A 56,540-nucleotide genomic window follows, 5' to 3' on the forward strand; every position below is an offset into this window, starting at 1 on the left:
TAACCGCAGGCCGCTTAGTGGTCGCCGTGGTTCCCCTTGCTAGGATTGGTTACCGCAAAGCCTTCTTCCGGTGTATAGAAATAATCGATGCGCACGCCGTCGAGCAGAGGCTCGTCCTTTTGCAAAATGACGTCGATGTTTTTGTCCGTGCTGACTACTTCATCCTTGTCCGTAGGCGTATCGAGACTCATCCCGTAGTGGGCGTGGTCGCCATGGCTGTGCGTAATGTATACGCGAAGCTTCAGATCCTTGTTTTCTTCTTTCTCCAATTCAGCCAAAAGCATTTTTGCAGCGTTGCGCGAAATTTTGCAGTTCATCTATATGACATCTCCCACTGTTGGTTTTCTCCTTATTGTAAAGAAACCTGTCCGGGAAAGCAACCCGCTGAAGCGGTTTTCTTCAGCACTCCGAGACCAGCTTGCGCACCGCTTCCGGCTGAAGCTCCGCCGAATGGATAGCATTGGCAAAGGCCCCTCGCGTCCCGGAATCCAGGTGATACTCACGAACCGCATCCGTATCTTTGAGAAGATGGCCGGTCAACAGGCATACGACCGTTTCGTCGGCGCCGACGGTCCCCTCGCCGACCAGCTTCTTCAGCCCCGCCACCGATGCGGCGGAGGCAGGCTCGCAGCCGATGCCGCTGCGGTCGATAACAGCTTTGGCGTCCATAATCTCCCGGTCGGAGACGGAGACCGTGACGCCGCCGGTCGGCCGGATCGTATAGCGCAGCGCCTTTTTCCAGCTGGGCGGGTTGCCGATGTTCAGCGCGCTCGCTCTGGTGCGAGGCTGCGGCTCCGCGACAAGCTGGGCCGCCTCCGCGGCGACCATCCGGTGGAAGGGACTCGCTCCTTCCGCCTGAACGACGGCCACCCGCGGCAGCTTATCGATAAAGCCGAGCTGCTTCAGCTCTCGCAAGCCTTTACCCAGCGCGGTCGCGTTGCTGAGCGCCCCGCCGGGCAGGACGATCCAGTCGGGCAGCTTCCAGCCGAGCTGGTGCGCCGTTTCGAAAATAATGCTTTTCTGCCCTTCGATCCGAAACGGGTTGACCGAATTGCACACATACAGCCCCAGCGCCTCGCTATGCTCTTCGCTGAAGCGGATACCGTCATCATAAGTGCCGCGAAAAGAGAGCAGGCTCGCGCCGTATGCCAGCGTCTGCAGCACCTTATTCATCGATATATCTCTGTCCGGCAGCAGCACGTAGGACGAGCAGCCGGCCAGCGCGGCATACATCGCCAGCGAAGAGGACGTATTGCCGGTGGAGGTGCACGTAAATTTCGTATAGCCGAGCGAGCGCCCGTGCGAGACGGCCACGGTCATGCCGTTATCCTTGAACGAGCCGCTCGGATTCTCGCTCTGCGCCTTGAGCAGCAGCCGGCGCACTCCCGCATAGGCTGCCGTCGGCGCCGAATCGTACAGGCCGGTGTTGCCCTCATACTTCGTCGTGATAAAGGATTCCGGCAGCTCCGGAGCAATCAGCTCCTTATATCTCCATACACCGCCGGCATAAGGAGTCATTCTCTCCGCCAGCCTGCGGTCGAATAATTGCTTCAGCCGTTCGGCGTCCATGCCCCGGAAATCATGCGCCATGTCCAGAAGCCCTCCGCACGGACATAAAAACGGGTTGTTCACCTGCTCCGACGATAATACTTTGCCGCAATCTACACATTCGAATGTCATCGTAAGCCAGCCTCCAATACGAATTGAGTTTCTATCGCTTACGAATTACAATAAAGGAGATTCAAGCATAAATCTAATATATGTAATCTTAGTTTATATAAAATTAATTTATGAATTGAAATCAAGGAGGCGATCCTATGAATTTGCACGCCTTGAAGCTTTTTTACGAGGCGGCCAGCCGGGGCAGTGTGACGCGGGCTGCGGAAGCGCTGCATATTAGCCAGCCCGCCGTCACCGCGCAAATCCGCAATCTGGAGCAGGAGCTGGGCGTAGCCCTGCTCGCCTCCCAGGGCAGGGGCATCCGGCTCACCGAGGCCGGCGAGATGCTGCATGACTGCGCCGCCAAGCTGTTCGCGCTGGAGCAGGAAATGGACGCCAGAATAGCCGATTACCGGCAGGGCGTCCAAGGCAAGCTGCGGATTGCGGCGACCTACCTCCCGGCTAACCATTTGCTGCCGGGATGGATGGCCGCCTTCAAGCAGCTTCATGAGCGCATCGAACTGACGCTCACGACGGCGAACTCGCGCAGCGCCTATGAGAAGCTGCTGCATTACGAAGCCGATCTGGCCGTGATCGGCGGCAGCAAGGAAGCGCCGGAGGGCGTAACGCGGGAGGAACTGCTCGAGGACGAGCTATGGTTCGTCGTTCCCGCAGGACACCGGCTGGCCGGAGCCCTCGTCTCCCTCGCCGAGATGATGAAGGAGCCGTTCATCGTCCGCGAGGAAGGCAGCTCGACCCGGGAGAAGCTGCTGGCGCTTTGCCGTCTTCACAATCTCGCGCCCCCGCGCGTCGGACTCCAGTTCAACGGCCCGAATGAAACGATCCGCGCCGTGATGGCCGGTTACGGAGCGAACCTCCTGTCCGCGCTGGAAGTAAGCGAATATATCCGGCAGGGCGCCGTCGCGCGAGTGCAGGTCGACGGGGTTCGGCTTGCCAACCCCATCGCGGTCTGCCGCCGCTCCGGCGAAGAGCTGTCTCCGTCGGCCGGACAGTTCCTTGCCTTCGCCAAGGAGCAGATGCTAAGCCTGGACGCCGGTAACGATGGTAACGATGGTAACGATGGTAACGCCGGGTAGCTAAGGTCAGCTCCCTAATGCCGGCTCTCCGGCAGGCCCAGCCTGCATCTACCGTCCCCATGCGCAGCGCTCGGCGCGCGTTGCGGCGCTGCGCGGCGGTCGGCGGTCGGTCGTCGAACCCCGCGGAAGGCTTCTCTGCGAAGCCTGCGCCGCAGGAAGCTTGCTATTTTACAGTTTCTTCATTACTATGGATAATAACGGGGGATAGTAGCGGGGCCATCGTCGCGTTAATGCACTTTGGATACTTGCTTACCTCATGGTAATTAATATATGTAAGGGAAAGGATGGTTCGTCATGTCTGTACCTGAAAGCCAAGCCAACAAGGCCGTTTCGAGCAACTACATCCCTAAACAACCCACTCACATCGAATGCTCCATCGAAAAAACGCTGGATGCAATAGGCGGCAAATGGTCGTTCCTCGTCCTTCGGGAATTGTTCGACGGAACCAAACGCTTCGGCGAGCTGCAAAAGCGAATCAAATCGATCAGTCCCAAATCGCTGACCGAAACGCTGCGCCACCTGGAGGAAGAAGGCGTGCTGGAGCGAACCGCTTACCCCACCGTACCCGTCACCGTAGAATATACGTTAACGCCCAAGGGACATGATCTTCACCCGATTTTGAAAGCGATGAAACTTTGGGCCGCCAAGTGGTCCTAATTTTCCCTTGACGAGGTGTATGCATGATAGCGTTTTACCAGAAGTATTGGAGAACCGTATTTGACATTGCGCTGCTGCTGCTGACCGTTTATTTGTTCATGTTGTTGTTCAGCTATTTGTACGGCATCGCCACGCCAATTTTTCTCGCGTTTATCGTTTATTGGATCATCGAGCCGCTGGCTCGCTTCCTGCGGAGCAAAGGACTCGCCAAGAGCATAGCCTCGGCCATCTCCACCATCGTCTTTATTCTCGTCATCCTCGGGGTCATCACAGGGGCCGGCGTCATCTTCACAAGCCAGCTGCTCAACCTGAAGGACAAGCTGCCCGAATATTCGGCCATACTGCAAAACCAAATCGTGCTGAAAACGCAGTTTCTGCACGACCGTCTGGAGACGATGCCTGCGCTGCCCGACGATGTTGTGCAGAAAATTACCGAGTATTCCACGGAAATTACGCAGAAGCTGACCACATGGGCGGGGCAGCTGCTGACCGGTATGTTTACGATGCTGACCAGCTTCTCGACCTTTGTCGTCAATTTCGTCATCGCTATCATCCTGGCTTACTTCCTCAGCATCGAGATCGAATCGTGGAAAAAAGCGGCGCGGGACCATACCCCCAAAACGTTCAAGGCGGCCTTCACTTTCCTGAAGGACAACGTGCTGAAGGGCATCGTCGGCTATGTCAAAGCGCAGGCCAAGCTAATTAGCCTGACGTTCATCGTCATTTTTGTGGCGCTGATGATTCTGGGCGTAAAAAATTCATTCTCTATCGCCCTGCTGTCCGCCATATTCGATGTGCTGCCGCTGCTCGGCGTCTCGACCTTGTTCATTCCATGGATCATCTATTTGTTCGTCGTAGGCCAGACGGTGCTCGCCATATGGCTGGCTGCGCTGTTAATCGTGGTGATTCTGGTGAGGCAGATTATGGAGCCCAAAATTACGGGGGATTCGCTCGGCGTCTCGGCGTTCACGATGCTGTCTTTCATGATCATTTCGTTGTCCTTGTTCGGCGTGGCCGGGCTGATTCTCTCCCCGGTTCTCATCATTACGATCAAGGCGCTGTACGAGCAGGGCTACCTGCAACAGTGGATTCACTGGCCCGAAGGCGAGTAAGTCGAATAAGCGGATCTTATCATTACATAACTCAACCTTCGCATCTAATGAATCAGCGTAAGACCACATATGTACTAGATTTGTGACGGGGAGATGGCATTATTGTCATCTCCTTTGTCGTTTGGAGATTAGCCTTGATTTTATGATTCCGTGGAAAAATAAGGGTGGAGCATTAAGCAGGGAGAGAACGTGAGAAATAGCCGCGAATGCGGTTAACGAAGTATCGTATCTTAGGGCATCAGCAGACGGTCGAGTCCGATAGCACTGATCAGCATGCGTTCCTTTTTGTTTTCGAGCAGCTGCTGAGTCCAATCCACAAATCCGCCATCGCCAATGTTGTACTCGCGTCCGCCAATCGTTGTTTTGATCGTAAACTGCAGTCCTTTGTAGTAGGCATTTTCAGAAGAAGCTGCATTGACTTTAACCGTCAGATCAGGCGCCTGCTCCCCGATGTGCCGAATGATCCGTTCAAGTAGCCCTTCGCTGTCGGTGTACCCGCCTCGCGCATTAATGATTATTTCGATTTCTGCTTGATACTGCGACCGAAAAATCTGCCTGTACACCGCAATATGTTCCCAGATTGCCTGCTTCTCGAATCCGTATGAGCCGATGTCCTTCCCGGAAGTAACCATCGCATAAAGGCTGAAATGGGCCAGCATGCCAGGCAGATTCGGAAATTTCTGCGCCCTTACATGCCGATGCGTCGAGGAGAAACGCACCGGGTCGGAATGATTTTGCAGGTCGCCCGACTTGACGCCGTCCGCAATATGAAGGGCGATTAGATTGGTCACGTCCGCGACAACCTCCGTTCCCCGCAGCGCTGAAATAATTTTGTTCTGATCGGCCGGAGCAACGACCGAGCACGAGCCGAGCGGAGCTACAGGCGACAGCTGAATTGGCGTATACTTATGGCTCTGCGCGATTCTAAGCAGTTCTAGTTCCAATTGCTTCAATGCGATGGGATCGACAGCTGCCGGCTTCACGAACCGATTTTCTTTATAACTACGCAAAAGCTCACCCGGCGATCTATTGGCACTCCGCTCCCGAAACACTTCCAGCAATAGCGTGTTCAGCTCCGAACCCGACTTGCCTGTGGATAGCAGTTCGACGAGCTCATCCCGTTCAAGCTTGCGGAGAGCGCCTCCGATTTCATCATTTCCACGCCCCGCTTCATTCTTTTCCCTCGACATCTCATCGCCCCCATTCCCAATATTTTACCAAACGGTTGATGTTATATCTATCCTCTGAGGGAGCTGAATCCACTGCGTAGGCGGAAATATCTTGCGGAGGCAGCAAAAACAGAGCGCAAACCATTCAAGGTTCGCGCCCTCTCGGCGTCAACGGGCCAAATATTTACGCTCCGCCCGGTCGGTAAATATATTCATCAAGAAAAGCGTAACGGCAATGTCGTCTATCGGCATCCAAGGCATCAGGTCCGGCATGACCCAATAAACCAGCACGGGGACGGCGAACAGCAGCTTTTCCCGCACAGGCACCTTGGGAGAAGCGAGCAGCGGGCCGATGCGCCGAAACACATGACCCCAGTAACGAAACGATAACAACCGTTTCCACATCAGGTATCCCTCCTTCGAGGCTAGGCGGTTTGCAGACCCTTTTCCTATAGTATAACGTTATTTTTATGTTAAAACAAAAAGCAGCCGCCCTCCGAACGGAGAGAAGCCGCTTTTTCATTTACAAAAATTTACAGAAAGACGATCATGGATAGCAGGAACATAAAGATGACGCCGACGATCATCGGAACCGAGGTTCTTTTGACAATCGCGATCGGATCGACCTTAATCGTTCCGGCAACGATTAGCGTAACCGCAGCTACAGGCGAAACCGCGCGGAACAGATTGCCCGATAACCCAAGCGGTACGGAGATGGCGATCGGACTGATTCCCGCCGCTTCCGCGAGCGGTACGATCAACGGTACCATGGCGAAAATAAGCGCGGTGCCGCTTCCGCTCAAAATAACGATCAGCGCGGTCAAAGCGACCAGAATCAGCGGCAGAATGAAGTCCAGCCCGTTACCTTGAATACGCTGCATGGAGTCTTGAAGCTCTCCGACCAGACCGATCGACTTTAAACCGGTTACAAACACGGAAGCCGCTACCAGCAGCGCGACGATCGGAATAGCGCCGCCCATCCCTTTAAAGAACGATTCCGTCTTCTCCAGGACGCTTTTGCCGCTCCGATGTCTAATTAATTCGCACACAATGGCAAATACTAATGAAACGAGAGTAGCCACCTCGACGCTAATATTGATCGATTTGCCCGTCGTCATCTGCACGGCGTAAGAGCCAAGCAGCAGAATGATCGGGAAGACCGGCAAAATCGCGTAAACCGTCTTATATAAAGCGCCTCCGCTGACGACAGTTTCTTTGCCCGTTTCGATAACTTCGGGTTCTTGTCCGGCTTGCGCCTGCCGGTTGTCTTTCTTGTCCATTCTCTTCTGCCACAAAAAGTGCACGATCGCGATCAGCAGCAGCGTAGGAATGGAAACGACGGCATGGTATTTAAACACGTAATCCGACACGGAAATATTGGCGAACGCTGCATGCTTGGCCAGCTCCTGGGCGATCGCCACATTGTCGCTTCCGAGCGGAGTCGGCACGATCGTCGCCGAAGTCGCGATCACCGCGCCTGCCGTCAAAGCGGACATGCCTGCTTTTCTCAAAATCGGGAACAACGTAGCGAGCAAAATGATTGCGAGATTCGAAGCGCTCGGAATGACGAGCGACAACAGGTTTCCGATCAGAAATACGACCGGAACGAGCACATAGACGGATTTGATTTTGGCGATCGGCTTCGACAAGACGCTGACGGTGACTTCGTTAGCGCCGATCGAGGACATATAAGCCGTGTATCCGCCCAACAGCAGAACGATGAAGCCTGCGGCGGACAGCGTCTGCTTAAACTGGACGACGATCACCTGCAGCGGGTCCAGCCATACCGAGCCTGTCGTCGCAAAATCTTTCAAATCGATCTTTTGCCCCATAAAGATACTGAGCAAAATAAGAATCGAGCCCATCAAAAACAGCGTAATTTTGATATCCATTTTTTTGATCAGCATTACGATAACGATGAGCACGGCAATAATAGCAGAAGCATACATAACTAGATTGGACATGGTTGTTTTCCTCCCGATTCCTCTGGCTGCGCTTAATTACATTTTTGCAGGCTTTCCATGAACCATTGCTTGAAGAGATGCGGGTCTATATCCACACAAACTTTGGCGTTGGCCGGCTGCTTCAAATAGTTTTTCAAATCGACGACGGTACATCCGCTAGTTAGCGATCCGTTCAGCTCCACATCGACGAACGTTTCCGCCACTTCGAACATGTCAGGACGCAGCAAATAAGCAACGGCGCAGCTGTCGTACATCTTCAGTCCGGTTTTCATGCTTCCGCCTCTATACTTCTGGAATAACTGATACATCATATGCCCGGTCTTGTTCATGACCTTTAACTTCTCGCTGTCTTCAGGGTAAACAAGCGCCTTCAGGCCGACGTCGAGTCCTACCATCACAAGAGGCAGTCCGCTTTGGAAGACGATTTTGGCCGCTTCCGGATCGGCGTAAATATTGAATTCCGCCATCACTCCCGCATTGCCCCGGCCGGTAGATCCGCCCATCAATACGATTTCGGCGATACGTTCCTTCACTTCCGGATACATATGGAGCAAGAGGGCGATATTCGTCAGAGGGCCGATCGGAACGATTGTGACCGGCGCCTCGCTGTCCATAATGACGCGGCGCATCGCGTTGACGGCATGCTCTTGCAGCAGCTGACCTTCGTCCGGTTGTTCGAAATCGTAGCCGTCCATTCCCGTCGGGCCGTGGATATCGCTCGCGTCGATCGGCTCCTTAATTAGCGGTCTGCGCGCACCCGCGGCAACAGGAACATCCTTATTGAAAAATTTCATCAACCGCAGCGCGTTAAAGGTCACCTTATCCAGGCTTACATTGCCTGCCACTGTAGTAATCAAACGAACGTCCAATTGGTCGCTGTACAGCGCGATAGCGAGCGCGACTGCATCGTCAATCCCCGGGTCGGTATCGATAATAATAGGTCTCTTGGTCATTTTCTTCGTTCCTCCCTGAATTCAATAAGCATTAAGTAAGCGATCTCATTGCATGCGGACTGGCGTTTGCCGTCCTATTGCGCCTGTTTCTTTATAAAAGCTTCGACTTCGGCCATGGTCGGCATTCCCGTCTGGGCTCCAAGCTTTGTCGTCGAGAGAGCGGCTACGGCGTTGCCGAATCGACATGCCTCCTGCAAGCTCAGCCCCCGGCTTAATGCTACCGCCAAGCCACCGTTGAAGGCGTCTCCGGCTCCCGTCGTATCGACAACATCGATCGAATAAGCGGGAATATTCATTTCGCTGCCGCCGTCGTGAATAAACACGCCTTGGCTTCCTTTAGTTACGATCAGCTTGCCGTCCAGCCGCTCCGCGCCGATCGATTTTTTCAGCATCGTTTGTTCATGCTCGTTGGGGGTAAAATAATCGATATATGGAACCCATTCCGAAGGGAGCTCTTGAATCGGCGCCGGATTCAGAATGACGGTTACCCCGTTTGCCTTGGCAATTTCCGCCGCCTTCTTCACGGCCTCAAGCGGAATCTCCAGCTGAAGAATCACAATATCGCTGTCTGCGATAACATCCCGTTTGCTTTCAACGAATGCAGCCGTTACATCATTATTCGCTGCGGGTACGACAATTATACTGTTCTCTTGATCCGAAACCGTAATCGTAGCGGTTGCCGTTGATTGATCTGTAACCGGTTCCACATTGCTTATATCGACACCTTCTTGTTGAAGATGTCGCAAGATGTCCTTGCCGAAGCTGTCGCTGCCGACGCGGCCGATCATCCGAACATGCGCTCCAAGTCTGGCTGAAGCTACCGCTTGATTCGCCCCTTTGCCTCCGGGGTTCATTTGAAACCGATCGCCGAACACCGTTTCTCCCAATTTCGGCAATCGGGAAGTAATGGTTACCAAATCCATGTTAATGCTTCCAACAACAGTTATTTTAGGTTTCCGCTCCATACCAGTATGCTCCTTAGGTTGTTCTTCTCTCTATAAGTTCAACTTCCAACGTGTAGTAGGTCTTCTCCATCGGCTGCTGCTCCATTAAATTAACGAGGACTGTAGTTGCGAGCTCTCCCATTTCATAGATAGGCTGCGCAACCGTCGTCAGCTCAGGAATCATGACGGAGGAGAGCACAATTCCGTCAAAACCGATGACGGCAAGTTCTTCGGGTACCTTTTTACCTAGCTGGTAAGCGGCTTTAATGGCGCCGATGGCCATCATATCGTTAGCCGCAAAAATGCCGTCGATGTCGGGATGCCTGCCTAGCAGCTCGCGAGTCGCGTCAATGGAAGATTCCATGTCGTAATTGCCGTTCACTATATAGCTTTCGGTAAACCACGGCTCTTCAGCCACCGCTTCCCTGTAGCCACCGCACCGTTCTTCGGCGTTGACGACCCCGGCGGTGCCTCTAATATGGCCGATTCGCTTGCGCCCCTTGCTTTTCAAAAAATGCGTCGCTGCCTTCGCGCCTTTCTTGTTCTCTACGACAATCGTAGGCAGGCCTTTGCTGATTTCACGGTCAATGCTTACGATTGGAATATTCAGCGCTTCAATCTGTTCGGCCGTCAGCGTGTTGGAAGAAACGATAATGCCGTTGACGTAATTTTGCTTCAATACGTCCAAATAGGCTTGTTCCTTCTCTTTATTTTCATCCGAATTGCACAAAATAACGTTGTATCCCAATTTACTGGCCGTATCCTCGACGGCTCTCGCCAACTCGGGAAAATACGGATTCATAATATCGGGCACGATTAAGCCTATCGTGTTCGAATGCTTCTTGAACAGACTTCGCGCTATTTCATTCGGTTTGTAATTCAATTCTTTAATCGCTTTCTCGACTTTTTCTCTAGAATGTTGTCCGACATATCCTTTGTCGTTCAATACTCTGGACACCGTGGCCACGGAAACGCCCGCCATCTTGGCAACGTCTTTAATGGATGCCATACTCTCACTCCAAACTGAAAAAGGGTAACCGGTTACACATCCAATATACTACTGATGAGCAGGGAAGTCAACAAGATTCATCGACTGGAAATTACTGAGATCGGCAGCGACGGACGGCAGACGAGGGGCGGTTTGCGTCGCTGCCGCAGGCATCGCCCGCCCTAGCTTAGTAGAAGCCCTTGAGCCGCGAACGCGCGCTATCGTGTCTACTCGCGGTCCCGGTCCTGTTCCCATTGCGGTTCCGCTAAGCAGGCCAGCGCCTCCGTCATCACTTGGGCCGTCGCCTCGTACATGTCGCGGAACTGGTCGAGCGGCAGCGGATTGACCCCGATGCCCGCTTCAATCGTAAAGCCCGGCCGCCCGAACTGCTGGATGAACCAATCCTTGTACCCTGCGTCGCTGTCGCCGAGCTTCACCGCCTTGTAGCCGCTGCTTCTCTCCAGCCGCAGCGCAATCGCCTCCGACGCCCGCGGCTCCAAATTGCGGTAATTCCAGTAAATTTCCTTGCCCTGCGTATGAAACGCCAGCACCAGCTCGAACCGATGCCGCCGCGTAAACTCCGCCATCGCCGCCGCTTCCGGCTCGCTTAGCGGCCTGACTCCCCCGTAATCCCGCGGCCCAGGGCCAGCCACCGCTCTGCGCTCCCTCTCCGCCTCCCAATGAGCGGGAAACTGGTCGTTCAGATCGACGCCGCGAATGTTGGCCTTCCAGCCGCTGAAGTCCTCCGAGCCCCCGTTCCAGGCGAGCAGCTGCCGGTAATACGGATGCTCCGGAGCCGCGCCGCGATGCACAAGCTCTACTCCGTCCGGATTGACCATCGGCACCAGCCACAGCGACGTCTGTCCGAACAGTTCCTCCGCCGGGAAGCTTCCGAGCGCGGCTTGCCTGGAGCAGGCGGTCGCGTATTCTTCGGCAAACTGCATCAGCAGCATCGTCGTAATCCATTCATTGGCGTGAAAAGCGCCGTTGCAATGGATTTCCTTTCTACCCATACCAATTCGCAGCGCGGGAATCGGCCGCCCCATCACACTGCGGCCAATGCTATCCACTTGTATGAAAGGATACCGCTCTTGCAGACGGTTCATATCCTTTAGCATTTCGCCGTATCCGTAGCTTCCGTCCCGCTCCCGCACCAAAAATGCCATTGTATTCGCTCCTTCCGCCTTCGTCCGGCTATGCGATGCCATATGTATATATACGCGCGTGTACCGAATTCATGCTCCGGCCGTGGAAGCCCCGCCATACGAAACGGACGATTCGGGAAGGAATCGTCCTAAAGTCTTGTTAGCTTGCCGCCGCTCTCAAATAATATGGGGGATCGGCCAAACGACAGGCGTCACCGTAATCTGCTCGTTCAGCCAAGATTGGGCAATCTGCTTGAACATAACCGGGTCGCCGCTGCAAAAAAATTGACGGACCGGAGTCGAGTCGGTACCGGCCAGCATCCCCTGATGATCCAATACGGCGCTGATTTCCCTTGCCGTCTCTTCCGCCGAGCTGATCAACGTAACCTCAGGACCCATTACATCGGAAATCGCGTCCGCCAAAAACGGATAATGGGTACAGCCCAGTATCAGGCAGTCCATCGGCCGGTTCTTCAGCCCCTGGAGCGACTGATAGACGATCGCCCGGGTCTGTTCCGTATAAAATTGCCCTTTCTCTACCAGAGGAGCAAACTGCGGACACGCTTCGCTGAACACCCGGGTTTGCGGAGCCATCTGGCGCAGCGCCTGCTCGTAGGCGTTGCTCCGGATCGTGCCTTCCGTTCCGATGACCCCGATCACCCCGCTGCGCGTCGTTCTGATAGCAGCGCGCGCACCCGGATGAATAACCCCGACCACCGGAATCGTAAGCCGGGTGCGGATCTCATCCAAAGCAACCGCTGTTGCTGTGTTGCAGGCGATAACTACCATCTTCGGTTGAAATTGCAACAAAAAATCGACGATTTGGTGAGTAAATTGCACGACTTCTTGCGGGTCTCTCGGGCCATACGGGGTCCGGTCCGTGTCCCCGAAATAAATGATGTTCTCCTGCGGGAGCTGACGCACAACCTCTTTCACAACCGTCAGGCCGCCTACTCCTGAATCCAAAATCGCTATCGCTTGCTGCACAAGTTTTCGCTTCCTTTGACTGAGGATTATGAAACGCTGCATGACCTCTAATAGAGTATGATGGTAGAAGCAGAAAGGTACCAAGCGAACGCACACGCGCCAGCCTCGAATTCGCCCTTTATGCAAGCTTTCCGCGCGCCTGTTTTATTCCTCCAAGAAGCAGCTCCCGAGATAACAAAAGCTCCCCGAAGGCAGATTATCGCCTTGGGGAGCCGAATCGTTATTTAGACGAATTTGGGAAGCCAACTGCCGTGAGCTTCGATCAGATCGTCGCACATCGCGACAATATCGTCCATGGACAGCTCCGCCGCCGTATGCGGATCGAGCATCGCCGCGTGGTAAATATGCTCCTTCTTGCCGGTGACCGCCGCCTCCAGGGTGAGCAGCTGCGTATTGATATTGGTGCGGTTGAGCGCCGCCAGCTGCGGCGGCAGATCGCCGACATATGTCGGAGTGACGCCGCTCGCATCGACCAGGCAGGACACCTCGACGCAAGCTTCCTTCGGCAAATTCGTAATGAGCCCCGTGTTCATGACGTTGCCGCCGATTTTGAACGGATTGTTCGTCTCCATCGCGTCAAACATATAGGAAGCGTATTCCTTGGAACGCTTATGCTCCAGATTTTTGTTGTTAACGAGCTCCTCGCGCATCGTTCTCCATCTCTCGATTTGCCGAACGCAGCGGCGGGGATATTCGTCGAGAGGGATGTTATACCGGTCGACCAGCTCAGGATAGTTTTTCTTGATAAAATACGGATGGTACTCGGCGTTATGCTCCGAGGATTCGGTGACATAGTAACCGAAGCGGAACATCAGCTCATAGCGTACCATATCGCTATGCTTCTCCCGCTGCTTTTCCCGGGCGCGTCGCTTAATTTCCGGATACAGATCGACGCCGTCCTTGGTTACCTCCAGCAGCCAGGCCATATGGTTGATGCCGGCGATTTTCCACTGCACGCCCTCGGATTCCATCTCGAGGTTCTTGAACAGATGGGACACGCAGCCCTGCACGCTGTGGCACAAGCCGACCGTCTTGACGCCGCCGTACGTATTCATCGCATTGGTCAGCACCGCCATCGGGTTCGTGTAATTCAAGAACCAGGCGTCCGGGCATACCTCCTGAATGTCCTTGGCGAAATCCAGCATGACCGGGATCGTGCGCAGATTGCGGAAAATGCCGCCGATGCCGACCGTATCGGCAATCGTCTGGCGCAAGCCGTATTTCTTCGGAATTTCAAAATCCGTAATCGTACACGGATCGTAGCCGCCCACCTGAATGGCGTTCACGACGTACTTGGCCCCGCGCAAAGCCTCCTTGCGGTCGGTATACGCTTTCACGACGCAGCTGCTGCCTGCCGATTGCTTCAGGTTATTCAGCATGTTCTCCGAATCTTTCAGACGCTCCAGATCGATGTCGAACAACGCGAGCTCAAAGCCCTGCAAGGACGGCGTCATCATGCAATCTCCCAGCACGTTCTTGGCAAATACGGTGCTTCCAGCTCCCAGAAAAGTAATTTTGGACATAAATTCCAGCCTCCCGGTTCCTTGAATGAATTCTCATTGCTTACTTAGACTATACTCCCGGGCAGGCTGGATGCATATGGAGACAAACCACTTTTGCATGGAGAAATGTAGTTCGTTACGTTTGCGGATTCGACCGCACCGCCAGCATCAGCAGGATCATCAACACCGTGATCAGCACGAACGCCGTCAGCGCCAGCAGAGGGATCGTAACAAAGCCGAACCAATCGATATAATCGACGTCGCACGGAACCGGACCGCACGCCGTCGCCCCGTCCTTGAACCATGAAGTCTTCTGCATCAAGTAATGATAGAGCGAGATGCCCGCCCCCCATACGCTTAGAGGCAGGACGTACACATAATGCCGCACATCCTTGCGCACCGCCGCTATGCCGAGTATAATCACGAGAGGATACATCAGAATGCGCTGATACCAGCAGAGCTTGCAGGGTAAAAAATGCATAATTTCCGAGAAATACAAGCTTCCGAGCGTAGCTGTCAGCGCTACAACCCAAGACAGATGTAGTGCGTTATCTTTCATCCATCGATTCATTCGCAGTCGTTCGCTCCTATAATCTTGAACTAATTTTTTCCTTCTATCATCATAACAAAAGATGACGAGGTGTTCCATATGAAGGAATCCTACCATTCCGTAGCGTTCAATTCGCAGCCGGGCAAAGGAGAATTGGCCGTTCTGTTCAGCGGCCATTCCCAGACGAAGCCGCGGCACCGGGTCGGCCCCCAGGTGCTCGATTATCATCTTGTTCATTATGTCGTCTCAGGCCGCGGCACGTTCCGCTGCATGGGGATCGACTACGATTTGGAGCGGGGCGACAGCTTCTTCATCTTCCCGGGAGAGCTCGTCAGCTACGAATCGGACGAGGCCGACCCGTGGTGCTACCGGTGGATCGGGTTCAAGGGTCCGAGGGCCGACGAATATTTGAGCGGTCTCGGCATCTCCCAGCATCATCCGGTCGCTTCGACGAAGCAGCATCGCAGAATGACCGCCTTGTACCATCAAATCGAACGGACGCTGCACAAGTGCCCGCCTCATGCAGATATGCAGTCTCAGGGCTATATGAGACTCGTTCTCGCGGAATATGCCGAGGATTTAATAGAGGAAGCCATTCCGAAGAAGGAGGCCCCCGGCATCCAGCAGCAGGTGGAGCAGGCGATCCGCTGGCTGACGCTGCAGTATCATCAGCCGATCTCGATCGAATCGATGGCCCAGACGCTCGGCTACCATCGCACCCATCTATCGAAAATGTTCAAGCAGCATACCGGAATGGCCCCTATGAATTTTCTGTTGAAAATCCGTATGGAACGGGCCAAGCTGCTGCTCCATGAAGCTTTGACCGTCGAGCAGGTCGCTTCTTCCGTCGGCTTCGGCGATCCGCTATATTTCTCCAAGCAATTCAAGAAATGGTACGGACGCTCTCCGTCCGAATACCGCCAGGATCAAACGACGAATCCGTACGATTGCAGTCAATGAAATACGCGTGAAAAAACGAGACTTTCTTTCCATGTATAGGAAAGAAAGTCTCGCTGTATGTTAACCTGCCGCGCGCCTCATACTGAAAAACTGTACTCCACCGGCGATGAGCTATGAGAGAGCATGTCCCGCCATTGCGGCTGCGGCACCACATCCACGACGGCTTTAACGGCAATTTTCGAAAAGTCGAGCCCCGGCACCTGCTCCATCGTCAGCCTGTCGCTCATTATCCGGCCAAGCAGGCCGGGGAACTTCTCCTCCATCTGCTGTAGCCGGTACAATCCGGTTTCGAAATCTTTACGCGAAGCGTTGACCGAGCCGAGCACGCATTTATTTTCCAGCACCAGCTCCTGATTGATCGCATCCGCCGGCACCTGCAAGCTGCGGCCTCCCGGCGTCACGCCGAGCAGCGCGAGCACGCCGCCGGGTCCGAGCGCCGTCATCGCTTCGAATGCGAGCGGGCTGTAGCCCGTGCATTCGTAGATCATGTCGACGCGCTTGCCGCGCCGCTGCAGGAAGCCGCTGAGCGTCTCAGCGCTTCCTGTGCCGCCGCTGCCTGCGTCGCCGGCCTCATCCGCCTGCCGGAACTCGGCCCCGCAGGCGCGAACGAGCTCCGCCGCCGGACTATCCGCCGGCGACTTGGACCAGACGACGGTGTCGAGTCCGAGACACCGGCTCGTCAGGGCCGCCAGCAGGCCGAGCGGCCCGGAGCCGAGCACCAGCACCGTCTTGGGCTGCCAGATCAGCCGCTGCTGGATGCGCTGCACCTGGTCCCATACTTTCTCGACGATGCTTTGCGGCTCGGTCAGCACGCCGTAGTCCAGACAAGCCGGCGGCACCTTGACCAAGTACCTCGCATCCTCCGCATAATATTCGCTCAAATAACCGTCGCGGCCCTTAATGCCCCGCTCCACATAATGACCGGTTTCGCAGAAGTCGGAATGCCCGCTGCGGCAGTTGACGCATTCCGGGTCATTGCACGGTCTGCGCACCAGCGCGCATACGAGATCGCCCGCCGCAAGTCCCGAAGCCTCCCCGGCCTCCACGACAACGCCGAGCGATTCGTGGCCGATCGTGAGCGCGTCTTTCCCTTCCGGGGGTACGCCGTACTTTTCGGTCATCAGCTCCCGGTCGGTGCCGTCGAGGCCGACGCATAATACTCGCACCAGCACCTCCGACGGATACTTGAGCTGCGGACGCTCGGTCTCGGTCAGCTCCAGCTTGACGGTTTCGGCAGCCTTCGCCTTGACCTCAGGCCCGTCCCCGGCCGGATCGCGCTTTCCTTGTCCTTGTCCCGGGAGCCCGCCTGGAGCTGCCGTCGCCGCCTGCAAGCCCGTCAATCTCACCGTCTTCATCATCGCGGGCCTCCCGTCGTCTGCAGCAGCTTCGCGTCGCTAATATCTTCCTTGCCGCGGCCTTTATTTTTCAGCTGCTTCAGCTTGGACATATACTCCTGTACGACCTTGACAAAGGAAGCATGGGACCATGTCAGAGGAGAGACCGATAGCGGCGCGCCCGTAAACGGATGCACCTGCTCCGCCAAAATTCCGGTCGGCAGCGCGTGCTTCATCGTCCAGCGGATCATCTCCGCGGCTTCCTTCAGCTCGGATTCCTTCTTGGCGACGGCGATGACCCATTCGGCATACCAGAGCGTGCATATGAACCAAGGGTTACCCGGCACCTTGCCGATATCTTTGGTCACTTGATGATAATAATCGTTCGTATAGCGGCCGATGCCGCCGACTTCGGTCTGAATCCACAGCTGCTGCCGAATCGCCTTCATCGTCGCCGTAATGCGCGGATCGTCCGCGGCGAACATTTCAAAGTCGAACAGCGCATACAAGCTGGCATCGAGCGTCAAATCCGGCTCGTACGTATTCTTGTCGCGATTCCAATACAGCGACCTGATGAACCGTTTCTCCTGCTCGGAGTACATATGCTTCTCGACGGCCGATTTGACCGCTTGAGCCGCATCGCGGTAATACATCATCCGCGCCTTGTCCCGGAAATGCTCGGCGAATTTGCTGGCCGCCAGCAGCCCGGCATATACGCTCGCTACGGTAAATGCATGAACGCCGTAACGCTCCTCCCACAGATCGTAGGAAGGCAGCGGAAGCCCCGACGCATCCTTGTAGCTGGCTAGAAACCCGGCCGCCGGAACGACGAATTGATCGTAATCCTCGCGGGCGTCGTCCAGCGTCTTGCCCAGCTGATGATGATGCCACATCGCAAACAGCACCAGCGCCGTTTCATCCTCTTGAATCGGCAGCTGCTTCTCCCCGGCCGGATTGATCCACGGATGCCAGCTGGAGCCCGCCGAACCGTCCGGGTTATATTTGTGCTGCAAATATCCTTCCGGAGTAATCGCCCGCCGGCAAAATTGAAAAAACTTGCTCGTCAGCGATACATACCCGGAGCGGTCCAAAGCATGGGCGATCAACGCCCCGTCGCGCGGCCACATATACGAATACGTGTCGCGGGCGAACTTCAATATATCCGAATCGTTGGCCGCTACGATTGCTCCGCGGTTATCCATATTCGTGCGTACGACAAGCAGACTTCTTTTGTAAAAAGACGCCATATCCTTATCGATCAGGCTCAAATCGTGACGGTCCCGCGCCAGCCAGTGAAGCCAATAAATGTAGGTCCTCTGCAGCATAGCCTGAGGCCCCGTTTCCCTGACGCTCTTCTCCGTCCTGGCGATTTCCTGAGGACTCCTCGCGAAGCAAATCCAGAACCACGCCTCCGCCGATCCGCGGGCAGGCAGCTTCACTTCCAGCTCGATCGTGCCGTCGACCGAGCCCTGCGCAATCGGATTGCGTCCGAGCTGGCCGTCCTCCGCATCTCTCCAGGTTCCTTCTAGTCCGTTCATTTCCTTCTGGCCGATCGCGTAGCTCGTGCAGCCGGCTTTCTTGCTGTCGGGCCCGCCGCAGCAGGACAGCGACATGTAGCGGTGGCCTTTATAGAAAACAAGCGAACCCAGATCCGGATCGTAATAGACCGTGTCGCCAACCCCGTTGCCGTATAAATGCAAGTCCAGATGGAAGTACAGCTTGACCGTCCGCTCGCGGTCCCATTTGTTCTCCAGCTGCACCTTGCGCACGAACACATTCTCCTGCACATCCACTCCGTCGCGCAGCGTCATCTTCAGCCCTAGCCGCGCATGTTCGCCTGCCACCTGGGTTACCATCGAGTCGTTCAAATAGGAGGCGCTTTTTTTGAAATCTTGATGATCAATCCAGAAAAAATCTTCCGGCGTCCACACGCCGAAATGGGACAGGTGGTCTGCCGCTTGATTTTCCTGACCTACATAAGGGAAATAAATATCCCGCAAATTATAATGGGTGTCGAAATTCACCAGCACATTCCCGTTGCTAAGAGGTAAGTCGCGTGCCATCCTTAGATCCTCCTTCCTATCTCTCTCTAATTTCCCCGCATCCGGGCCTAAATTATGCAGCGGCGGCTCCTTTCCCGGCAACAAAAAAAAGCATGACGGGTTCCCCGCATGCTTCTTCCTGTTCAACCTTATTCATTGTCTTCATTTGCGCTTTCGGCCGTGCTTGACAAGCGTCATTCGCCGGGAATGACGCAGCCACGAATAATACGCTTTCAAATCCCTGAGCTGGATATCCTCCGATATTTTCCCCAGGAAAGTAACCACGACCATTTTATGTAGAGGATTTCCGGCGATATCCGTCTCTTCCTTGATAGTCATAAATTCGGCGACCATGACCAAGTCCTGGTCAATCAAGTAAACGTCCTTTTCATTCTCGTAATAAGGCTGAACCCGTGCGAATTTCAAGGCGTCCCATAGAAAAGCACAAATATGCTCAATCCCGCCTTGATCGCTTTCCACTCGTTCCGACCACCGGGACAGGGCATGGCTGGTAATGACGATGTCCGCGATTTTATATCCGTTAAATTCAACATAAAAGGGTTCATAAGTGCTCCAACGGTTCATGATCTTATCTCTCATCTTCATGATCCCCCTTCATGATGTAGTCTCTCTGTCCCTATATTAAATGTAGTATTTATACTACATGCCGTCAAGAATTACTTTATTTTATTAATTATTTTTTAGGAAGATTCCTCTTATGTCACATATTTTTTTCTTTTGCTATTTCCTTTACCGAATTTGTCCTTTAAAATAACGATAAGAGAGGTGATTACAGTGGGACATCCCATCCCTGAATTTGGTAAATTTTTAGAAGGCTTGCGAGGGACTATGTCGCTTAGAGAGGCAGCCAAGAAAAGCGGCCTGTCGCATGCCTACATTCGCGATCTGGAGCTGGAGAAAAACCGCTCCACCAATGAGAAAATCACTCCATCACCCGATACCCTGAAAAAATTATCCGCGGCATACGATTATCCTTATACCGAACTGATGATTAAAGCCGGGCATCTTATGGAGCAAGACATCGCCGGAACTCCAACACCGAACATACAAATAGATTTGAACTACGTTTTCTATATTGAAGTGGGCATGAAAGAAATTATATATTGCAATCAAAACTCCAAGGTGACGCGCAGCATCGAGTCCCTGCGAGATTTCAGCGAGTTTCTTGATATGTTGGACGAGCATGAATTCAGGAAAGTCGACGCCGACATCTACGCCAACTTTCAACAGATCCGCAAATACGACGATCGTAACGGCAAGCTGTATTTCGATCTTAAGGGAGAAGGGATCTTCGTATCCATGTCCGCCCTGCGACAGCGTAAGTACCACGATCTCATTCTTCGCAAGATTGCCAACAACAACCAAACCAGTCTGGAATTCTCTTTCGGCAAAACCAGCAATATGAACCCGTCTTTTGTCAAAGGTTAGCATCCTACTACACTTAACAATCCAGAAGGACTGACGTTAATGCCTTGGTTTCAACTCGGACTTTATTATTTTGCGGCCTGGCTGTGCTTGTTGTCGTTGGGATTCGTCTTGTTTCGGTTCCCCCTTCGGCCTTACGCAGTGCAGTTGGTCTTATCGGCGCTTTTATTGACATATATATCAGTCCTCATCCGCCAATACGATAAAATTTATCTCGTTGCCACCGTTCAGCCTATTTGTGCGATTCTGTGCTATAGGCTGATTTTTCGTCTGCGCTTGTTGTACTCTGCGATGATTACGGTAGTGGCTTATTCGATTAACTTCATTCTTGAATTTCTGTTGAATATGGCCTTTGTTCAATTTCAGATCGGCCGTTTTCTCGTTGTTATCAAGGACGGCTCTTTCGCCGTCGCTGTGCTGATCTTATTTATCGACTTGCTGCTATGTTACTTGCTCAGTAAGTACCGGATCGGATTCTCCTTTATTCCCAAGCATAACCGCGGCAAGTTCGTATATTCAGGACAAAACAAGCAGCTTATGACTGCTTTTGGCATAGCTTTAGGGGCCTTATTGGTGTCCAGCCTAACTATTTTTTTCATTGCTGAATACGCTTTTTATTTTCAAGTCCTGGTCGTCATCTTATGGGGAGTCGTCCTGCGGATGGCGTATCAGAAAGAAGTATCCGATTAGTTGATTGACGTATAGATCACAGTGTAGGTATATTGTATATATTGTAAATATGTCCCGTTCCTTGTCGATGGAGGGAGTTTTATGGAACAGTTCAAACTTGTTGTAATATACCTCGTTTACTGGCCCTCCGTGCTGGTGCTGGCTTTAACGCTATTTCGCTGCAAGCCCCGCAATTACATAGGCCAAATCATTTTTAGCACGATCATGCTGGCTCAAGTGTCTATTTTGATTCAAAGCTTCGGCTTTATTTATTTGCTTTCGATCGTGCAGCCTATTTGCATGTTTTTATGTCTTTGTCTCTTTTTCCGTTTGCGTATGATCCAAGCGCTGCTCATGGTTGTTATCGGGTTTGGTTTCAATATTGTCATTGAATCCCCTATGACGCTGATGCTCTCCAAGTTCAATTACGACGCCTTTGTCCAAATGTCCAAAAGTGTATCCGTACTTCCGGCCATTTTGCTATGCTTGATCAATTGCTGCCTGGCCTATTTGTTGAGCAAATTCCGAATCGGGTTTTCGTTTATTTCAGCGAATCGATTTCATAGACAAGCTCGATATCCTGCCAAGTTTTATTGGATGATTCTGGCCGGCTTCCTTCTTATCGGCTTTACCAGCTTCTCCATTATGTTTCTAGAGAAAATCATTATGCTTTCCATCTTTATTACTTTATTTACGATTGGCAGTATTCTGCATTTCTCCTACATGAGGGAAACGGCTGATTGAGTTTAAGGGAAAATAAAGCTTAACTCGTTGCGAAAAAGTTCATCCTATTTGCCGATACAATGCGGCTCTTATCGATGGAGGGAGTTTAATAGAACAGCTCAAACTCGTTATCATCTATCTTGTTTATTGGCCCTCCATGCTGCTGCTTGCTTTAACGATTTTTCGCTGCAAGCCCCGCAATTACGTAGGACAAATTATTTTTAGCACGATCATGTTAGCTCAAATATCTATCTTGATCCAAAGCTTCGAGCTCGTTTATTTATTATCGGTCATACAACCTGCTTGTATGTTTTTATGTCTTTGTCTCTTCTTCCGTTTGCGCGTGACGCAGTCTTTGCTTATGGTAGTGATTGTTTGCGGCTTTAACATCGTCATAGAGTCGCCTATCACGCTTTTGCTCTCCAAGTTTAATTATGATGAATTTGTGGAAATGTCCAAGAACGTATCTGTCATGTCGGCCGTATTGCTATGTCTGGTGAACTTTAGTTTGTCCTATTTACTAAGCAAATTCCGAATCGGCTTCTCATTTTTCTCTGCTAACCGCTATACTAGGCCCGCTCAGTACCCGGCAAAGTTTTACTGGATGAACATCGTTGGCTTTTTACTCATTGGCTTCACCAGCTTCTCTATCATGTTTCTGGAGAAAATCATTATGCTATCCATCTTCATCACTTTATTTACGGTCGGCAGTATTTTGCACTTCACCTATATGAAAGAAACGGCTGATTGAACCTAAGGAGAGTAAGGTATGCAGCATTTGAATATGATATTGATTTATTTGTTTTACTGGCCTTCAGCGCTTTTACTTTGTCTTACCTCGTTCAGATTCAAAATACGTTACTACACCCGACAGATCGTGCTTAGCACCTTAGTGATGACGCAATGCTCCGTTCTTCTACAGTCATTTAAAGCTGAATTTCTCATGTCATTGATTCACCCGATCTGTCTTCTAATGTGCATTGTCTTTTTCTTTAGGTTAAGATTCGCACACTCTCTGCTGATTGCAGCAATTACTTTTTGTTTTAACATTGTTCTAGAATCGACCTTAAACTTCTTTCTAGCTAATTTTGACTACATAAAATTTGTTGAAATTTCCCGAAATGACTACATGATTCAAGGATTTATTTTAGCATTCACAAATTACGTTTTAGCCTTTCTATTACATAAGCTGAGAGTTGGCTTCTCCTTCATTTCATCCAACCATACAAATTATAAAGTAGAGGCGTTTCCAAGAAAGTTAATTTTCACAACGGTGGCCGGATGTATTATCATGACATTTACTAGCTTCTCTATTTACTTTTTTGCCAAATTGATCATGTTGATTATTTCTATTACTTTCTTCGTATTAATCGGTATCGTGAACTTATCTCATGAAAAAGAGTTAGCGGACTAGCAAAAGATTTATCACCTACTAATTATTCCAATGTTTAATTATGATGAATTTGTGAAAAATTCATTTTGTCCTATTTGCTCAATGAATTCCGAATCGGCTTCTCATTTATCTCTGCTATCCGCTATACTAGGCCCGTTCAATATCTAGCAATTTATTGAATGATTACCATTGGCTTTTTACAGCTTCACTAGCTTCTCCATCATGTTTCTGGAGAAAGTCATTATGTTATTCATATTTATAACATTATTTATTCTGCATTTAACTTATATGAAAGAAACAACTGATTGATGCTAGAAAGGAATTAAACCGATGCCACAATTAATACTCATTTTGGTATATATAACTTACTGGCCTTCTGTTCTTTTAATTAGTATGGTTTTATTTAGAATCAAACCGCGACATCATATTCGTCAAATTATTTTGAGTACCTTGCTACTAACTCAAACCTCAATATTGCTACAAACATATAAAGCGGAATTTTTATTGGCTTTTATCCAGCCTATCTGTCTTATGACATGCATCTTCTTTTTTTATAAGCTAAAGATTATTCATTCGTTCATTGTTGCAGTAGTAACTTTTGGTTTTAATTTAGTAATAGAGTCTGCATTTAATCTTTTCTTAGCCAATTTTAATTACATAGAATTTGTAAAGATATATCAGAATGATTATGCTATTCAAGGTCTTATTTTAACTTTAATTAATTGTGGAGTAGCATTATTATTACAAAAATTAAGGCTAGGCTTCTCCTTTATCTCTTCTCACCCCCTCAACTCTAAGAGTAGTTTATATCCCAAAAAAATAATCCTGAATTTCGAAAGCGCATAAGAATGCGGTGGCGATCATCCAGGAGCGGATCAACAACTGTGAATAAGTGGGAGTGGGACCAGCGAAATTTTGAAACCAATATCCACATGGGGATAACTCCCCCCTCCCCAGAAAAGGGGCATTGTTGTTTTCCATGTGAAATGTTGGAAGCCGTCACTCCAATTGAACCACTTTGGCTTCGATTCGTTTCCATGCATGACGACCGTCGAAATCCTTGATCAGCTTGAGCACGACCGCGCGACTATGCCGAACAAGCGTCGCCGCGCAATGAAAGAACTCCAGTCGGAATCTTGCAATCGTATAACCCTGATGCATCGGTTCGCAACAATCGCGCTTAAAGCGTTCGAACAAATTGTAGGCCAGCAACTTGATCAGCAGATCGACTTCATTCGCTTCAAAATCACTGGTCGCGATCCGGTCCATGGAAAAACCGTCTTTCGCCTCTTTGATGTAATTTTCCATGCAGCAACGCTGGTTGTAAAAGCGCCATAGGTCAATTGGTTCCCACTCCAGGTTGGTTACAATCGCTTCATACTGCCAGTCCTCGTCGAATACGATGCGGCCTTGACCGTCTTCGCAGACTTGCGTCTTACGAATGACCGCTACGCGACGGGGCTTTTTCCAGGACGTAGCTTTGTAAATCAAAGTGATGCCCTCGATGATCCAGTCCTCGTCGACATAGCGCGTCCAGTAGCGACAAGCCGCCACGTCGCTTGCGAGGCGTTTGGTCCATTTCATTTTGCCGACGTAACCGATCTTGCGGCCTTCCCACAGTTGGTAGAAATCCTCGCCGCCAAAGCCTTTGTCGAACCGGGCGTACGCCACTTGGCGCTCGCCGAGCAGTGCGAAGGTTTGCTGCAAAAAGTCGATTGCGTCGGTTGAAGAATGCGTGTTGCCGGGGCGAAGCCTCGCATTCAGATTCAAGTGGGTTTGCCCTTCAAAAGCCAGCAACGGATGGTAGCTGTTTCGTCCGGGCTTATGCGGATTGGTGCCTTTGGCCGCGCCGGCCTGCTCCCCGTATACCGTCTCCACCGAGGAGTCCAGATCAAGGATTGGCTTGGACGGCAAGCAGAGATGAATGATTTCCATATTCAGCTTGCGCAGTTCCGTCGGGAGCTGCGGGCAGGATCTGCCCAGACGCGCGAGCTCCTTGTACAGCAAACTGTGATGCGGCAGACGGCCTCCCAGAAAACGACAAAGCAACACATCGTGCTGTAACTTGCGGAAATGAAAAATACGCCCGCAGCCCAGCATCCAGCCAACCATTAGATAGAGCAGGATGCGATGAACAGGAAAAATGGCGTTGTGCGCTTTGCCGCCGGAAAGGCGCTGCATGGCCTCGGCGAGCTTGATTTTTTCGAGATAGGCCAAAAAGATTTTGACGCCGCCGAAACTCGTGGCGTTCTGCAGCGAAAATTCGCTCTTGATTTTGCTGACCGGTGTGGTAGACTTCACCTAAAAGGTGCTCCTCTCTTTGGGTGATGTTGTCCTGGACAAACACCATTCTACCAAAGATTTGGAGCCCTTTTTATGTTTTTAATGCGCAGTACTTTCGAAATTCAGGATAATTATTATGGTTTTAACCGGCTGTGTTTTACTAGCTTTCACTAGTCTTTCTATATATTTTTTCGAAAAATTCGTTATAGTATGTGTTACTCTTACTTTTTTTATATTAATTGGAGTAATGAACTTCTTATACGAAAAAGAATTGACAGACTAAATATAAACTAATTCTTTAGTAGAATAGCTTAAGTGATATTTGTCACACAGGAACACATTTACTTTTTGATAAAATAAATTATATTATTAATACGGCAGGAATTTTGCAGAACTCGAAAGTAGGATTGACATGGCAACCTTCTCACAAATCCCCGTATAAGGTAAATTAAATGGAACAGACTACTCTTATATTATTACACTTATGTTATTGGACCTCGGTACAGATATTAGGCCTCAGCATATTTCGTATTAAGCCGAGGCAGCATATCAGGTCTATAGTCATTAGTTCATTCTTACTTTCTCAAGTCTCACACTTGCTTCAATCGTACAAAGTCGTATTCCTTATTTCGACAGTTCAGCCATGCTGCTTCTTTATTTGTCTATATCTTTTGTATAAATTCAGACCGTTATATTCCGTCCTGATTGTATTTATAGCTTTCGGAACTAATATGATGATCGAAAATATCTTCAATCTATTTATCACTAAATTTGATTTCATCCAATTCATAGAGCTAACGAAAAATGACTACATACTTCAAGGCTTGATGCTTTGCATAATCAATGTCATCTTCTCTTGTATCCTAATTCAAACAAGAATCGGTTTTTCATTCATTGATCCTTTTAAAGCGCGAAAGCAAAGGACAGTTATTCCTAAAAACATGAGATTAGCCCTTCTTCTCGGGTATATAGCCATGTGTTCAGTAAGTGCTATCGTCATGTACTTCGACAAAGCATATTTGTTACTGCTTACCGTATCTTTATTTATCTTAATAACGATCGTGAACTTTGCATACGAAAAAGAAATGGCCGAGTGATATAATACACCGAAGGGGAAGTCATAATTGGAAAGAAAACACATCTTCACTCTACTGATTTTTTATCTTTTTGTAGGTCCTGGACCGATCTTGTTTTTTCTGAATAAATATACCGTATCCTTTGCCTCCATTTTAAGTTGTATAGCTATTTTATGGTTGTTTCGAAAAGAACTCCTGGCCGTGGATTTTAATGGTATATTAAAAAATCCAAAACTCTATACAATATCGTTTCATGGTTTGAAGTATTGCATTTTTGCCCATGCCATAACATCATTCTTATTTGAAACCCCGAATATTTTGACGGATGACTTAATAAGCGGTTACTTAATTATGCCGTTCTACGCGATTGTCATAGCCCCTATAATTGAAGAAATAGTTTATAGAAAAATTATTTTCGGGCTTCTTGAGAAAAAATTCGGCTTTTGGATTGGCGCAATCGTCTCATCGCTAATTTTTGCGGTAGGACATTTAAGTCCAGAAAGAGGGTTGGCTTACTTCTTATCCGGAATATCGCTTTGTTTCATTTATAAACAAAGCGGGACTTTAGCCTCATCTATCCTAGTTCATGGAAGTTTGAATTACATTTCTTTACTGGTCAGGACAATAAAGGGTTAAGGTAGGAATAATACACTAGAAAGCGCTTTAAATTCGACATTTTTCTACTTGTTAAGTTAAGAATAGTGTATTAAACTAACTACATTGGACTTATATTTCTTGGAGCAAAGAAATCCAAATACTTTGCATAATGAGGTATTTTAAATGCAGTCATTAATTAAAATCTTATTTTCTTCAATAGAATTTTCAGCGGCTATGTTATTTTGTCTCTCATTATTTCGCATTTACTTTCGTTATTCACTACATAAAGTATTTATTATTGCAGTAATAATGTCAGTAATATCGATTTATATTAGGGAATTTTTGGAGCAGGTACAATTTGGTGTTCTTCCAGTAATAGTCATTCAAATAGTACTCATAACACTTTTTTTCAACCTTCCATTAATATTCTCATTTTTAGTATGTATTATAGGCACACTAGCAGTAGTAACTATTGAAGGTTTAGTCATTGCAATCGGTTCTAATTTTTCAGTGTTTAATGAACAAGGTTTAATAAATTCAACGGTACAATTTATTTGCTTCGAATCAACTGTAACCCTGATACTGCTCCTTTTGATTTTCCCTTTACAAAAATACAAATTAGGTTTTCACACAACTTCGAATGATGCTTTAAAAGGATATAATTTTTATTTATCTGGATTACTAATAATTGGAATAGTGGCCATTGAAATTGAACAGATAGCTTTTAAGAAATCTGCAGTCCATATCATTTTACCTATAATAATTGGATTTATTTTTCTAATAGGGGTTTACCTTGCCTATCAGCATAATAAAAGACTATGGGCAAAAAGACGTGAAAGGTTGTCAAAAAAATGAATTTTATTGATCGCTCAGCTGAAAACATTGCTAGGTCAATAAGAAATAATTACTCGCAAGCTGGTTCTGAAATAGCTTTAAAATATGCATTGTCCCTACTTATAAATTCATTCATTGCATTTACAACTGCAATTGTTTTCTGCGTATTGACAGACCACTTTATCGAAGCTTTGATGGCTATAGTTTCGTTTATTGCCTTAAGATATTTTTCGGGCGGTCTACACATGTCGTCTTCCTTATCATGTTGTTTGCTTACTATTTTTATTATAATATCAGCAGCTCATATTTCTTTTAATTACTCATTTTATTGTAGTATTATTGATATTTTCTCGGCTCTTATCTTATTAAAAACAGCACCAAACGGTATTGAGCATATTAGTAAAATAAATCCTAAATACTATCCTCTCCTTAAATTAATAGCTGTGTTAATAGTTTTAGCTAATCTTTTTTTTCAATCTACAGTTATGACAGCAGCTTTTTTTTGTCAAGCTTTGTTGACCACTGAATTTTCTTATAGAACGAGAGATCACTTTGAAGGGAGAATTTCAAAATGAAAACTAAAATTGCAATCATTGCCAACACTGTTTTAATGATTCTTGCTTCAGTTTTTGTAACTACAAACTCGTATATTGGCCACCGCCCAGAAACGCCAATGGAGCTTCTCAAGAAAAATAAATAAGCTGATTCTGTCGGCTGTCAAACGAGAGTTTGGCAGCCTATTATCTATCCTTCTCTTATGGAGCTGAGACCTATGCAAAAAATCCCCGTGACTCGTGACGGGAAGAGAGGGTCGGAAGTCATCATTATAGATTCGAGCAGTGTAGTCAAAATCGACAAGATTCGCGATCGGGAAATTATCATACACACCAAGGATCAACACTATTATCTTGATTTTTCCTTCGATAATTTGGAAGAATGGCTGTTCGAGGATGGTTTTCGGCTTCTGGATAGCGCAAATATAGTCAATATGAACCATGTCGCAGACTATGATCCCAAGAAAGGGATCGTATATCTAGGAGCCTCCGACAGCAAGCATCCCAAAACCGCTTCAGCCGCGCGCATCCACAAAGAACACATCGAGAACGTAACGCAGTTGCTTAGGACTGCAGACCCCTCCTACGCTGACCATAATCCCTTACATCATGATGAATTGTTTGCACGTATTATTAGCGAAACCCGAAACGATCAGTTTCTGCGCTCGTACGCGACGATTCGTGCCATGAATGAACGGAAGCGCGCCGAGGAGAAGATCGCGCATATGGCTTATCACGATTCGTTAACTCATTTGCCGAACCGTTTATATTTTGACGATCGTCTCAAGGCTTGTCTGGATGAAGCCAGCCGTCACGGAGGAAGGTTGGCTATTCTGTTTTTTGATCTGGATCGGTTTAAGGTAATTAACGATACGCTCGGCCATCACATCGGGGATCAACTGCTGGTAGGCTTGGCTCACAGGCTTCAAAGCTACGTTAACAACCATGATGTAGCCGCCCGCTTCGGCGGGGATGAGTTTATGGTCCTGCTGTCCGGGAATGCGCATATGCGAGAGGCGGCCCAATTTGCGGAAACAATTAAGCTGCTGCTGAAAGAGCCTTTCCTGATAGAAGACCACGAATTGTTCGTCACGGCCAGCATTGGAATCAGTCTATATCCCGATGACGGCACCGATGCCGAAACTTTGCTGAAGAATGCCGATAATGCCATGTACCGCTCCAAAGAGAAAGGTGGGAATTCATATCATTATTATCACCCGGATATGAACAAACGGTCCTTACACAAGCTCAATCTGGAAATCCATCTCCGCAAGGCGTTGGAGCGCGGCGAATTCCGGCTGCTCTATCAGCCGTTAGTCGATTTGAAAAACGGTACGATACGCGGCATGGAGTCCCTGGTTCGATGGCAGCATCCCGAATGGGGCATGATATCGCCGGCTGAATTCATTCCGCTCGCCGAAGAGACCGGCCTCATCGTTCCGATGGGAAACTGGATCTTGAAGCAGGCCTGTCTTCAGAACAAAGCATGGTTGGAGCAAGGCTACAATCCGCTCTGCGTGTCCGTGAATATATCGGCCATTCAATTCCACCAGCCGCAGTTCGTATCCGTCATTGAAGAAACGCTGCAGGAGAGCGGGCTGGACCCCGGGTTGCTTTGTCTGGAAATTACCGAGGGAGTCGCGATGAACAGCGGCCCGCATGTGATGGAAACGATGGATAAGCTGAAGAGTCTCGGCGTTCGCATCTCTATCGACGATTTCGGTACCGGTTACTCATCGCTCAGCTATTTAAAAAGATTCCGTGTGCATACGCTCAAGATCGACCAATCGTTCATCCGCGACGTCACTTCCGACGAGGACAATGCGGCTATCGTGACGGCTCTGATCGCCATGTCCCGCCAGTTGAAGATTACGTCGCTCGCCGAAGGCGTCGAGACGAGGGAGCAATTGGAATTTCTGCTAGCCCAGGGCTGCGATGAAATTCAAGGCTATGTGTTCAGCAAGCCGGTTTCGGCTCAAGAATTTGAAGAGATGATCCGGCAGAATAAACAGTTATTTTTAACCAAATAGAGGAAAAAGTACAGTGGATAACTGAAACTTTTTCCTCTTTTTTACGTTTATAAGTATAGCAATCCAAATTTTTGAAGGGAACGAAACCATGCCAGCTAATCTATCGAGCAGCACGAAGACGGCACAGACCAAAGTAACGGTCAAAAAGCCCAGTCCCCGCGCCTCGAAAAAAAAGAAAAAACGAACTTCCGCTCTAGTGACTCTATTCTTCTATACGCTCTCCATTCTCATGATGTTCGGAACGGCATTCAGTTTATGGTTCTTCCTTACCGAATCGGGAACCAACCTCCGCTATTTGATGGCGGATACGTTGATTTCCACACAGCATCGCCATTGGGCCGCCTATCTGATCGGCGAGACGGAGCTGACGAAACGCGTCGACCGCTATTGGAAGCAGTTCGATACTTATACGGAAGTAAAGGATGAGCGTCTGGTTCATCTGAATACGCCGGAGACGACCCCGGTCAAAGCCGCAGAGAAAAAACCGCTCGTGGAGATCGAACCTATCGAGGGCAAAAACTTCAAGGGCAAGCTGCTGATCGTCAACGATCCCAAAAGCTTGCGAATTGCAGTCCCCGGAAAAGTCGGCAAAGGCGAGAAAGTTTCTTCGATGGTCAAACGGCTTGGGGCGGTAGCCGGAGTCAATGCCGGAGGCTTCGTCGATCCCGAATGGATGGGGAACGGCTTCCAGCCTACGGGGCTGGTCATCTCCGGAGGCAAGATCTATTATAACGACGGCGGCATGAACACGCCGAACCATATCGTCGGCATCGATAAGGACGGCCGGATGATCGCCGGCAAGTACAAGCCAACGGAGCTGCTGCAGATGGGTGTGCAGGAAGCGGTCACCTTCGCCCCGCGCTTCATCGTCAACGGCGTCGGACAAATCAAGAACCAGGCGGACGGTTGGGGAATCGCTCCCCGCACCTGCATGGCCCAGAAGGAAGACGGCACGATCATGTTCGCCATTATCGACGGCAGACAGCCCGGACACAGCATCGGGGCGACCTTGTACGATATTCAAAACATTTTCCTGGAGCATGGCGCGATTACCGCCGCCAACTTGGACGGAGGGTCGTCTACGGTACTGGTGCATAACAACGAGATCATTAACAAGCCGGCCAGCGAATACGGCGAACGCTATTTGCCTACGGCTTGGCTCGTCTTCGACAATCCGCAATCGGTGACGATCAAGAACATTTGGGAAGGGCTCGACCCGAGCAAGATCGACCCGTCCAAGTGGTGACGCATATAACCCTAACAGGCCCCTTCGCATGAAGGGGCCTTTATGGGCTGCCAAGCGGATGCCTGGAACCGGGCGCCCGTAGAACGCTTATATGACTGCTGCAATGCGCCCCAGCTTATCGCCGTTATCTCTTATCCTCGGGAACGTCTCGCGGCTTAAACCGGACGCTGGCCCGCTTGGATCGGTCAGCAGCTTATTGCTGCTCTTCGCCCTCGATCACCGTTGCCGCCACAGGCACTTCGGCCGCTTCGTCGGCCTTTCCGTTTTTCCAGGAAAGCGCCTTTTCCTTCACTTTGCCAGCCCATTCGGAAGTTTGGTTGCCGATCAGCTGCGTCTTTTCGGATAGGGTGCCTGCCAGCTGCTTGGATTTATCCGCTACCGTCCCTGCCACTTGCTGCGTTTTTTCCGAGACGGTATGAACGCCTTCAGCCAAATCCGCTCTCAGCTCGCGCCCCGATTTGGGAGCCAGCAGCAGGGCGGTCACCGCTCCCAGCACCGTACCTACTACAGCTCCGACCAGCAAGTCTTTTCCTTTTTTATCAGCTGCCATCCTGTTCATCTCCTTCATCAATCTTGATCATTCGTCAGGCGTGCCCGTCTTGGAGGGTTTCTGCGCTTGCCACCTTTGCCACAGCTGGATTCCGGTCGTCGTCAGCTCTATAAGGTCCTTCACCGTATCCTGCCGGGTATGTAGCGTTTCCCTGGCCTCCAGAACCGTATCCGACAGCGTGCGGGACACCAGCTGCACCGAACGGGAGAGACTGCTGGCCGCTTCCCCTGTTCGCTCCATCGCATCCACAAACCCGTCGGTCGCCTTCATCCTCCTCTGTACATCCTCCAGCACTTCCCTGGAAAGGCGTATCGTACGGACGGATTCCTCCGCCGTCAGTTCCAGCTTCTCCTGCATGCGGTTTAGCGTATCTTGCGCCTGCCGCATCGCCTGGCGGGATTCCTTCAGCAGGAAGATCAAATAGCCGGCCAGCACGACAAAAGCCAAGGAAGCCAAGCTAATGCTGATTTGCCACATCACGCTCCGACACCTCCTCCCAAGCGGCAGCTTTCCTAGACGAATGCCTATGGAATAGTACATTATAAGTAGCTGACCTTCATTTTGACACTGATTCTTGAAAAAAAAACAGGCTGTCGGCCGCGAATCAGGGCGGACGAAGGCGATTTCATCCCTCGACATTTTTTAAATTCTATGAGCTCTATCGCAGCCTTTTGCCCTTCTTCGACAGCCCTTTAAGGGCATTTGGAGCCGTAGATGACCGCTGCGGCAAGCTTGCCGCTCTTTACCGGAGCCGTTCGGACATCCCCTTCTCCCACTGCGCCGGTATCGAAACGCTTACTTCTCCCCCTGCTGTAGTTTGTCAGCGCTTTATTCGCTATGGACGAGCATTTTCCCAGCCCTTTTTCGCTTTTATCGGTTGCTGAAAGTTTATGTCTGAAAAAACTTTTGCCATTCGACACCGAACGATAAAACCTCTTATTTTACATTCTTTCATAAATTTGCATAATCATATACAATTTTTATTGCTGTCCTAGATACACGACAAACTATTTTCATAACGAAAGGGTTGTTTGGAACTGGTGAATGTTTTGACTTACGAGACACTGTTGCTTGCTGAAAGTCAGTGCATCAATGCTCAAGATGCCATCGTTGTCCGCTTGCTGCTTGAAGGAATCGAGGTGCACGAAATTGTCTATTTGAAAGCCGATTCGCTCGACCTGGAGAGCCGCACTTTGACCATCACGGATTCGTATGGAATAAAAAGAAGACAGGGCGTCAGCCCCCGCACCGTTCAAATGTATAAGAGGGCGCTCCTGCAAAATCAGTACATCGCCGATCAGCGAAGGTCTAATCTGAAGGATAACGGCTATTTGATTAAAGCAACGTTAAACGATTATATTGCGCATGAGAGCATGATTCAGGAGATGGATTCGGTGATCCTGCGCACGATATACAGAAGATTTCGCGCATTATCCGAAAAATTAGAGCTTCCGGAGCTTGCATATTTGACTACACTCAAATTAGAATTGAATCATGTAGTCATCGCATAATATAGTAATAATTCGCATAAGAGGGGGCCTCGCTCCTCCTCTTCAGGCGAATCTACGACGCTGTATTTTTCGGAGGAGCTTATGACAACCAACAATCAGGAAAAACGGGACTTGGAACGCGCCGCCGTCAAAATCTGGATCGATATTTACAACCGGAATCACGATAACAAGCTTCGCCTCCTGTACCAGCGGGAGCGTCCCGACGCCGTCATTCAAGATTCCCGTCAGCGGCTGATGGGCGTAGAGATTACCCATTTATTTTATGATTCGGAAGAAGCGAAAATGCTGCTGGGCCGCTCCCAGACGAATACGCACAGCAACGAAGTCGTCGAGATGCTCGTAAAGGAATTGAATAACCGGATTCGAATTAAAGAGAGCAAGATCGATACGTATGCCTCCGACTATCCGATATCCCTCCTTATCCGCAACGCTTCGCCGGCATTTGGCATGTCGGATATTTTGGCCGTCAAGCATCTCATCTACAAACCGCGGGGCAAATTCGTCCAAGTCTGGTTTCTTTCGCGGGACGGCAACAACGAATGGCTGAGCTTGGACCTGAGTACGCTGTAGCCCTACCGCTTTGCCTTCCCCTTCACATCTCCTCTAAACGCCGCGTCATTATTATGAAGCTTCTCCTTCCGCATGTACACAACGAAAAAAGGCTGACGACCGCACGCGGGCAGCCATCAGCCTTGTCTTGTCTTCAATCCCTGATACTTTTATTCAACAAACCCCCGTTCTCCATAATGAGCCGGTCATCGATATATACATTCGGTTTGGTAACGACTCCGTCAATATGGACGCCTGCGGCGATCGTTCCGCCGAACGTATTGTTGCTGCCGAACGCGACATGGATCGTGCCGTATACTTTCTCGTCCTCCAGCACGACGCCGGTGATGCGGGCTTTGTCGTTCGTACCGATGCCGAATTCGCCGAGCTGTCTTCCGTCGCCGTCGCCGAGAATTTGCAACAGCCGCTCCGCGTCCGCTCCTTCGGCCTGCGTAATGCGTCCTCCGGCTACAGTAACCAGCAGAGGCGACTGCAGCTTGCCGATACCGGCTACCGATCCGTCGATGACGATCTGCCCTTCAGCTTGCCCTTCCACCGGCGCAATGTACGCCTCTCCCGACGGCAGGTTGCCGGATTCGCCCGGATTCAGGTACATGCCCGTGCTCGGAACGCCGTTTCTTCCGGCAATCGGGAACGACAGACTGCGGCCGTCCTTCTCGATTCTGACCTTCTCGCCCTTCGTCAGCATGTCCGTTACTTTCTCCGTCAGCGCTTTGACCTGGACATAGTCGGCGCTGATAGCGCCCTCCAGGAACATATCCTCGGTGATGCCCGGCATTGTAGCGAGTCTGGTTCCCGCGGCGGCCGCTTGCTTGCGCGCCTGCGTATGCGTCAAGGAATGCTTGGTCACGCAGACGACCACATCCGACTCCGCCATCGCTTTGGCTATGGGCGCCGGAGGCTCTTCGCCCGATTTGGCCCGTTCCTTCATCACGACGAGCATCGCTTCGGCGCCAAGCTGCTTGCCCGCTTCATACAGCGACTCGGCCAGCTCCTTCTTCACATCGTCCGCAACGACCAGAAACGTCTCGCCTTCCTTCAGGCCGAGGCAGCTTCGCAGCACATTTTTACTGATTTCCGTTAACTTCGCATTCATCGTTTGTCATCCCTTTGCGATTTCAGTGATTGAGTGATTTCCGCAATTTCAGATCATTTCCGATACTAATTTTGCCATAATCGCATTGGACAATACAACCGGCAGTCCGGAAGTCTTCGCGACAAGCTCTCTCGCTTCCTCGGTGTATCCCATGCAGTCCAGCACGATAATATCGACGGTATCCTTCAGCTCGGTCGCCGCTTGCCGGAAATTGTCCAGATTATTAATATACGGCGACGCGACGGAGAACAGCGGATCGAGTCCGAGCGGAGAATATTTCGGTTTCAAATTTTCCTTCTGCTCGATTAAAGGCACGATCACGCCCAGACGGCGGGAGCCGACCATCGCTTTGACGGTAGGCGGAATAATATGATCCGGTTCGATCAAATAGGAAGTCGCTGTCGTAAGTCCCGGAAATACCCCCGTGCAAAGAAGCAGTATTTGCTTAATGCCGCTTTGCTCCAGCTCATTGATTTTGTTTTGCAAAATCGGCTGAATTTTTTTCCGCGACATCACCACCGAATCCCCGGTCGTCAGACGGGAGGTCAGTACGTAATCGCCCTCTTCGGGAAACAGATTCTCTTCAATATATGCCTTGGTCATCCCGTCCAGCACACCGACTTGAACGAGCTCGGCGCGGCCTTCCAAATATTTCTCGATAATCGGCGCAACGTCGGTTCTCGGCGCCTGGCCGATCGTAATCATTCCCAGCTTCTCCATCCGAATCGCCTCCCTGAATGAAAATAAAGGGGGAACCCGAGTTCCCCTAATGTGCAAGTATATGAAAAGAAATTACTGTTTTCCCGATGTTTGCAGCACTTTCATCGAGCCGTACAAGCTCAAGATGCGATCGAATTCCGCTTTGTTGTAGAACTCGCACGTGCCGTTCGTTACTTCCTTGGCTACTTCGACCGAGAAGCGTACCGCCGAAGCGATGTCGATCTCGTGGCTTGCGCCGGTGCCGCAGCCCGGCACGGCCGATTGGGCCGTAACGGCTACGCCGACAACCGGAGCATCGGTGGCAACCGCCGGTTGAAGAATCGAATTGATATGATACAGGTCATTGCCGTAAGGCGTAATATCCTGCATCGTTATCGGGAACGTCACCGGCAGTTGGCCTGTCGTCATTTCCATAATCCGCAGCAAGTCTTCGCTCATGCGCAAAATATAGCCTTCTTTGACCGTAGGCGAGATGGCGATGCCTTTATGATTAATGACGCGGTTGCCTTTGGTCGTATCGATGGACAGAATCGCTTCCATCTCCGGCACGATTTCATGCTGGTTCATCGTCAAAATGTCGACCGGAGAATCCATGAAATCGACAGGCTCGTGCGGACGCGTCGGAGCATCCGGACAAATATGCGTCGTGATGATAACGTCGCCTTTCAAAGAGTCGCCTCTGGTCTGCATTTCGGCCAGCTTCAGCGCCGAAGCGACGGCGGCTACCGCACCGTCGGCGTCGGATACGAGACCGATCCGCGTAGGACGCGCTCCGATGCCGCCCAAACGGCCGATAATCCCGAAGGTCGGCGCGTCGCCGCCTTTGCTCTTGCCGTTCGTTCCGGGAACGACGATTTTAATGAAATCGGTGCTGCCTTTATCCCCTTTTACGACGGTTACCGTTACGGATACATCCTTATATTCATTGAATAATTCCTTGACTTTCTCTCCGGTTACATAGCCGCTATCCATTACGTCAAGCGCGAGTAAGGTTTGTTTTAATGTCATGTCCTTTTCCTCCATCCGAATTCATTCTGTTTGTCTTTATCCGAGATAAGAAATAATCGATTTATGAATAATGTCCTCAATCGGCTTGAGCAGCTTGGTGTTGCTCATCGTGCTGCTGAGCAGCAATTTTGCCTTCGGCACCGCGATAACGGCGAGCTGCTGGCCTTTTTGAATCGCTGCCGTAACGATCGGTCTGGCCGTTTTAGCATCCAGCGTCATGATCAGGTCCGGGAAGGTAGCAAACCGCTCTCCGTCCTTTTCAATCGTCATATACTCGTTCCAGAACGTCATCTCATGCTCGTCATTGATCCGGACCGTGCCGACGTCGAAGCCGCCTGTCGTCTCCAGGGTGAAATCGGTAACCGTACCCATCGTAACGACTTGGCCGCCCAGCTTGGAGACGACGGATTCAATGGCCGCTTCGCCTTGGTGGGCAAGCAGTGCCTCGCCGACCTCGATCGCCTGAGTGATCGCTCCGGCGGCGCCGTTGGCTTTGGCATAAGCGCATGTGACCGGATTGCGTGCGACGGCAACCAGACCGCCGGCTTCAACGGAAGCTTTGCGGATCATCGAAGCGGCTTTTTCAAGCGAGCCCGAGATGCTGATTTCGATATAGTTGTCTCCCTTGCCGCCGACGCCGGCTTGATGGGAGATGTAGCCTTCCACCTCGGAGAGGTTTAGCGAGCCCATCGCGCCCGTCGGATGAGCCCGTCCGTTACAAGCGAAGTCCACAAGCGGAATTCCCGTGATAGCCGATTGAAACCAGCCGTTGACGGTCGTCCCCGCTCCATTCTCGTTCGTATGGAGCGCATTGACGGTTTTGCCGATCTTCTGGGTCAAAATGTCCAAAGCTTTGCCATAATGAATCGGCTTTACGAACTGATCCTTGGCGGCCGGAGCTCCGACCATGGACACGGTGACGAATAAATCGTCGTCTGCGAATTCATCGATGGAATACAAGCTCGGCTGCCCGATTTCGAGAGCCAGGCGGCCGATTTGGAGGCCGTCTTCAATCCAGCCCCCTCCTCCTCCGCCGAGAACGGCGCCGCCGTAAACCGCGTATTCCACCATTTTTTCATCCAATTTCAATATCGACATCAAGCTTCGCCTCACTTTTTCATTTTAAACACGGAGTTAAAGAAGCTGTACAGCGCATCCCCGGCAATGAACCCGGCCGCCAAGATGCTCATTGGAGTTTCCGCTTCTTTGCCTTTGATTTTCAGCACGATAATACGAATCGCGATACCTACGAGAACCGCCCAGCAAGCATTCGGTGTAGCGATGAGCAAGCCGGTTGCGAACAAGACGCCGATCTGGCGGCTAGGTCCGCCGAGCAATTGCACGATAGCGCCGGGAATGGCCCAGATCAACAGCTGCTTGGCCACTTCCGGAGAAGCTCCCGCCTGAATCGTCGACACATATACTTTATCGATAGGCGGCACAAGATTTTGCGCGAAATAGCCTTTGTAGGTGACGAGAACCGTCAACAGCGCGACGCCGAAGGCGATCATCCCCGTAATGTACTGATGCTTTCTTCCTTCAAGCTCGTATTCCTTGTTCTCGCCGTTGCCGCGGAGAATGTAGCCCGTCTTAAGGTCGTAGCCCATATCGGCGAAGGCCGGACCGGTAGCGGCGCTAAAGCCCGCCAGCAAAGCAAGGGCGACCGGAGGAAACCCGATCATCATCCCGAACAGCAGCGTGATGAAAGCGACGGCGAAGGCCGGGAACCAGCCGGAATGCATCGCGGCGATCCCTACGATCAGCTCGTGGACGAACGCGGCGAACGCGGCAAAAACCATAAAGCCGATCAGCATGCCGATGGACATATGAGTAATCAGGCCGCCGATCAAGGCAATCAGCAAAGCGATGAGCAGGTAAGCGATAAACCCGAGACTGAGCGTACGTCTAGCTTCGGATACGGTACGGGTCAGCTTGCTCTCGTCAATCTCGGAGGAGGCAGTGATGCTGTTCTCGCCCGCTTTGCCTTTTTTAACCGATTTGTTTTGCTTGCTGAAAATAAGCATGCCCGCTTGAATCAAGGCAACGATACCTGCGCCGATCATGACGCCGTGGGCGATATACAGCTGGTTCACGTCAACATGAAACCAGGGAACCGAATACTGGCGGATCATAAGACCGATCCCGAACATCGTCAGCGCCCAAATGTTGCCGATGAAGGCTACACCGAAGGCGGACATCGAAATATTAAAGTAAGAACCGATCAAACCGATTGCCGTCCCGATTCCCAGCAGACCGGCGCGTTTGCCGCCCTTATCGCCCGCCTTGATCGATTCGGCCGTCGCCACCCCCGGAGCCCATGTCCCGGATGCCGGGAACAGCTTGGAGTCGAACAGCTTGTACAGGATAGCCGCATCCACGAACATGGCGAGCGCCGCGCCGATCAGCATAGGGACGACCAGATCGGTAACTCCCATCGCGAACGGTATCCCGATCGGAATCAGCAGACTGTTCGCCGCCCCGAACGTAGCGGAGGAGATGGACGTCTGCACCAGGTTTTGCCGGTGAACGGATTTATACTTATTGAATATTGTGATCGGAATGCGGGCGATCAGCATCGCTACGAGAGCGCCGATAATTGCGGTGTTCGGCGTGACGCCCAACGTCGTAACGATTTGCATCCCGATGATCGCCCCGATGACAGCCGTTACGATGTTTAGAATAAGCGCGAACGGTTCGAATATACTAGGGTGCTTCTTTTCATTGTCCATGGATAATCCCCCTTGATCGTATACAGATGATTCTCTCCATACTATTTACAATTTATTTCACAATTATTGTTATTCTTGTCCATCCTGCTCTTTTTCTTTGTATGGACATACCCGAGCTGAAGCGTTGCGAAGAGAACTCCTATGAACACCAGAGATATCCCGAATACTTGCTGAAAAGAAACGGAGTGACGGAAAAGCAACAATTCCAGCATCATCGTCATCAGCGGCTGCAAATTCAGCACGATGGAAGCTTTGGCGGCGCCGACCGTCTGCATCCCCTTGTTCCACATGACGCCCGTCAGCCCTTGAGCCACAAGTACGGAGACAAGCAGCAAGCCCCATGTGCTCCAGGAATGATTCCATTCGATGCCGGCGCCGGAGAAGGCGAGCACGAACGGGTCGAAGAACAGCGCGCTTAAGCCGAAGCTGTACACCGTAATAATGAACGGCGACAGACGCCTTGACAGAAACCGGGTGAAGATTAAGTTGCAGGAGAAGGTAAACGTGGCCCCGAACAACAGCAAGTCCCCCGCATGGAAGACCAAGCCGTTCGTATTGAGCGCGAGGCACAGACCCGCCAGCGCCGTGACGCAGCCGGCAATCATTCGCCAAGTAACCTTCTCCTTCAGGAACGCGGCCGACAGTCCCGCCGTTATTAACGGAGACAAGGTAAAGATGAGAGAAGCGTTGGTCGCTGTCGTATACTTCAAGCCCTGGAACAAAAATATCTGGTTCGCGATGAGCCCGATGACGGCCGACAGCAGCAGAAACATAATTTCGTTGCGGGTTACTTTCACAAGCGAACGGGTAAACAGCGCTCCGATCAGAAAAACGCAGGATACCAGCGTCAAGCTCAGCGCCGAAAGCAGAAGCGGAGAAAATTCCCGCAGCAAGTACTGTCTCGAAATGTAGTTCAAAGCCCAGATGAACACGCATAGAACGAGAAGTACGTAAGATCTGGTCACAAGAAGTCCGGACAGCTTAGAACGATGCCGGTTCGGCTTCTAGCTGTTTATAGAAGTTGGAAGCATACAAGCCTTCCGCTTCCACCGCGTCGATCACAGGCACGCGCAGTTCTTTGCGCAGCACGTCGGCGAAGCCGATGGTGGAGAAGCCTGTGCATGCGAACACGATCACCTTGGTTCCTTGGGAGAGCAAGGATCTGGCCGCTTCCAGCGCTTTATCCCGCCCTGCCTGAGTGAGCAAATCGGTGGTATTCGTCACATCTTCGGGCCTGATGTATTGAACTAACGAATCCCCAAGCAAGTTTTCCATGACTGCAGGAATGCACTCGGTAATCCCCATGACGCCTACAGGCTCTCCGAGAGCCAGGGCCGTCAATGCGGCGGCGCTGCCCGCTCCGACGACCGGAATGGACACGTTTTTGCGCAGCTGTTCGATAGCAGGATCGGCGGCGCAGCTGATAAGAAGCAGCTTACAGCCGTCCTTCTCCATTTGCTTGCCCAGTTCGACGATCTTAGGAATCGCGATCTGTTCCGTCTCATCATTGAAAATGCCTAGCGGTTGATCGGGAATGCACTTGCTCATGACCGGAAGACCGTACAATCTGGAAATGACATTGCCGTGCTCTTCAATAATGCTCTGATTTTCCGTAGTAAATACCCGGATTAAACCTATCATATCGCTCATCCCTTCCCTGAATAATCTGAATCCTTTGCCATATTAAAATTGTAAAGGGCTACAATATGATTCAACAATGTACGCGTCTACCAAAAGTAACAAAGGCCTATTGTGCTCTGAGCACAATAGGCCTTAGGTTTTAACCCTTATTCTTCAATAAATGGAATGCAGTGCATAAATAATACGTCAGCCGCTTCTGCATGCCGTCCAAATCGATATCCGCGATATCTTTAATCCGGTCGAGACGGTATTTGACGGAATTGCGGTGAATGTACAGCCGGTTGGCCGCCTCGATCAAGCTGCCGCCCTCGGCCAAATAATGATACAGAGTGACCATCAAGTCGGTTCCGTTCTCCTGGTCGTACTCCAGGAGCTTGCCCAGATGCTTCTCAACCAAAGAATCAAAGTTAACATAATCCGACGAATCCAGCAAGAGGCTAAATAATTCCACTTCGTCATAACGGAAAAACCGCTGGATTTTATCGAGCCTCGAGCCTATCATGACCGCTTTCTTCGCTTCCACGTAGCTGCGCTGAATTTCCCATAACGGGTATTTCGTGCCGAAGCCGGTGCGCACATGGCTCCAGGAGCGGACGAACCGTTTGATCGATTCCGACCATTCCCGATCGTCTGTCCGAGGGGACGAGAGCAGCAGCAGGAGGCGGTCTCCTTGTCTTAATACGTGGGAGCGGACCTGCCGGTTTCGCGATTCGCGCGAAATCAGCTCGTTGATCTTGCCCATAAAAGCGGCATGCTCCTCGAAATACGACCGTTCGCCTTCGATCATTGCGATTTCCCAGGTCCATTCGGGCGCCAGCCCCAGCTGCCTGCCCTTATTCTCCACATCCTGAATGGATAGCGGCAAGCCCATCAGCAGTTCTTCAAAGAAATTGCCCCTCAACCTAGTCTCCGTATCGTCGGCGATTTTTCTGCGCATTAATTCCAGCGCGAACACCAGGCGCGCCTGCTCGATACAGACGAGCTCCAGTGCGTCCAGCTGCTGCTTCTCGACGATCAGCTTCCCGGCCGTCTGCTTGTCGACGGTAATATCCCACTGCCGCGCGTCCGAAGCCGGCGGCTGCTCCTGCTCCTGACTGCCGGGCGGGGAAGCGACAAGAACGTCCCCGGCCCTGTTCACGACCCGAATCGGCGATCTCAGGAGCTCGGCCACATTGTCCGCCACCGCCTGAATCCCGCTATTATTGAGTACAAGACTCGTCAGCGTCTTGTAGATTTCCTCCGATCTTCGGAGCAGAGCGCCCTGCTTGTCCAATATAAGCTCCATGACGGGATAGGTGATGTCCACATAAGGAATGCCGTCGGGCAGCTGAATGATAGGAATATTATGGCGGTTGCCCATATCGATCATCGCCTGCGGAATGTAGTGAATGAACCGCTCCGGTTTGAGCGCCACGCCGGCGGCTCCGGCATTGGCCAAATGCTCGACCAGCTTCGTCAGCAATCCGGGATCATGGCGAATCGAATACCCCGTAGTTAAAATCAATTCCCCTTCTCTCAGCCAGCCTTCGATATCGGGAATTTCCATAATATCGATATAGCGCACGATCCGGTCCAAGCCGCCGGCCCCGCTGACCAGCGTGGCATCCTTTAATATAGGGAGATTCAGCATCTCCCTGACCGTCATACCGTTAAACTTCATCGCCGATCACCGTGTTTCGATACGTCCTGCTCGTCATTCATACCGTACTCCATCTCCTTTCCTATCATTGTATGCAATTCGCTTTAAGAAGTCATCTTTTTTGGCGGCGGCGCAGGCAGTTCGCGCAGGCAGTTCCCAATCTTTCGAAACAATGGCATAATAGATTCATAACATGAGGATGGGGTGGGGTCGGTAATGAAACGGGAACAAGGGTTACAGCTCATTGAGGAAACGAGAATCATCGCCATTGTGCGCGGGGTCGAGAAGCAGCATGTGCCCGGTCTGGCGCAAGCGTTGCTGGACGGCGGAATCAAGGTCATGGAAATCACGCTGAACACTCCCGGAGCGGCTGAGATGATCGAGCTGCTTCAGCGGCAATTCGGAGAGCAAATGTACATAGGCGCTGGAACCGTGCTCGATATGGACGATGCAAGAGCGGCATTGGCGGCCGGAGCGTCGTATCTGGTGACGCCGAACACGGATGAGGAAGTGATCCGCTATGCCGCAGAACAGGGAGCGCCGATCTATCCGGGAGCGATGACGCCGAGCGAAATCGTCAGAGCCTGGAAAACCGGGGCGTCGGCCGTCAAAATTTTCCCCGGAGCAAGTCTGGGCATCGGGTATTTGAAGGAGCTGCAAGGCCCGCTAAGCCACATCCCTATGGTAGCCGTCGGGGGCGTCAATGAAGAGAATATCGGCGAGTTTTTGCGTATCGGCTGTCATGCCGTCGGGATCGGGGGCTCGCTCGTCAATCTGAAGGAAATCGCGGCCGGCAACTACTCCTGGGTGCGCGATAAAGCGGCGCGGCTCGCGGCCGGCGCCCGCAGCTCCCGCAATTAGCCGAATCTGCAGCGGTAACGCAGCCGGAGCGGCGATGTCATTCTGCGATAGCTTCGAACAGTCATTCGCACGTCCGAACCGCCGCGAAACCAGTTTTCCGGCGATCGGGCGTTTTTTTCATATCCAATCCGGGGAACTCGTTTATTTACAACGTAACAATGTTATGTTACACTTTCTTTACTGGGAGGTGCTACCGCATGGAGCAAGACATCATCTCCAAAAAAGAACTGCTGGAGCTGACCGGCCTGTCTTACGGCCAACTATACCGATGGAAGCGGAAAAACTTGATCCCCGAAGAATGGTTCATCCGCAAATCTACCTTTACCGGTCAGGAGACGTTTTTCCCAAAAAATAAAATTCTCTCCCGCATCGATAAAATTAAAAATATGAAAGACGATTTATCTCTGGACGAGCTTGCGGAGCTGCTTTCTCCTCAAGCGGCGGAAACCTCGCTATGGAAGCAGGAAATTATCGACCGTAACATTGTTTCGAAGATGAGCCTTGATTTTTTTATAAAATATCAAGGCGATATGGAAATTTTCGCTTTTGACCGCATATTGCAATTGTATATCTTAGAGAAGATGCTTCAAACCGGAGAAATGAGTCTGGATGAAGGAAGCATTCTGCTTCAGGTGCTGGGCGACCATTATCCGAAGCTGGGGGGCAATGGCGGTGAGCTGATTTTTATTCGCAAAATGGGCGTATCCAGCTTTTTATTGTGCTCGGCCCCGGGCGAAGTATACTTCGAATCCGGCATTCGGGTCGTCACCCGCTTGAATCTTGCCGCCTGTATCGAAGAGTTAAAAATGAAATTAAACTGACGGAGGGTTGTCCGATGGCGAACGCAATACGACATAAGCTGGTGCTTGCCGGCACGGGAAGCGCGTCCGGCGGCGCGTACGACGATGTGAAAATTACCGGAGAAGGGCAAATTATCGGGAATCTGGACTGCGTGGATTTCAAAGTATACGGAACGAGCCGGATGGAAGGCAATGTCAAAGCGCGGCGCTTCCGCATCTTCGGCACCTCCGTCGTGGTGGGCAGCGCCGAGACGGATGAGGCGCATATTTACGGCACGCTCGATATCGGCGGGGACATGTCCGTACGGCAGCTGAAGCTTCACGGCCGCTCCGATATCGGAGGGACGCTGACAGGCGATCGTTTGTACATCGGAGGCGAAGCGCTGGTTCAGCAGGACTGCGAAGCGGAAACGTTCGTCGCCAAAGGCTTCTTCACGATCGGCGGCCTGCTCAATGCAGACCATATCGACATCCGCCTGTTCGGTCCGTGCCGCGCCCGCGAAATCGGCGGAAGCTCCATCAACGTGAAGCGGACGGGATTGGCCTACAATCTGCACCGGCTGTTTCACTCCAAAGCTTCGGCTGCCCAAGATCATCTTGCCGCAGATATTATCGAAGGAGACCGGATCTACCTCGAATATACGAAGGCCGCGATCGTCCGCGGCAGCTTCGTCAGCATCGGTCCCGGCTGCGAAATTGACTGCGTCGAGTACACGGAGCATTTCGAGCAGGCCGACGGTTCTGTCGTTAGGCAGCATGGCAAGGTTTGAGAATAGGTTAAAAAAAACCATCCCGACGACGAAGAATATCTTCGCGCTGAGATGGTTTATTGTTTCTGCTGTATCACATACGAGCATTTGTTGCCGCCTTTGACCAAGCATTCGACCCGCTTCACATCGGCGCCAAGCAAATTCTCAAACATCATCAATTCACACTGGCAAGCATGATTGTATTGGTTGGCTACCTGCGAAATCGGACAGTTATGCTCATTAATGACATATTGTCCGTCTTCCGTAGCCTGCCAGTCTACCATATATCCGTTGGCATTCTGGATCTCCGCCAATGCCTTGACCCGCTCAGGCAAAGCCTTGCCCGCAATCTGCTCTTCGTAACGGCTGATCAGCCGTTCCTTGCGCCTCTCAAACAGCAAGTCTACCTTATCCGGACCGGCTTCGGCTATCAGCTCGCTTAACAAATCCAGCGTCAGATGATGGTACTTCTTCGGAAAGAGATCATCGGCGTTCTCCGTCAAGGAGTACAGGTTGGTCGGCCTGCCCATAGCCTGCCGTACCAGCTTCGCCTCGATCAGACCGTCCCGCTCCATTGTATTCAAATGTCTCCGCACGGCCATCTCCGTAATACCCAGCTGCTTCGCCATCTCGCTCACGGTTAAGGCTCCGCTTGTCTTCAACATCGTCAGTATGACTTTGCGTGTGGACACATCCTGCTCCTGGTTCATCCGGTCTCACCGCCCTTCCCTTAAGTATACACCTGAAGCACGCTCTAACTAAGTCGGTCGACGTCGTATAAAAGCTACTACTTATATAGTTATTGTATACGAAATACGACCATAAGTAAATTAATAAACTAAAATGTATCAAAAATCCTAGCACAGTCAATTCCAGGAATTTTGCTTACACCATCTCGCGGCTAATAAACGCCGGCACGGCTTCGGCAAACGCCGATAAAGCTTCCGGCAAAGCAAGAATTAGCGGGTGCAGCGCTTCCCGCGGGTATGCGGCATAATCCTGCACGAGCGGCTTGCGCAGCGCAACGAGCTGCTTAAGGATCGAGGAGACTTGACCGTCAAAGACGCCTTCTCCGGCCAATATGTCGATAATATCCTCGTAGCTGCTGGCGTCGCGCATCATGAAGGCGTCGATCAGCAAGCTTCCGACATCGGTCACCGATTCGATAGCGAGGTGAAGCGTCCGCTCCTGAGCCAAATGCAGCAGCAGCCGCGCCGACGGCTCCGCCTGATCCCACTGTGCGACGAGCTGTCCGCACGCTTCCGACAGCACAGGCAAAAATTGCAGTCTAACATTGATTTGTTCATGATTGACGTAATACATAAGCCGTTATCTCCGTTTCTTCCTCTTCCATTTGGACCACAGAATGATCGCCGGAAAGGATACGATTAATAAAAAAATCAGCAGCACCGCCTGCATTAAGTACTCGTAGCTCATTGAAATGTTTGCTCCTTTTCGGGCTTGTCCGACGCCTGCCGCTCGCGCCAATACGCCCAATGGTTCGTCGGTCCGTGACCTCCGCCGATGCCGAGCTCGTCGCGAATCGCCAGCGTAATAAACCGTTTGGCCGTCTGCACCGCTTCCAGCAGCCCGGCCCCTTTGGCCAGCTCCGCCGTAATGACGGCCGAAAACGTGCAGCCCGTCCCGTGCGTATGCCGCGTCTCGCAGCGTTCGGCCGTCAGCAAGTGAAACGCGCTCCCGTCGTAGAGCACGTCCGTCGGCTCTCCGGCGCTGTGACCGCCCTTGACGACCGCCGCCCCGGCGCCGTACTGCTCCACTAGGCGGACCGCCGCTTCCTTCATCCCGTCCACCGACGCAATGCTCAGACCGGTAATGACCTCAGCCTCGGGAATGTTCGGCGTTACGACAGCCGCCAATGGCAAAAGCTGCGTGCGCAGCGCATGCTGGGCGCTGTCCGCAAGCAGGCTCGCCCCGCCCTTGGCGATCATCACCGGATCGACGACGAGCTTGGCGAGCTTATGCTTGCGGATTTGCTCCGCGACCAGCTCGATCACTTGGGGCTGCGACAGCATGCCGGTTTTGGCCGCGTCGACGCCGATGTCTGCGAAGACGGCTTCGAGCTGCTTCTCGATGCCTTCGAGCGGTATATCGTAAATGCCATGGACGCCGAGCGTATTTTGCGCGGTGACCGCGGTGATCGCGGACATACCGTAAACCTCCAGCATCTGAAACGTTTTCAGATCCGCCTGGATTCCTGCTCCGCCGCCGCTGTCGGAGCCCGCAATCGTTAGCGCCTTGTACACTTTGTCCATCTCTGTTCCTCCCCCATCTGTGCCGAAACCTTAAACTTTCTTCAATAAGTGTATCTATCCGCTTTCCTAGCGTCAAGTTTCTATGATTTGATATTTTTATGACATCTTGGACAAACGCTTTGACGGTACCAAGGGGCTGCGTTATGATGAGAGAAACAAGACCGGAAGGAGCGCTGCTATGAGAAAGCACTCACTGCACGTCATGACGACGGGACAGCAGGAGCTGGCCCGGGTCGCGGAGATTGCCGGTCAATGTCCGACGGAGCTGATCGATGTGCTCCATATTCGCGAGAAACAGCGCGGCGCCGGTGAAATCACCGCATGGTACGCCGCGCTGAAGCCGTTGTTTGCGCAAAGCGCCGTACATATTAACGACCGGCTGGACGCCGCTCTGGCCGTTGGAGCGCCCGGCGTTCAGCTCGCCTACAACAGTTTGAGCGTAAGCCAAAGCCGCCGCATTCTGCCGCCGTCGGTCTCGATCGGCTGCTCCGTTCATTCGGCCGAAGAAGCGGCCGCAGCCGCAGAGCAGGGCGCCGATTACGTTCTGTATGGGCATATTTTCGATTCGAATTCCAAGCCGGGGCTCGCGCCGCGGGGCATTCAGGCTCTCGCGGACGTCGTCAAGGCATGCTCCGTGCCGGTGATTGCCATCGGAGGAATCGAGCCCGGAAATGTCGATGAAGTGCTGTCCACCGGCTGCGCAGGCGTCGCCGTCCTGTCGTCGGTACTGCTCCATGCGGAGCCGGCAGCGCAGATTCGGCGTTTCCGCGAAGCGATAGATCGCTCTCATCATAATCTTAGGAGTGGGTTAAATTGAACAGCACGACCTCAGCTATCATTATCGGGGGTGGCATCATCGGCTGCGCGATCGCTTCGGAGCTGCTCCGCGCCGGCGTCCGCTGTACGCTGATCGATAAGGGAGCTCTGCTTCAAGAAGCGTCTACAGCCGCAGCGGGCATGCTGGGAGCTCAGGTGGAGATCCATCATCCCGGACATTTCTATGAGCTGTGCCGGTGGAGCCAGCAGCTGTACCGGGAATGGACGGAGCAATTGCAGCGGATCAGCGGCGGCGTATCGCCGCAATATATAAATGAAGGCATTCTTCGTACGGCATGGGATGAAGAGGACGAGCGCGAGCTGCGCAGCCGTCTCGGCTGGATTCAAGACGCCGAATGGCTGGAAGCGGACGGTTTGCGGGCGCTGGAGCCGGCCATGGCCGCCGGTATCCGCGGCGGCTTCCACTTCCCTAACGACCATCAGGTGCATCCGGTCCACCTGGCCAAGACATTGCAGGCCGCGCTCTACAAGCAAGGCTGCACGATTCGCGAATGGACGCCGGCATTCGGTCTGATCGAACGCGGCGGGCGCATCGCCGGGGTCCGCACCTCCGAAGGCGAGCTGCTGGCGGACCATGTGATCGTTAGCGCCGGAGCATGGAGCCCTGCGTTGACCGCACCATGGGGCATTGAGCTGCCGATGTTTCCGGTCAAAGGCCAATGCATTTCTGTGAGAACGGATGCGCCCGTCACCCGTAAAACCGTGTTTACGAAAGGCTGCTATATTATTCCCAAGCAGGACGGAACGTATCTCATCGGCGCGACGCAGGAAGAGGCCGGCTTCGACAAACGCTGCCACGTCTCGGCCGTCAGCGCGCTTCACGCCAAGGCGGCGAAGCTGCTGCCTCAGCTCGCGCAAGCCGAATTCGTCGGCACATGGGCCGGCCTGCGCCCCGGCACCCGGGACGGTCTGCCGTTCCTCGGCGCTCCGTCCAAGGCCCCCGGCCTGATCGTCGCGACCGGCCAATTCCGCAACGGGATTCTGCTTGCCCCCGCGACCGCAAAGCTCGTTATGCAGCTGGTAACCGGCAGCCGCACGGAGCTCGATTTGACGCCGTTTCATCCGGACCGCGTCCTCGCGGCGGCTGTGGACTGATCTATCCGTTCGTCATGCTATAATAGCGGGCCAGCAAAGCCCAGCGGCGTTCGAAACGCCGTCTATACTTAGGAAGTCCGCGGTACAGCTCGACCGTCTCACGGTAAGCGCCGCGGGCTTTTTCTTTATCTCCCAGACGGCCGTACAGCCGGCCGAGCCGATAATAGGCTTCGCAGGAAGAGGAGTTGACGGAGCCGAAAGTCTCCAGATAATGAATCGCTTTGGCCGGTTCCCGGTCCGCCCACGCTTCGGCGAGGCGTAAATAAGGCTCTCCGTATTTGACGCGCGGGTTCATCTCGAACGCTTCGAGAATAAGCCGCTCTCCTTCCTGCAGCTCCCCCAGCTTCAGACGGCATATGCCGAGCTCCGCTCTGACTTCGGCCGAATCCTCCATCACCGCGAACACCTGCTCCAGCAGCTCCGCAGCTTCGCGGTACCGCTTCTTTTCCATTAATATTCGCGCCGCATCCAGCTTGGCGGAAGTCTGGTGGGGACTCAGCCTAAGCTCCTGCCGCAGCTTGGATAACCGCCTCGACTGCCGGATCGGTTTCGTCACGCTCGGAGTCAGACCGATAAACCGGCGCTCCAGCGCATAGAACACGATCAGCAGCACGATAATGGCCACAATGGGACTTCCCGTCAGCCAAGTCAATAAGAAAAATAACAGCACCTTGCTCATAATACCGTACCCTTTCGTGTCTTTTTTTCCCATTCATTGTAACATATTATTCTCCCGGCCGCCCGCGGCGCCGACCGGGAATGATTTCTCTCTTTTTGGTGAATAAAGGGAGATGTGAACAATTTGCGTACGGAGAAGGACTTTACGCCGGAGATAGCGAATGAACATAGGTTACAGTTACGATATTCGGGGGATTTGCTCGATGAACGAAATACAGGCAGGCAAATGGCGTAAGACGAGAACCATGGGGAAAGGCAAGTATGTGATGTTTTTCGGCGTGCTGGCTTGGGGCTTGTCGCTGACGCTGCTGTTTACCGCAATGGAATGGTTTACGCAGCATACGGTGACGGCATCATGGATCTACATTCGCATCGTGGTGATGGGAATTGCCGGCTTTTTTATTGCCAATTTTCGCTGGGATGCCCGCGAACAGCGCTTTCATGCGTTCGAAGCGGCAGCCAAGGCGCCCGGCGGCGGCAAGCAGGCGAAGAAGAAAACATCCTGACGCTCCTTGGACCCGCGGCAAGCGGGCGGCGGCGGACGGTTGCGAGAGGGCGGAACGATAAAGTTCCAGCCCTCTTTCTGCTTTCAGAAATGGGAAAACATTTTTGCGTAGCCGCTTGACAAAAGTAAGTAATTAAACTATTATACTTACGTAAAGTAAGTTAATTTCTTTTACAGCGCTTCGCTTATATCCGAATTGACTTGTCTTTGCAAAATAAATCACCCATTTTATTCAAGGAGGAATTATTCATGTCTAACGTTCTTTTTGTAAAAGCTAACGGCCGCCCTGCAGACCAATCCGCTACTGTGAAATTGTATGATTCTTTTCTCGCTTCCTATAAAGAAACTCACCCGCAAGATTCCGTAACCGAGCTCGATCTGTTCGCCGAAGAGCTTCCTTACTACGACGTCGATACGCTGACAGGCTTGTTCAAATTGGGTAAAGGCTTCGAGCTGACGTCCGTTGAAGAACAAAAAGCGGCTAACGTCAACAAATACTTGGAGCAATTCCTTGCCGCCGACAAAGTCGTGTTCGCTTTCCCGTTGTGGAACTTCACGATTCCTGCGCAGCTGCTGACTTATTTGTTCTACATCGTTCAAGCCGGCAAAACTTTCGCTTACACTGCCAACGGCCCTCAAGGCTTGCAGCCTAACAAAAAAGTCGCTCTGCTGAACGCGCGCGGCGGCGTATATTCCGAAGGACCTGCAGCGGCTGTTGAAATGTCCTTGAACTATGTCAAAACGATCATGGGCTTCATGGGCATTCAAGACGTCACTACGGTCGTTGCCGAAGGACATAACCAATTCCCTGACAAAGCCGAATCCATCATCGCCGAAGGCGTTAAACAAGCGGCTAACGCAGCGGCATCGTTCTAATCATGAAAAGGGCTCCATTTCTCGCTAAGAGAAGTGGAGTCTTTTTTGTTGTTTAGGAAATGATGCACAGCAAATTCCTGTGGATATCCGGGGGCTCCCCCGAAAGTAATGTCTACCCATATCCCAGAGGAATGGTTAGACGCCGATCCAGCTTAGGCTGGAATAAGCTTCAGAGCATCATGTCACTGTTGGGGGATTTGTTCCGCATAGAAAGAAAATAGGCCCGCTGATCGCTCGGATCGCAGGCCTCAAAGTTTTTTATATTAAAAAGGGGGTCGATACTTATTATAGCCGCCCAACATTAAGACAAGGTGAAAAACAGATTACAATTATGTTACTGCTTCGTTCCTAGGCTTCATCGGCCGCAGCTTTTTTTTTCATGACAAACAGAGCGAAGGCAAGCAAAATTTCGGTGTTCACAAAAGCGATGCCATAGCCGAACAGTCCGAACATCAGCGAGAAGCCTTCGAATAAAGAGGCCCACCACAGGCAAGCCGGTACGAAAATCGCCAAATCGACGAAGAGGGAAACGAGAAAGGAGAGGAGCATTTTTTTCGTCTTGAGCATAAGCAGCACGCCGACGAGGTTCGTTGCGATGAAAGCGGCGCTCATAATAGACCAGTAATAGAAATCGTATGACAAAGGGTTCACTCCCGAATCGGTATCATGCTTTCTCTAATCTAACATTCCGCTCTGTCGAAAACAACCGATTTTGCATTTTGTTTCAAAACTGTCATACTATCGCGGCGCTATGTTTTTCGGTATAATTAAGAAGAGACTGCCGACCGGCCCCATCGCTCATTCCGAGCCATGATGGAAGGAACGGCGGGATCGACAATGTTAAAGGAGGCCTGTTTAATGGCACAGAGCAAAGCGAAGAAGCGGCGCATGCGCAGCATACGCGAAGGCGGAATCGACCCGCAGATGAATCGATTGACTTGGGGAAGCGTCGTTCCCGTGGAAAGAAAGACGCCCACCTGGACGGAGAGCAAAGATAAATTGCATCACAAGCATAAACGCAAATGGAACCGCGAGCTGCATCACAGCGACGGTTCCATTTTTTGTTTATGCGGCGGCGGACGGCCGCAGGCCGTCTAGGAGTTTATCCGATGCACCGCGTAACTCCCATCGGACAAACTCTTAGCGCCAAGGCAGCTCCGCCTCCTCCATAACGGAGGCGGGCACGACTCCGCGGGCGGCGTCGGTACAGCCGCCCATGCGGTTGCTTGCGGCGACGCGGCGACGCCGCGCGCGCAGCCGCTCCAGCCGCGCCGCGCCGAGGGCGGCGCGCTGCTCCTGCAGCAGGCCCGCATGCTCCGCGATGCGGCCGGCTGCGAGCTCTTGCGCATCGAGCAGCTCGATGCGCTTCGCGCGAAAGCGCAGCTGCAGCACGTCGCCCTGCTGCAGGTACAAGATCCCGCCGCCCGCGATCGCCTCGGGCGTCACGTGGCCGATGGCCGCTCCGTAGGTCACGCCCGAGTAGCGGCCGTCGCTGATCAGCGTGGCCAGCCGCTTCAGCTGCCGGTTGGCGTTAATATGCTGCATCGGCGTGAACATCTCCGGCATGCCGAAGGCGGCGGGCCCTTGGCCGGAGATGACGACGGCCACCCGCATGACCTCTCGCTCGATCATCGCGTCCCACCAGGCGTCGTAGCCCGCATCCTGCGGCGGCGCGGAATCGAGCGTCTCCGGCGCGTTACGCTCCCACATCCGCCGCATCAGCGGCAGGGCGAAAGCGCGCTCGGCGCGCAGCTTCTCCAGCAGCCGCACATCGAGCAGCTGCGCGTTCGCCGCTTCCTCGTTCTCGAAATACAGCACGAACGCCAGCTTGTCGTCGAAATGATCGAGCTGCTTGGTCGGCATACCGCTCACCTTCACGACCGCGCTTTCAAAAAATCCGCTCCGCAGCACGTCGACGCCGCTGAAGCTACGCCGCGGCTTGCTCAAAATAATGCGCGACTCCGTCACGCCGTCGGCGCTCAGGCCGGTCCGGTCGGCGAGGCGCTCCCGCCATGTGCGGCCGGTGACGGTCATGGCGTCCGCATCCATCGGCACCCCGTTATTTTGCAGCTCGTAAAACAGCGTCTCCATCCCGCGAATCTGACCCGAGCAGCACTGCTGCGCCAAAACGTAAATGTCTCTGCCCTCCGTCAAGCTGTAATCGAACAAATCGGGAACAGGATGCTCCTGCAATATGCGCTCGACGTCCCAGATGGAGAAGTCGTAACCGGCGTAAATCATCGCGCCGACGATATGCATCATCAGGTTCGTCGAGCCTCCGGCCGCGCTGTGAATGCGCAGCGCATTGCCGATATTCGCCTTCACCAGCTCCGCCGCGCCGCATTCGGGGCGGTTCAATATGGCGAACAAGCCGTCGACGGCTTGATTGACCTGCTGCTGTCCGGGCGGCTCGACGAGCAGCTCCAGGGCGGGATGGACGAAGCCGAAGCCGGCCATCACGTCGCGCGAGCTGTTGCCCGTGCCGTGGAAGGCGCAGATGCCGCCCTTGGCGTCGCAGGTGGAGACGGCAAGCCGCTTCTCGAACGATTTATGCTGCCCCGCGGTGATCAGCCCTTGCTCGGCGGCTCTGGCCAGCACGCCTTGGAACGCCGTATTCGAAGTGCATTGAAGAATATACGACAAGGCGTCCCGAATGTCGTCCGCCATATCGGCGAATCCGGCCGACTCCGCGGCTGCCGCGATCTGCAGCAGCTCGTCCCTGAGGTCGTCCGGGATCGTCCCGCCCTTCAGCACATGTGTCGGGGCGAAGGTCGCCGCCACCGGCGATTCGCCGCGCAGCCTGCGTACCCGGTCCAGATGCGCGAGACCGCTGAGCACGCCGAGCGGCTGCTTATCGCAGCCTTGAATGACGAAGGCGGCGTGATAAATATGCGCCTCCATCTGGCTGACGACCATCTCGGCGATCGCGTTGCGGCTCTGCAGCGAATAAGACATGCCGCTCGTGCTCTGGGCCGTGCCGTCGCAAAGCACCGGCGTGCTGAAGCAGAACGGCACGCCCCCGTTCTGCCATATTCGAACGGCCGCCCGGGCGATCGTCTCCAGGTCGAGAATATGCGCCGGATGATCCGGCGACCCGCCGATGATCGCAACCCGCGGCGCGTTCGCCTCCAGCCGGTCGTATATTTCATCCTGCGTCCAGTCCGGCTTGGGACCTTCATATGCGGGACCGAGCAGGCTTTTGGCGCGATCCAGCAGCCCGGCGACCGTAATCGGCTCGTTCGCTTTGGCCTGCACATTGTCGCGGTAAGGATTGATTTCGCTGTGCATCGTAATCGTTCGTTTCGGCTCTTGTCCGCCCATCGTTTTCCCTCCGGCTTCTTTCGCTTAGTGTCCTTTTTACCCTTTGACGAACACGGTCTTAATCGCTGTGAAAAACTCAATCGCGGCCTGCCCCTGCTCGCGCGAATGGGAGCTGGACTGTTTCATCCCCCCGAACGGGGCTTGCAGCTCGACTCCTGCCGACTCGGCGTTGATCCGCACTAAGCCCGCATCCATCTCGCGGATAAAGGCAAGCATGCTTCCGATGTCGCGCGTAAAGATCGAAGCGCTCAGACCGAACTCGGCGTCGTTGGCCGTCTCCAGCGCCTCCTCCAGCGTATCGACCTTCATCAGCGCCAGCACGGGGCCGAAGATTTCTTCGCGGGCGATCGTCATCTCCCGGCTGACCCCATCGAATACCGTCGGCTCTACATAGAAGCCCTGCCGCAGCTCCTCGCCGCCCGGCACGCCCCCTCCGCACAGCAGCTTCGCCCCTTCCTGCTTGCCCTTCTCAATATATCCGAGCACGGTATCGAGCTGCGCTCTGCTGGCGCAAGGGCCCATCCAAATCCCTTCCTCCAAGCCGCTGCCGACGCGAATTTGCCCTACCTTCTCCAGCAGCTTGCGCTTGAATTCCTCGTAGACGGCGCTCTGCACGATGACCCGGCTGGTCGCCGTACATTTCTGCCCGGTGGAGCGCAGCCCCCCGCTGATCGTCGCCTCTACGGCCAGATCGAGATCGGCGTCGGCGGCGACGATGACCGGATTTTTGCCGCCCATCTCCAGCTGGTATTTCGCGCCCCGCTTCAAGGCGCCCATCCCTACCTGCTTGCCTACCTGATCGGAGCCGGTAAAGGTGATGCCCTGAATGTGCGGATGATCGATGATCGCTTGCCCGATCACCGTCCCGCGTCCCGTCACCATATTGACGACGCCGGCCGGAAGTCCCGCCTCCTCGAAGCATTCGATCACGAGCGCCGCCGTGACCGCCGTCTCCTGAGCGGGCTTAAATACGACCGTATTGCCGTAGATGAGCGCGGGGGCCATCTTCCATACCGGAATCGCCACGGGGAAATTCCACGGCGTAATGACGCCGACGACGCCGAGAGGAGCCCGCGTCGTGAACATCAGCGCGTCGCTGTCGCTGGACGGAATTACATCGCCCACCTTGCGCATCCCCTCTCCGGCGTAATAGCGGAGAATCGCTAC

At 52.2% G+C, this 56,540-nt stretch carries 57 protein-coding genes (1 of these 57 cut by a window edge); 24 read left to right on the forward strand and 33 right to left on the reverse strand.

Annotated elements, in window-relative coordinates; translation table 11 throughout:
- Window positions 1–14: 14 nt before the first annotated feature.
- Both SK3146_RS10125 and thrC read right to left on the reverse strand, forming a co-directional pair.
- Window positions 15–317 carry an iron-sulfur cluster assembly accessory protein gene (locus SK3146_RS10125; RefSeq protein ID WP_249864957.1) on the reverse strand — a complete coding sequence of 101 codons (303 nt, stop codon included), beginning with the start codon at window positions 315–317 and terminating at the stop codon, window positions 15–17.
- Window positions 318–399: 82 nt separating this feature from the next.
- Window positions 400–1,680 carry a threonine synthase gene (gene thrC, locus SK3146_RS10130; protein ID WP_249864958.1) on the reverse strand — a complete coding sequence of 427 codons (1,281 nt, stop codon included), beginning with the start codon at window positions 1,678–1,680 and terminating at the stop codon, window positions 400–402.
- 137 nt (window positions 1,681–1,817) lie between these two features.
- Here thrC and SK3146_RS10135 point away from each other — a divergent pair, with 137 nt between their 5' ends.
- The 3 genes from SK3146_RS10135 to ytvI all read left to right on the forward strand — a co-directional run bounded on the left by SK3146_RS10135 (window position 1,818) and on the right by ytvI (window position 4,525).
- A complete protein-coding gene (locus SK3146_RS10135; RefSeq protein ID WP_249864959.1) occupies window positions 1,818–2,756 on the forward strand; it encodes a LysR family transcriptional regulator in 939 nt (312 codons plus the stop codon).
- A gap of 294 nt (window positions 2,757–3,050) precedes the next feature.
- A complete protein-coding gene (locus tag SK3146_RS10140) occupies window positions 3,051–3,413 on the forward strand; it encodes a winged helix-turn-helix transcriptional regulator (RefSeq protein ID WP_249864960.1) in 363 nt (120 codons plus the stop codon).
- Between the two features lie 23 nt (window positions 3,414–3,436).
- Window positions 3,437–4,525 carry a sporulation integral membrane protein YtvI gene (gene ytvI, locus SK3146_RS10145; protein ID WP_249864961.1) on the forward strand — a complete coding sequence of 363 codons (1,089 nt, stop codon included), beginning with the start codon at window positions 3,437–3,439 and terminating at the stop codon, window positions 4,523–4,525.
- A gap of 230 nt (window positions 4,526–4,755) precedes the next feature.
- Here the strand turns inward: ytvI and SK3146_RS10150 are convergent, their stop codons facing one another.
- The 10 genes from SK3146_RS10150 to SK3146_RS10195 all read right to left on the reverse strand — a co-directional run bounded on the left by SK3146_RS10150 (window position 4,756) and on the right by SK3146_RS10195 (window position 14,748).
- On the reverse strand, window positions 4,756–5,715 hold the full coding sequence (locus SK3146_RS10150; protein WP_249864962.1) for a hypothetical protein: 960 nt from the start codon (window positions 5,713–5,715) through the stop codon (window positions 4,756–4,758).
- Window positions 5,716–5,862: 147 nt separating this feature from the next.
- The gene (locus tag SK3146_RS10155) at window positions 5,863–6,099 is read right to left on the reverse strand and encodes a hypothetical protein (protein ID WP_249864963.1); all 237 of its coding nucleotides are present in this window, start codon (window positions 6,097–6,099) and stop codon (window positions 5,863–5,865) included.
- Window positions 6,100–6,227: 128 nt separating this feature from the next.
- On the reverse strand, window positions 6,228–7,658 hold the full coding sequence (gene dcuC / locus SK3146_RS10160) for a C4-dicarboxylate transporter DcuC (RefSeq protein WP_249864964.1): 1,431 nt from the start codon (window positions 7,656–7,658) through the stop codon (window positions 6,228–6,230).
- A gap of 32 nt (window positions 7,659–7,690) precedes the next feature.
- A complete protein-coding gene (gene rihC / locus SK3146_RS10165) occupies window positions 7,691–8,611 on the reverse strand; it encodes a ribonucleoside hydrolase RihC (RefSeq protein WP_249864965.1) in 921 nt (306 codons plus the stop codon).
- 74 nt (window positions 8,612–8,685) lie between these two features.
- Complete coding sequence (gene rbsK, locus SK3146_RS10170) at window positions 8,686–9,534, reverse strand: ribokinase (protein WP_249864966.1); 849 nt, start codon at window positions 9,532–9,534, stop codon at window positions 8,686–8,688.
- 55 nt (window positions 9,535–9,589) lie between these two features.
- Window positions 9,590–10,564 carry a LacI family DNA-binding transcriptional regulator gene (locus SK3146_RS10175; RefSeq protein ID WP_249864967.1) on the reverse strand — a complete coding sequence of 325 codons (975 nt, stop codon included), beginning with the start codon at window positions 10,562–10,564 and terminating at the stop codon, window positions 9,590–9,592.
- Between the two features lie 206 nt (window positions 10,565–10,770).
- Complete coding sequence (locus SK3146_RS10180) at window positions 10,771–11,709, reverse strand: M14 family metallopeptidase (RefSeq protein WP_249864968.1); 939 nt, start codon at window positions 11,707–11,709, stop codon at window positions 10,771–10,773.
- A 156-nt stretch (window positions 11,710–11,865) separates the two neighbouring features.
- The gene (gene racE / locus SK3146_RS10185; protein ID WP_249864969.1) at window positions 11,866–12,675 is read right to left on the reverse strand and encodes a glutamate racemase; all 810 of its coding nucleotides are present in this window, start codon (window positions 12,673–12,675) and stop codon (window positions 11,866–11,868) included.
- 224 nt (window positions 12,676–12,899) lie between these two features.
- A complete protein-coding gene (locus SK3146_RS10190; RefSeq protein ID WP_249864970.1) occupies window positions 12,900–14,198 on the reverse strand; it encodes an alpha-glucosidase/alpha-galactosidase in 1,299 nt (432 codons plus the stop codon).
- A 115-nt stretch (window positions 14,199–14,313) separates the two neighbouring features.
- On the reverse strand, window positions 14,314–14,748 hold the full coding sequence (locus SK3146_RS10195) for a disulfide oxidoreductase (protein WP_249864971.1): 435 nt from the start codon (window positions 14,746–14,748) through the stop codon (window positions 14,314–14,316).
- A 78-nt stretch (window positions 14,749–14,826) separates the two neighbouring features.
- Here SK3146_RS10195 and SK3146_RS10200 point away from each other — a divergent pair, with 78 nt between their 5' ends.
- On the forward strand, window positions 14,827–15,687 hold the full coding sequence (locus tag SK3146_RS10200) for an AraC family transcriptional regulator (protein ID WP_249864972.1): 861 nt from the start codon (window positions 14,827–14,829) through the stop codon (window positions 15,685–15,687).
- Between the two features lie 77 nt (window positions 15,688–15,764).
- Here the strand turns inward: SK3146_RS10200 and SK3146_RS10205 are convergent, their stop codons facing one another.
- The 3 genes from SK3146_RS10205 to SK3146_RS10215 form a co-directional block, all read right to left on the reverse strand.
- Complete coding sequence (locus SK3146_RS10205) at window positions 15,765–17,045, reverse strand: glucose 1-dehydrogenase (RefSeq protein WP_249864973.1); 1,281 nt, start codon at window positions 17,043–17,045, stop codon at window positions 15,765–15,767.
- Window positions 17,042–19,084 carry a glycoside hydrolase family 15 protein gene (locus SK3146_RS10210; protein WP_249864974.1) on the reverse strand — a complete coding sequence of 681 codons (2,043 nt, stop codon included), beginning with the start codon at window positions 19,082–19,084 and terminating at the stop codon, window positions 17,042–17,044. Before SK3146_RS10210 ends, SK3146_RS10205 begins: the two co-directional genes overlap by 4 nt.
- 141 nt (window positions 19,085–19,225) lie before the next feature.
- Window positions 19,226–19,663 (reverse strand): hypothetical protein, encoded by a 438-nt coding sequence (locus SK3146_RS10215; protein WP_249864975.1) that lies wholly within the window; start codon window positions 19,661–19,663, stop codon window positions 19,226–19,228.
- A 195-nt stretch (window positions 19,664–19,858) separates the two neighbouring features.
- On the opposite strand from SK3146_RS10215, the gene SK3146_RS10220 reads away from it, so the two are divergent.
- The 4 genes from SK3146_RS10220 to SK3146_RS10235 all read left to right on the forward strand — a co-directional run bounded on the left by SK3146_RS10220 (window position 19,859) and on the right by SK3146_RS10235 (window position 22,652).
- Entirely contained in the window at window positions 19,859–20,512 is a 654-nt protein-coding gene (locus tag SK3146_RS10220) for a helix-turn-helix domain-containing protein (RefSeq protein WP_249864976.1), read from the forward strand.
- 288 nt (window positions 20,513–20,800) lie between these two features.
- Window positions 20,801–21,199, forward strand: coding sequence for a hypothetical protein (locus SK3146_RS10225; RefSeq protein ID WP_249864977.1), 399 nt, complete (start codon window positions 20,801–20,803; stop codon window positions 21,197–21,199).
- A gap of 81 nt (window positions 21,200–21,280) precedes the next feature.
- Window positions 21,281–21,922, forward strand: coding sequence for a hypothetical protein (locus SK3146_RS10230; protein WP_249864978.1), 642 nt, complete (start codon window positions 21,281–21,283; stop codon window positions 21,920–21,922).
- A gap of 340 nt (window positions 21,923–22,262) precedes the next feature.
- Window positions 22,263–22,652: a hypothetical protein gene (locus SK3146_RS10235; protein ID WP_249864979.1), complete on the forward strand. Its 390-nt coding sequence runs from the start codon at window positions 22,263–22,265 to the stop codon at window positions 22,650–22,652.
- Window positions 22,653–24,293: 1,641 nt separating this feature from the next.
- Here SK3146_RS10235 and SK3146_RS10240 read toward each other — a convergent pair.
- A complete protein-coding gene (locus tag SK3146_RS10240) occupies window positions 24,294–25,595 on the reverse strand; it encodes an IS1380 family transposase (protein ID WP_024982794.1) in 1,302 nt (433 codons plus the stop codon).
- Window positions 25,596–26,701: 1,106 nt separating this feature from the next.
- Here SK3146_RS10240 and SK3146_RS10245 point away from each other — a divergent pair.
- From SK3146_RS10245 to SK3146_RS10270, 6 genes are all read left to right on the forward strand, one after another.
- Window positions 26,702–27,289, forward strand: coding sequence for a CPBP family intramembrane glutamic endopeptidase (locus SK3146_RS10245; protein ID WP_249864980.1), 588 nt, complete (start codon window positions 26,702–26,704; stop codon window positions 27,287–27,289).
- Between the two features lie 144 nt (window positions 27,290–27,433).
- Window positions 27,434–28,105 (forward strand): hypothetical protein, encoded by a 672-nt coding sequence (locus tag SK3146_RS10250; RefSeq protein ID WP_249864981.1) that lies wholly within the window; start codon window positions 27,434–27,436, stop codon window positions 28,103–28,105.
- On the forward strand, window positions 28,102–28,659 hold the full coding sequence (locus SK3146_RS10255) for an accessory gene regulator B family protein (protein ID WP_249864982.1): 558 nt from the start codon (window positions 28,102–28,104) through the stop codon (window positions 28,657–28,659). Before SK3146_RS10250 ends, SK3146_RS10255 begins: the two co-directional genes overlap by 4 nt.
- Complete coding sequence (locus SK3146_RS10260) at window positions 28,656–28,784, forward strand: AgrD family cyclic lactone autoinducer peptide (protein WP_249864983.1); 129 nt, start codon at window positions 28,656–28,658, stop codon at window positions 28,782–28,784. Before SK3146_RS10255 ends, SK3146_RS10260 begins: the two co-directional genes overlap by 4 nt.
- A gap of 72 nt (window positions 28,785–28,856) precedes the next feature.
- Window positions 28,857–30,668 carry an EAL domain-containing protein gene (locus SK3146_RS10265; protein ID WP_249864984.1) on the forward strand — a complete coding sequence of 604 codons (1,812 nt, stop codon included), beginning with the start codon at window positions 28,857–28,859 and terminating at the stop codon, window positions 30,666–30,668.
- 88 nt (window positions 30,669–30,756) lie between these two features.
- Window positions 30,757–31,914 carry a phosphodiester glycosidase family protein gene (locus tag SK3146_RS10270; RefSeq protein WP_434006869.1) on the forward strand — a complete coding sequence of 386 codons (1,158 nt, stop codon included), beginning with the start codon at window positions 30,757–30,759 and terminating at the stop codon, window positions 31,912–31,914.
- A gap of 193 nt (window positions 31,915–32,107) precedes the next feature.
- On the opposite strand, the gene SK3146_RS10275 is transcribed toward SK3146_RS10270, so the two are convergent.
- Entirely contained in the window at window positions 32,108–32,464 is a 357-nt protein-coding gene (locus SK3146_RS10275) for a YtxH domain-containing protein (RefSeq protein ID WP_249864985.1), read from the reverse strand.
- A 27-nt stretch (window positions 32,465–32,491) separates the two neighbouring features.
- Window positions 32,492–32,941, reverse strand: a complete 450-nt coding sequence (locus tag SK3146_RS10280) for a DUF948 domain-containing protein (protein WP_249866256.1) — start codon at window positions 32,939–32,941, stop codon at window positions 32,492–32,494.
- Window positions 32,942–33,513: 572 nt separating this feature from the next.
- Between SK3146_RS10280 and SK3146_RS10285 the strand changes: the two genes are divergently transcribed.
- Together SK3146_RS10285 and SK3146_RS10290 are read left to right on the forward strand one after the other, a co-directional pair.
- Window positions 33,514–33,975, forward strand: coding sequence for a hypothetical protein (locus SK3146_RS10285; protein ID WP_249864986.1), 462 nt, complete (start codon window positions 33,514–33,516; stop codon window positions 33,973–33,975).
- A gap of 81 nt (window positions 33,976–34,056) precedes the next feature.
- Complete coding sequence (locus SK3146_RS10290; protein WP_249864987.1) at window positions 34,057–34,545, forward strand: hypothetical protein; 489 nt, start codon at window positions 34,057–34,059, stop codon at window positions 34,543–34,545.
- Between the two features lie 133 nt (window positions 34,546–34,678).
- Here SK3146_RS10290 and SK3146_RS10295 read toward each other — a convergent pair whose 3' ends face one another.
- The 8 genes from SK3146_RS10295 to SK3146_RS10330 form a co-directional block, all read right to left on the reverse strand.
- The gene (locus SK3146_RS10295) at window positions 34,679–35,641 is read right to left on the reverse strand and encodes an aminopeptidase (RefSeq protein WP_249864988.1); all 963 of its coding nucleotides are present in this window, start codon (window positions 35,639–35,641) and stop codon (window positions 34,679–34,681) included.
- Window positions 35,642–35,689: 48 nt separating this feature from the next.
- Complete coding sequence (locus SK3146_RS10300) at window positions 35,690–36,361, reverse strand: AroM family protein (protein WP_249864989.1); 672 nt, start codon at window positions 36,359–36,361, stop codon at window positions 35,690–35,692.
- 72 nt (window positions 36,362–36,433) lie between these two features.
- Complete coding sequence (locus SK3146_RS10305; protein ID WP_249864990.1) at window positions 36,434–37,369, reverse strand: DUF1177 domain-containing protein; 936 nt, start codon at window positions 37,367–37,369, stop codon at window positions 36,434–36,436.
- A gap of 36 nt (window positions 37,370–37,405) precedes the next feature.
- Entirely contained in the window at window positions 37,406–38,467 is a 1,062-nt protein-coding gene (locus SK3146_RS10310) for an S-methyl thiohydantoin desulfurase family protein (protein ID WP_249864991.1), read from the reverse strand.
- An 11-nt stretch (window positions 38,468–38,478) separates the two neighbouring features.
- The gene (locus tag SK3146_RS10315) at window positions 38,479–40,098 is read right to left on the reverse strand and encodes an OPT/YSL family transporter (RefSeq protein ID WP_249864992.1); all 1,620 of its coding nucleotides are present in this window, start codon (window positions 40,096–40,098) and stop codon (window positions 38,479–38,481) included.
- A 41-nt stretch (window positions 40,099–40,139) separates the two neighbouring features.
- The gene (locus SK3146_RS10320; protein ID WP_249864993.1) at window positions 40,140–41,063 is read right to left on the reverse strand and encodes a DMT family transporter; all 924 of its coding nucleotides are present in this window, start codon (window positions 41,061–41,063) and stop codon (window positions 40,140–40,142) included.
- A 16-nt stretch (window positions 41,064–41,079) separates the two neighbouring features.
- On the reverse strand, window positions 41,080–41,748 hold the full coding sequence (locus tag SK3146_RS10325) for an aspartate/glutamate racemase family protein (protein ID WP_249864994.1): 669 nt from the start codon (window positions 41,746–41,748) through the stop codon (window positions 41,080–41,082).
- Between the two features lie 130 nt (window positions 41,749–41,878).
- Window positions 41,879–43,399, reverse strand: a complete 1,521-nt coding sequence (locus SK3146_RS10330) for a PucR family transcriptional regulator (protein ID WP_249864995.1) — start codon at window positions 43,397–43,399, stop codon at window positions 41,879–41,881.
- 195 nt (window positions 43,400–43,594) lie between these two features.
- On the opposite strand from SK3146_RS10330, the gene SK3146_RS10335 reads away from it, so the two are divergent.
- The 3 genes from SK3146_RS10335 (at window position 43,595) to SK3146_RS10345 (ending at window position 45,809) form a co-directional block, all read left to right on the forward strand.
- Window positions 43,595–44,239, forward strand: a complete 645-nt coding sequence (locus SK3146_RS10335; RefSeq protein WP_249864996.1) for a bifunctional 4-hydroxy-2-oxoglutarate aldolase/2-dehydro-3-deoxy-phosphogluconate aldolase — start codon at window positions 43,595–43,597, stop codon at window positions 44,237–44,239.
- Between the two features lie 197 nt (window positions 44,240–44,436).
- The gene (locus SK3146_RS10340; RefSeq protein ID WP_249864997.1) at window positions 44,437–45,060 is read left to right on the forward strand and encodes a YhbD family protein; all 624 of its coding nucleotides are present in this window, start codon (window positions 44,437–44,439) and stop codon (window positions 45,058–45,060) included.
- 14 nt (window positions 45,061–45,074) lie between these two features.
- The gene (locus SK3146_RS10345; protein ID WP_249864998.1) at window positions 45,075–45,809 is read left to right on the forward strand and encodes a bactofilin family protein; all 735 of its coding nucleotides are present in this window, start codon (window positions 45,075–45,077) and stop codon (window positions 45,807–45,809) included.
- Window positions 45,810–45,865: 56 nt separating this feature from the next.
- Here the strand turns inward: SK3146_RS10345 and SK3146_RS10350 are convergent, their stop codons facing one another.
- The 3 genes from SK3146_RS10350 to thiD all read right to left on the reverse strand — a co-directional run bounded on the left by SK3146_RS10350 (window position 45,866) and on the right by thiD (window position 48,061).
- A complete protein-coding gene (locus tag SK3146_RS10350; RefSeq protein WP_249864999.1) occupies window positions 45,866–46,498 on the reverse strand; it encodes a helix-turn-helix transcriptional regulator in 633 nt (210 codons plus the stop codon).
- A gap of 175 nt (window positions 46,499–46,673) precedes the next feature.
- Window positions 46,674–47,111, reverse strand: coding sequence for a DUF86 domain-containing protein (locus SK3146_RS10355; protein WP_249865000.1), 438 nt, complete (start codon window positions 47,109–47,111; stop codon window positions 46,674–46,676).
- 110 nt (window positions 47,112–47,221) lie between these two features.
- Window positions 47,222–48,061 (reverse strand): bifunctional hydroxymethylpyrimidine kinase/phosphomethylpyrimidine kinase, encoded by an 840-nt coding sequence (thiD, locus tag SK3146_RS10360; protein ID WP_249865001.1) that lies wholly within the window; start codon window positions 48,059–48,061, stop codon window positions 47,222–47,224.
- 178 nt (window positions 48,062–48,239) lie between these two features.
- Here thiD and SK3146_RS10365 point away from each other — a divergent pair, with 178 nt between their 5' ends.
- Window positions 48,240–48,878, forward strand: a complete 639-nt coding sequence (locus tag SK3146_RS10365; protein ID WP_249865002.1) for a thiamine phosphate synthase — start codon at window positions 48,240–48,242, stop codon at window positions 48,876–48,878.
- The gene (thiO, locus tag SK3146_RS10370; RefSeq protein WP_249865003.1) at window positions 48,875–49,993 is read left to right on the forward strand and encodes a glycine oxidase ThiO; all 1,119 of its coding nucleotides are present in this window, start codon (window positions 48,875–48,877) and stop codon (window positions 49,991–49,993) included. The genes SK3146_RS10365 and thiO overlap by 4 nt, the downstream gene beginning before the upstream one ends.
- Before the next feature lies 1 nt (window position 49,994).
- On the opposite strand, the gene SK3146_RS10375 is transcribed toward thiO, so the two are convergent.
- Entirely contained in the window at window positions 49,995–50,672 is a 678-nt protein-coding gene (locus SK3146_RS10375) for a tetratricopeptide repeat protein (RefSeq protein ID WP_249866257.1), read from the reverse strand.
- 202 nt (window positions 50,673–50,874) lie between these two features.
- On the opposite strand from SK3146_RS10375, the gene SK3146_RS10380 reads away from it, so the two are divergent.
- On the forward strand, window positions 50,875–51,177 hold the full coding sequence (locus SK3146_RS10380) for a hypothetical protein (RefSeq protein WP_249865004.1): 303 nt from the start codon (window positions 50,875–50,877) through the stop codon (window positions 51,175–51,177).
- 248 nt (window positions 51,178–51,425) lie between these two features.
- Window positions 51,426–52,052 (forward strand): FMN-dependent NADH-azoreductase, encoded by a 627-nt coding sequence (locus tag SK3146_RS10385; RefSeq protein ID WP_249865005.1) that lies wholly within the window; start codon window positions 51,426–51,428, stop codon window positions 52,050–52,052.
- 348 nt (window positions 52,053–52,400) lie between these two features.
- On the opposite strand, the gene SK3146_RS10390 is transcribed toward SK3146_RS10385, so the two are convergent.
- Window positions 52,401–52,694, reverse strand: a complete 294-nt coding sequence (locus tag SK3146_RS10390) for a hypothetical protein (RefSeq protein ID WP_249865006.1) — start codon at window positions 52,692–52,694, stop codon at window positions 52,401–52,403.
- A 216-nt stretch (window positions 52,695–52,910) separates the two neighbouring features.
- Here SK3146_RS10390 and SK3146_RS10395 point away from each other — a divergent pair, with 216 nt between their 5' ends.
- The gene (locus SK3146_RS10395) at window positions 52,911–53,150 is read left to right on the forward strand and encodes a hypothetical protein (protein WP_249865007.1); all 240 of its coding nucleotides are present in this window, start codon (window positions 52,911–52,913) and stop codon (window positions 53,148–53,150) included.
- Window positions 53,151–53,192: 42 nt separating this feature from the next.
- On the opposite strand, the gene SK3146_RS10400 is transcribed toward SK3146_RS10395, so the two are convergent.
- The gene (locus SK3146_RS10400) at window positions 53,193–55,373 is read right to left on the reverse strand and encodes a dihydroxy-acid dehydratase domain-containing protein (protein ID WP_249865008.1); all 2,181 of its coding nucleotides are present in this window, start codon (window positions 55,371–55,373) and stop codon (window positions 53,193–53,195) included.
- A gap of 36 nt (window positions 55,374–55,409) precedes the next feature.
- A protein-coding gene (gucD, locus tag SK3146_RS10405; RefSeq protein WP_249865009.1) for an alpha-ketoglutaric semialdehyde dehydrogenase GucD crosses the window boundary here: on the reverse strand, window positions 55,410–56,540 show its 3' portion. It continues 333 nt past the right edge of the window; the window shows 1,131 of its 1,464 coding nt (coding positions 334–1,464); the start codon falls outside the window, past its right edge — the gene reads right to left on this strand; it ends in the stop codon at window positions 55,410–55,412.

It is taken from the genome of Paenibacillus konkukensis, assembly GCF_023523925.1.
Taxonomy (GTDB): Bacteria; Bacillota; Bacilli; order Paenibacillales; family NBRC-103111; genus Paenibacillus_S; species Paenibacillus_S doosanensis.

What these genes read in the sequence shown, in the direction of transcription:
- SK3146_RS10125 (WP_249864957.1), bottom strand. Translation starts at nt 317, where the DNA reads ATGAACTGCAAAATTTCGCGCAACGCTGCAAAAATGCTTTTGGCTGAA.
- thrC (WP_249864958.1), bottom strand. Translation starts at nt 1,680, where the DNA reads ATGACATTCGAATGTGTAGATTGCGGCAAAGTATTATCGTCGGAGCAG.
- SK3146_RS10135 (WP_249864959.1), top strand. Translation starts at nt 1,818, where the DNA reads ATGAATTTGCACGCCTTGAAGCTTTTTTACGAGGCGGCCAGCCGGGGC.
- SK3146_RS10140 (WP_249864960.1), top strand. Translation starts at nt 3,051, where the DNA reads ATGTCTGTACCTGAAAGCCAAGCCAACAAGGCCGTTTCGAGCAACTAC.
- ytvI (WP_249864961.1), top strand. Translation starts at nt 3,437, where the DNA reads ATGATAGCGTTTTACCAGAAGTATTGGAGAACCGTATTTGACATTGCG.
- SK3146_RS10150 (WP_249864962.1), bottom strand. Translation starts at nt 5,715, where the DNA reads ATGTCGAGGGAAAAGAATGAAGCGGGGCGTGGAAATGATGAAATCGGA.
- SK3146_RS10155 (WP_249864963.1), bottom strand. Translation starts at nt 6,099, where the DNA reads ATGTGGAAACGGTTGTTATCGTTTCGTTACTGGGGTCATGTGTTTCGG.
- dcuC (WP_249864964.1), bottom strand. Translation starts at nt 7,658, where the DNA reads ATGTCCAATCTAGTTATGTATGCTTCTGCTATTATTGCCGTGCTCATC.
- rihC (WP_249864965.1), bottom strand. Translation starts at nt 8,611, where the DNA reads ATGACCAAGAGACCTATTATTATCGATACCGACCCGGGGATTGACGAT.
- rbsK (WP_249864966.1), bottom strand. Translation starts at nt 9,534, where the DNA reads ATGGATTTGGTAACCATTACTTCCCGATTGCCGAAATTGGGAGAAACG.
- SK3146_RS10175 (WP_249864967.1), bottom strand. Translation starts at nt 10,564, where the DNA reads ATGGCATCCATTAAAGACGTTGCCAAGATGGCGGGCGTTTCCGTGGCC.
- SK3146_RS10180 (WP_249864968.1), bottom strand. Translation starts at nt 11,709, where the DNA reads ATGGCATTTTTGGTGCGGGAGCGGGACGGAAGCTACGGATACGGCGAA.
- SK3146_RS10190 (WP_249864970.1), bottom strand. Translation starts at nt 14,198, where the DNA reads ATGTCCAAAATTACTTTTCTGGGAGCTGGAAGCACCGTATTTGCCAAG.
- SK3146_RS10195 (WP_249864971.1), bottom strand. Translation starts at nt 14,748, where the DNA reads ATGAATCGATGGATGAAAGATAACGCACTACATCTGTCTTGGGTTGTA.
- SK3146_RS10200 (WP_249864972.1), top strand. Translation starts at nt 14,827, where the DNA reads ATGAAGGAATCCTACCATTCCGTAGCGTTCAATTCGCAGCCGGGCAAA.
- SK3146_RS10205 (WP_249864973.1), bottom strand. Translation starts at nt 17,045, where the DNA reads ATGATGAAGACGGTGAGATTGACGGGCTTGCAGGCGGCGACGGCAGCT.
- SK3146_RS10210 (WP_249864974.1), bottom strand. Translation starts at nt 19,084, where the DNA reads ATGGCACGCGACTTACCTCTTAGCAACGGGAATGTGCTGGTGAATTTC.
- SK3146_RS10215 (WP_249864975.1), bottom strand. Translation starts at nt 19,663, where the DNA reads ATGAGAGATAAGATCATGAACCGTTGGAGCACTTATGAACCCTTTTAT.
- SK3146_RS10225 (WP_249864977.1), top strand. Translation starts at nt 20,801, where the DNA reads ATGATTACGGTAGTGGCTTATTCGATTAACTTCATTCTTGAATTTCTG.
- SK3146_RS10230 (WP_249864978.1), top strand. Translation starts at nt 21,281, where the DNA reads ATGGAACAGTTCAAACTTGTTGTAATATACCTCGTTTACTGGCCCTCC.
- SK3146_RS10235 (WP_249864979.1), top strand. Translation starts at nt 22,263, where the DNA reads ATGGTAGTGATTGTTTGCGGCTTTAACATCGTCATAGAGTCGCCTATC.
- SK3146_RS10250 (WP_249864981.1), top strand. Translation starts at nt 27,434, where the DNA reads ATGCAGTCATTAATTAAAATCTTATTTTCTTCAATAGAATTTTCAGCG.
- SK3146_RS10255 (WP_249864982.1), top strand. Translation starts at nt 28,102, where the DNA reads ATGAATTTTATTGATCGCTCAGCTGAAAACATTGCTAGGTCAATAAGA.
- SK3146_RS10260 (WP_249864983.1), top strand. Translation starts at nt 28,656, where the DNA reads ATGAAAACTAAAATTGCAATCATTGCCAACACTGTTTTAATGATTCTT.
- SK3146_RS10265 (WP_249864984.1), top strand. Translation starts at nt 28,857, where the DNA reads ATGCAAAAAATCCCCGTGACTCGTGACGGGAAGAGAGGGTCGGAAGTC.
- SK3146_RS10270 (WP_434006869.1), top strand. Translation starts at nt 30,757, where the DNA reads ATGCCAGCTAATCTATCGAGCAGCACGAAGACGGCACAGACCAAAGTA.
- SK3146_RS10275 (WP_249864985.1), bottom strand. Translation starts at nt 32,464, where the DNA reads ATGGCAGCTGATAAAAAAGGAAAAGACTTGCTGGTCGGAGCTGTAGTA.
- SK3146_RS10280 (WP_249866256.1), bottom strand. Translation starts at nt 32,941, where the DNA reads ATGTGGCAAATCAGCATTAGCTTGGCTTCCTTGGCTTTTGTCGTGCTG.
- SK3146_RS10290 (WP_249864987.1), top strand. Translation starts at nt 34,057, where the DNA reads ATGACAACCAACAATCAGGAAAAACGGGACTTGGAACGCGCCGCCGTC.
- SK3146_RS10295 (WP_249864988.1), bottom strand. Translation starts at nt 35,641, where the DNA reads ATGAATGCGAAGTTAACGGAAATCAGTAAAAATGTGCTGCGAAGCTGC.
- SK3146_RS10300 (WP_249864989.1), bottom strand. Translation starts at nt 36,361, where the DNA reads ATGGAGAAGCTGGGAATGATTACGATCGGCCAGGCGCCGAGAACCGAC.
- SK3146_RS10305 (WP_249864990.1), bottom strand. Translation starts at nt 37,369, where the DNA reads ATGACATTAAAACAAACCTTACTCGCGCTTGACGTAATGGATAGCGGC.
- SK3146_RS10310 (WP_249864991.1), bottom strand. Translation starts at nt 38,467, where the DNA reads ATGTCGATATTGAAATTGGATGAAAAAATGGTGGAATACGCGGTTTAC.
- SK3146_RS10315 (WP_249864992.1), bottom strand. Translation starts at nt 40,098, where the DNA reads ATGGACAATGAAAAGAAGCACCCTAGTATATTCGAACCGTTCGCGCTT.
- SK3146_RS10325 (WP_249864994.1), bottom strand. Translation starts at nt 41,748, where the DNA reads ATGAGCGATATGATAGGTTTAATCCGGGTATTTACTACGGAAAATCAG.
- SK3146_RS10330 (WP_249864995.1), bottom strand. Translation starts at nt 43,399, where the DNA reads ATGAAGTTTAACGGTATGACGGTCAGGGAGATGCTGAATCTCCCTATA.
- SK3146_RS10335 (WP_249864996.1), top strand. Translation starts at nt 43,595, where the DNA reads ATGAAACGGGAACAAGGGTTACAGCTCATTGAGGAAACGAGAATCATC.
- SK3146_RS10340 (WP_249864997.1), top strand. Translation starts at nt 44,437, where the DNA reads ATGGAGCAAGACATCATCTCCAAAAAAGAACTGCTGGAGCTGACCGGC.
- SK3146_RS10345 (WP_249864998.1), top strand. Translation starts at nt 45,075, where the DNA reads ATGGCGAACGCAATACGACATAAGCTGGTGCTTGCCGGCACGGGAAGC.
- SK3146_RS10350 (WP_249864999.1), bottom strand. Translation starts at nt 46,498, where the DNA reads ATGAACCAGGAGCAGGATGTGTCCACACGCAAAGTCATACTGACGATG.
- SK3146_RS10355 (WP_249865000.1), bottom strand. Translation starts at nt 47,111, where the DNA reads ATGTATTACGTCAATCATGAACAAATCAATGTTAGACTGCAATTTTTG.
- thiD (WP_249865001.1), bottom strand. Translation starts at nt 48,061, where the DNA reads ATGGACAAAGTGTACAAGGCGCTAACGATTGCGGGCTCCGACAGCGGC.
- SK3146_RS10365 (WP_249865002.1), top strand. Translation starts at nt 48,240, where the DNA reads ATGAGAAAGCACTCACTGCACGTCATGACGACGGGACAGCAGGAGCTG.
- SK3146_RS10375 (WP_249866257.1), bottom strand. Translation starts at nt 50,672, where the DNA reads ATGAGCAAGGTGCTGTTATTTTTCTTATTGACTTGGCTGACGGGAAGT.
- SK3146_RS10380 (WP_249865004.1), top strand. Translation starts at nt 50,875, where the DNA reads ATGAACGAAATACAGGCAGGCAAATGGCGTAAGACGAGAACCATGGGG.
- SK3146_RS10385 (WP_249865005.1), top strand. Translation starts at nt 51,426, where the DNA reads ATGTCTAACGTTCTTTTTGTAAAAGCTAACGGCCGCCCTGCAGACCAA.
- SK3146_RS10395 (WP_249865007.1), top strand. Translation starts at nt 52,911, where the DNA reads ATGGCACAGAGCAAAGCGAAGAAGCGGCGCATGCGCAGCATACGCGAA.
- SK3146_RS10400 (WP_249865008.1), bottom strand. Translation starts at nt 55,373, where the DNA reads ATGGGCGGACAAGAGCCGAAACGAACGATTACGATGCACAGCGAAATC.